This is a genomic window from Dyadobacter sp. BE31 (assembly GCF_031457695.1).
GTDB lineage: Bacteria > Bacteroidota > Bacteroidia > Cytophagales > Spirosomataceae > Dyadobacter.
The window spans coordinates 1,900,757-1,958,427 of record NZ_JAVDXA010000001.1 but is presented as its reverse complement, the minus strand read 5'-3'; the positions used below and the strand labels follow the sequence as shown (position 1 = coordinate 1,958,427).

At 49.9% G+C, this 57,671-nt stretch carries 54 protein-coding genes, 1 tRNA gene and 1 riboswitch (2 of these 56 running past the window's edge); of the genes, 23 read left to right on the top strand and 32 right to left on the bottom strand.

From position 1 onward, the window contains the following. Positions 1-132 carry the 5' end (the start) of a methylmalonyl Co-A mutase-associated GTPase MeaB gene (gene meaB / locus J2Y43_RS08315; protein ID WP_309992767.1) on the bottom strand. The gene continues 885 nt to the left of window position 1, outside the view, so 132 of the gene's 1,017 nt are visible here — the first part of the coding sequence; it begins with the start codon at positions 130-132; its stop codon lies off the left edge, out of view. Between the two features lie 132 nt (positions 133-264). Here meaB and J2Y43_RS08310 point away from each other — a divergent pair, with 132 nt between their 5' ends. Then, complete coding sequence (locus tag J2Y43_RS08310; protein WP_309992770.1) at positions 265-2,265, top strand: M1 family metallopeptidase; 2,001 nt, start codon at positions 265-267, stop codon at positions 2,263-2,265. A gap of 73 nt (positions 2,266-2,338) precedes the next feature. On the opposite strand, the gene J2Y43_RS08305 is transcribed toward J2Y43_RS08310, so the two are convergent. The 5 genes from J2Y43_RS08305 to yihA all read right to left on the bottom strand — a co-directional run bounded on the left by J2Y43_RS08305 (position 2,339) and on the right by yihA (position 6,496). Next, positions 2,339-3,283, bottom strand: a complete 945-nt coding sequence (locus tag J2Y43_RS08305; protein WP_309992771.1) for a ketoacyl-ACP synthase III — start codon at positions 3,281-3,283, stop codon at positions 2,339-2,341. 141 nt (positions 3,284-3,424) lie between these two features. Continuing rightward, entirely contained in the window at positions 3,425-4,537 is a 1,113-nt protein-coding gene (locus tag J2Y43_RS08300) for a glycosyltransferase (protein WP_309992772.1), read from the bottom strand. Continuing rightward, positions 4,534-5,193 carry a deoxyribose-phosphate aldolase gene (gene deoC, locus J2Y43_RS08295; protein ID WP_309992775.1) on the bottom strand — a complete coding sequence of 220 codons (660 nt, stop codon included), beginning with the start codon at positions 5,191-5,193 and terminating at the stop codon, positions 4,534-4,536. The genes J2Y43_RS08300 and deoC overlap by 4 nt, the downstream gene beginning before the upstream one ends. A gap of 55 nt (positions 5,194-5,248) precedes the next feature. Then, the gene (locus tag J2Y43_RS08290; protein ID WP_309992776.1) at positions 5,249-5,788 is read right to left on the bottom strand and encodes a DUF5606 domain-containing protein; all 540 of its coding nucleotides are present in this window, start codon (positions 5,786-5,788) and stop codon (positions 5,249-5,251) included. A 99-nt stretch (positions 5,789-5,887) separates the two neighbouring features. Next, complete coding sequence (gene yihA, locus J2Y43_RS08285) at positions 5,888-6,496, bottom strand: ribosome biogenesis GTP-binding protein YihA/YsxC (RefSeq protein ID WP_309992779.1); 609 nt, start codon at positions 6,494-6,496, stop codon at positions 5,888-5,890. 153 nt (positions 6,497-6,649) lie between these two features. Between yihA and J2Y43_RS08280 the strand changes: the two genes are divergently transcribed. Continuing rightward, positions 6,650-7,114, top strand: a complete 465-nt coding sequence (locus tag J2Y43_RS08280) for a thioredoxin domain-containing protein (protein ID WP_309992782.1) — start codon at positions 6,650-6,652, stop codon at positions 7,112-7,114. A 68-nt stretch (positions 7,115-7,182) separates the two neighbouring features. Here J2Y43_RS08280 and gmd read toward each other — a convergent pair whose 3' ends face one another. Then, positions 7,183-8,295, bottom strand: coding sequence for a GDP-mannose 4,6-dehydratase (gene gmd / locus J2Y43_RS08275; protein ID WP_309992784.1), 1,113 nt, complete (start codon positions 8,293-8,295; stop codon positions 7,183-7,185). 54 nt (positions 8,296-8,349) lie between these two features. Then, positions 8,350-8,838: an SPOR domain-containing protein gene (locus J2Y43_RS08270; protein WP_309992786.1), complete on the bottom strand. Its 489-nt coding sequence runs from the start codon at positions 8,836-8,838 to the stop codon at positions 8,350-8,352. Positions 8,839-9,027: 189 nt separating this feature from the next. Here J2Y43_RS08270 and murB point away from each other — a divergent pair, with 189 nt between their 5' ends. The 3 genes from murB (at position 9,028) to J2Y43_RS08255 (ending at position 13,428) form a co-directional block, all read left to right on the top strand. Next, positions 9,028-10,044 carry a UDP-N-acetylmuramate dehydrogenase gene (gene murB, locus J2Y43_RS08265; protein WP_309992789.1) on the top strand — a complete coding sequence of 339 codons (1,017 nt, stop codon included), beginning with the start codon at positions 9,028-9,030 and terminating at the stop codon, positions 10,042-10,044. 6 nt (positions 10,045-10,050) lie between these two features. Next, positions 10,051-11,283 (top strand): hypothetical protein, encoded by a 1,233-nt coding sequence (locus J2Y43_RS08260; protein WP_309992791.1) that lies wholly within the window; start codon positions 10,051-10,053, stop codon positions 11,281-11,283. A gap of 99 nt (positions 11,284-11,382) precedes the next feature. Beyond that, positions 11,383-13,428, top strand: coding sequence for a T9SS type A sorting domain-containing protein (locus J2Y43_RS08255; RefSeq protein WP_309992794.1), 2,046 nt, complete (start codon positions 11,383-11,385; stop codon positions 13,426-13,428). Between the two features lie 7 nt (positions 13,429-13,435). Here the strand turns inward: J2Y43_RS08255 and J2Y43_RS08250 are convergent, their stop codons facing one another. Together J2Y43_RS08250 and J2Y43_RS08245 are read right to left on the bottom strand one after the other, a co-directional pair. Then, entirely contained in the window at positions 13,436-14,809 is a 1,374-nt protein-coding gene (locus J2Y43_RS08250; RefSeq protein WP_309992796.1) for a hypothetical protein, read from the bottom strand. 192 nt (positions 14,810-15,001) lie between these two features. Next, positions 15,002-15,292 (bottom strand): helix-turn-helix transcriptional regulator, encoded by a 291-nt coding sequence (locus J2Y43_RS08245; protein WP_309992799.1) that lies wholly within the window; start codon positions 15,290-15,292, stop codon positions 15,002-15,004. A 335-nt stretch (positions 15,293-15,627) separates the two neighbouring features. Between J2Y43_RS08245 and J2Y43_RS08240 the strand changes: the two genes are divergently transcribed. Further along, on the top strand, positions 15,628-17,439 hold the full coding sequence (locus tag J2Y43_RS08240; protein WP_309992802.1) for a carbohydrate-binding protein: 1,812 nt from the start codon (positions 15,628-15,630) through the stop codon (positions 17,437-17,439). A 2-nt stretch (positions 17,440-17,441) separates the two neighbouring features. Beyond that, complete coding sequence (locus J2Y43_RS08235; RefSeq protein WP_309992804.1) at positions 17,442-18,965, top strand: hypothetical protein; 1,524 nt, start codon at positions 17,442-17,444, stop codon at positions 18,963-18,965. Between the two features lie 33 nt (positions 18,966-18,998). Here the strand turns inward: J2Y43_RS08235 and J2Y43_RS08230 are convergent, their stop codons facing one another. From J2Y43_RS08230 to J2Y43_RS08220, 3 genes are all read right to left on the bottom strand, one after another. After that, positions 18,999-19,709, bottom strand: a complete 711-nt coding sequence (locus tag J2Y43_RS08230; RefSeq protein ID WP_223406459.1) for a glycosyltransferase family 2 protein — start codon at positions 19,707-19,709, stop codon at positions 18,999-19,001. 59 nt (positions 19,710-19,768) lie between these two features. Beyond that, the gene (locus J2Y43_RS08225; protein WP_106599595.1) at positions 19,769-20,677 is read right to left on the bottom strand and encodes an ROK family protein; all 909 of its coding nucleotides are present in this window, start codon (positions 20,675-20,677) and stop codon (positions 19,769-19,771) included. A 73-nt stretch (positions 20,678-20,750) separates the two neighbouring features. Beyond that, a complete protein-coding gene (locus J2Y43_RS08220; RefSeq protein WP_309992806.1) occupies positions 20,751-21,461 on the bottom strand; it encodes an SDR family oxidoreductase in 711 nt (236 codons plus the stop codon). Positions 21,462-21,523: 62 nt separating this feature from the next. Here J2Y43_RS08220 and J2Y43_RS08215 point away from each other — a divergent pair, with 62 nt between their 5' ends. Next, positions 21,524-22,252, top strand: coding sequence for an ABC transporter permease (locus J2Y43_RS08215; protein ID WP_015813410.1), 729 nt, complete (start codon positions 21,524-21,526; stop codon positions 22,250-22,252). A gap of 21 nt (positions 22,253-22,273) precedes the next feature. After that, complete coding sequence (locus J2Y43_RS08210) at positions 22,274-23,020, top strand: ABC transporter ATP-binding protein (RefSeq protein WP_309992811.1); 747 nt, start codon at positions 22,274-22,276, stop codon at positions 23,018-23,020. Positions 23,021-23,026: 6 nt separating this feature from the next. Here the strand turns inward: J2Y43_RS08210 and J2Y43_RS08205 are convergent, their stop codons facing one another. The 6 genes from J2Y43_RS08205 to J2Y43_RS08180 all read right to left on the bottom strand — a co-directional run bounded on the left by J2Y43_RS08205 (position 23,027) and on the right by J2Y43_RS08180 (position 32,636). Further along, positions 23,027-24,529, bottom strand: coding sequence for a polysaccharide biosynthesis C-terminal domain-containing protein (locus J2Y43_RS08205; protein WP_309992813.1), 1,503 nt, complete (start codon positions 24,527-24,529; stop codon positions 23,027-23,029). 98 nt (positions 24,530-24,627) lie between these two features. Then, positions 24,628-25,233: a TetR/AcrR family transcriptional regulator gene (locus tag J2Y43_RS08200; RefSeq protein ID WP_309992816.1), complete on the bottom strand. Its 606-nt coding sequence runs from the start codon at positions 25,231-25,233 to the stop codon at positions 24,628-24,630. A gap of 248 nt (positions 25,234-25,481) precedes the next feature. Then, positions 25,482-25,552 (bottom strand) — tRNA-Gln (locus J2Y43_RS08195). A 66-nt stretch (positions 25,553-25,618) separates the two neighbouring features. Then, positions 25,619-26,497: an ACP S-malonyltransferase gene (gene fabD / locus J2Y43_RS08190; RefSeq protein ID WP_309992817.1), complete on the bottom strand. Its 879-nt coding sequence runs from the start codon at positions 26,495-26,497 to the stop codon at positions 25,619-25,621. Positions 26,498-26,589: 92 nt separating this feature from the next. Next, entirely contained in the window at positions 26,590-29,442 is a 2,853-nt protein-coding gene (locus J2Y43_RS08185) for a gliding motility-associated C-terminal domain-containing protein (protein ID WP_309992820.1), read from the bottom strand. 287 nt (positions 29,443-29,729) lie between these two features. Then, positions 29,730-32,636 (bottom strand): gliding motility-associated C-terminal domain-containing protein, encoded by a 2,907-nt coding sequence (locus J2Y43_RS08180; RefSeq protein ID WP_309992822.1) that lies wholly within the window; start codon positions 32,634-32,636, stop codon positions 29,730-29,732. A gap of 291 nt (positions 32,637-32,927) precedes the next feature. Here J2Y43_RS08180 and J2Y43_RS08175 point away from each other — a divergent pair, with 291 nt between their 5' ends. The 4 genes from J2Y43_RS08175 to J2Y43_RS08160 all read left to right on the top strand — a co-directional run bounded on the left by J2Y43_RS08175 (position 32,928) and on the right by J2Y43_RS08160 (position 37,172). Beyond that, a complete protein-coding gene (locus J2Y43_RS08175; RefSeq protein WP_309992824.1) occupies positions 32,928-33,599 on the top strand; it encodes a succinate dehydrogenase cytochrome b subunit in 672 nt (223 codons plus the stop codon). 49 nt (positions 33,600-33,648) lie between these two features. Continuing rightward, the gene (locus J2Y43_RS08170; protein WP_309992826.1) at positions 33,649-35,637 is read left to right on the top strand and encodes a fumarate reductase/succinate dehydrogenase flavoprotein subunit; all 1,989 of its coding nucleotides are present in this window, start codon (positions 33,649-33,651) and stop codon (positions 35,635-35,637) included. Positions 35,638-35,714: 77 nt separating this feature from the next. Then, entirely contained in the window at positions 35,715-36,467 is a 753-nt protein-coding gene (locus tag J2Y43_RS08165) for a succinate dehydrogenase/fumarate reductase iron-sulfur subunit (protein ID WP_223410983.1), read from the top strand. A gap of 123 nt (positions 36,468-36,590) precedes the next feature. Further along, the gene (locus J2Y43_RS08160) at positions 36,591-37,172 is read left to right on the top strand and encodes a Uma2 family endonuclease (RefSeq protein ID WP_309992829.1); all 582 of its coding nucleotides are present in this window, start codon (positions 36,591-36,593) and stop codon (positions 37,170-37,172) included. 78 nt (positions 37,173-37,250) lie between these two features. On the opposite strand, the gene J2Y43_RS08155 is transcribed toward J2Y43_RS08160, so the two are convergent. From J2Y43_RS08155 to J2Y43_RS08140, 4 genes are all read right to left on the bottom strand, one after another. Then, positions 37,251-37,874 (bottom strand): OmpH family outer membrane protein, encoded by a 624-nt coding sequence (locus J2Y43_RS08155; RefSeq protein WP_309992832.1) that lies wholly within the window; start codon positions 37,872-37,874, stop codon positions 37,251-37,253. 97 nt (positions 37,875-37,971) lie between these two features. Then, positions 37,972-38,337, bottom strand: a complete 366-nt coding sequence (locus tag J2Y43_RS08150) for a hypothetical protein (protein ID WP_309992834.1) — start codon at positions 38,335-38,337, stop codon at positions 37,972-37,974. Positions 38,338-38,346: 9 nt separating this feature from the next. Then, complete coding sequence (locus J2Y43_RS08145; RefSeq protein WP_309992836.1) at positions 38,347-40,803, bottom strand: penicillin acylase family protein; 2,457 nt, start codon at positions 40,801-40,803, stop codon at positions 38,347-38,349. Positions 40,804-40,839: 36 nt separating this feature from the next. Beyond that, on the bottom strand, positions 40,840-41,571 hold the full coding sequence (locus tag J2Y43_RS08140) for a copper homeostasis protein CutC (protein ID WP_309992839.1): 732 nt from the start codon (positions 41,569-41,571) through the stop codon (positions 40,840-40,842). 138 nt (positions 41,572-41,709) lie between these two features. Here J2Y43_RS08140 and J2Y43_RS08135 point away from each other — a divergent pair, with 138 nt between their 5' ends. From J2Y43_RS08135 to J2Y43_RS08120, 4 genes are all read left to right on the top strand, one after another. Beyond that, positions 41,710-42,093: a type II toxin-antitoxin system HigB family toxin gene (locus J2Y43_RS08135; RefSeq protein ID WP_309992841.1), complete on the top strand. Its 384-nt coding sequence runs from the start codon at positions 41,710-41,712 to the stop codon at positions 42,091-42,093. Beyond that, positions 42,011-42,388 (top strand): transcriptional regulator, encoded by a 378-nt coding sequence (locus J2Y43_RS08130; RefSeq protein ID WP_309993007.1) that lies wholly within the window; start codon positions 42,011-42,013, stop codon positions 42,386-42,388. The genes J2Y43_RS08135 and J2Y43_RS08130 overlap by 83 nt, the downstream gene beginning before the upstream one ends. A 158-nt stretch (positions 42,389-42,546) precedes the next feature. Further along, positions 42,547-42,768: a DUF2795 domain-containing protein gene (locus tag J2Y43_RS08125; protein ID WP_013927448.1), complete on the top strand. Its 222-nt coding sequence runs from the start codon at positions 42,547-42,549 to the stop codon at positions 42,766-42,768. Positions 42,769-42,956: 188 nt separating this feature from the next. Then, entirely contained in the window at positions 42,957-43,610 is a 654-nt protein-coding gene (locus tag J2Y43_RS08120) for a helix-turn-helix domain-containing protein (RefSeq protein WP_223410968.1), read from the top strand. Here the strand turns inward: J2Y43_RS08120 and J2Y43_RS08115 are convergent. From J2Y43_RS08115 to J2Y43_RS08105, 3 genes are all read right to left on the bottom strand, one after another. Next, on the bottom strand, positions 43,579-44,868 hold the full coding sequence (locus J2Y43_RS08115; RefSeq protein ID WP_309992859.1) for a voltage-gated chloride channel family protein: 1,290 nt from the start codon (positions 44,866-44,868) through the stop codon (positions 43,579-43,581). The genes J2Y43_RS08120 and J2Y43_RS08115 overlap by 32 nt on opposite strands. Before the next feature lie 30 nt (positions 44,869-44,898). Then, positions 44,899-44,963, bottom strand: a riboswitch (Fluoride riboswitch). A gap of 84 nt (positions 44,964-45,047) precedes the next feature. Then, entirely contained in the window at positions 45,048-45,407 is a 360-nt protein-coding gene (locus tag J2Y43_RS08110; protein ID WP_106593979.1) for a DUF3127 domain-containing protein, read from the bottom strand. 78 nt (positions 45,408-45,485) lie between these two features. Next, positions 45,486-46,631, bottom strand: coding sequence for a cystathionine gamma-synthase (locus J2Y43_RS08105; RefSeq protein ID WP_309992863.1), 1,146 nt, complete (start codon positions 46,629-46,631; stop codon positions 45,486-45,488). Positions 46,632-46,797: 166 nt separating this feature from the next. On the opposite strand from J2Y43_RS08105, the gene J2Y43_RS08100 reads away from it, so the two are divergent. From J2Y43_RS08100 to J2Y43_RS08080, 5 genes are all read left to right on the top strand, one after another. Beyond that, the gene (locus J2Y43_RS08100; protein ID WP_309992866.1) at positions 46,798-47,484 is read left to right on the top strand and encodes a VTT domain-containing protein; all 687 of its coding nucleotides are present in this window, start codon (positions 46,798-46,800) and stop codon (positions 47,482-47,484) included. A gap of 125 nt (positions 47,485-47,609) precedes the next feature. Next, positions 47,610-49,193, top strand: coding sequence for a sodium:solute symporter (locus tag J2Y43_RS08095; protein WP_309992870.1), 1,584 nt, complete (start codon positions 47,610-47,612; stop codon positions 49,191-49,193). Between the two features lie 69 nt (positions 49,194-49,262). Continuing rightward, complete coding sequence (locus J2Y43_RS08090) at positions 49,263-50,243, top strand: dihydrodipicolinate synthase family protein (protein ID WP_309992874.1); 981 nt, start codon at positions 49,263-49,265, stop codon at positions 50,241-50,243. A 31-nt stretch (positions 50,244-50,274) separates the two neighbouring features. Further along, the gene (locus tag J2Y43_RS08085; protein ID WP_309992876.1) at positions 50,275-50,598 is read left to right on the top strand and encodes an RNA polymerase subunit sigma-24; all 324 of its coding nucleotides are present in this window, start codon (positions 50,275-50,277) and stop codon (positions 50,596-50,598) included. Positions 50,599-50,747: 149 nt separating this feature from the next. Continuing rightward, positions 50,748-51,623: an AraC family transcriptional regulator gene (locus J2Y43_RS08080; protein WP_090154804.1), complete on the top strand. Its 876-nt coding sequence runs from the start codon at positions 50,748-50,750 to the stop codon at positions 51,621-51,623. Here the strand turns inward: J2Y43_RS08080 and J2Y43_RS08075 are convergent, their stop codons facing one another. The 6 genes from J2Y43_RS08075 to J2Y43_RS08050 form a co-directional block, all read right to left on the bottom strand. Beyond that, positions 51,624-52,058, bottom strand: coding sequence for a DoxX family protein (locus tag J2Y43_RS08075; protein WP_309992882.1), 435 nt, complete (start codon positions 52,056-52,058; stop codon positions 51,624-51,626). Between the two features lie 94 nt (positions 52,059-52,152). Further along, positions 52,153-53,448 (bottom strand): MFS transporter, encoded by a 1,296-nt coding sequence (locus tag J2Y43_RS08070; protein WP_309992886.1) that lies wholly within the window; start codon positions 53,446-53,448, stop codon positions 52,153-52,155. Between the two features lie 24 nt (positions 53,449-53,472). After that, positions 53,473-54,255 (bottom strand): alpha/beta fold hydrolase, encoded by a 783-nt coding sequence (locus J2Y43_RS08065; RefSeq protein WP_309992889.1) that lies wholly within the window; start codon positions 54,253-54,255, stop codon positions 53,473-53,475. Positions 54,256-54,275: 20 nt separating this feature from the next. After that, the gene (locus J2Y43_RS08060) at positions 54,276-54,554 is read right to left on the bottom strand and encodes a DUF2281 domain-containing protein (RefSeq protein ID WP_309992893.1); all 279 of its coding nucleotides are present in this window, start codon (positions 54,552-54,554) and stop codon (positions 54,276-54,278) included. Positions 54,555-54,655: 101 nt separating this feature from the next. Continuing rightward, a protein-coding gene (gene prfB, locus J2Y43_RS08055) for a peptide chain release factor 2 (RefSeq protein WP_291204840.1) occupies positions 54,656-55,730 on the bottom strand; the annotation gives its coding sequence in 2 pieces (ribosomal slippage) (positions 54,656-55,669 and positions 55,671-55,730; 1,074 coding nt in all). 137 nt (positions 55,731-55,867) lie between these two features. Further along, positions 55,868-56,230 (bottom strand): four helix bundle protein, encoded by a 363-nt coding sequence (locus J2Y43_RS08050; RefSeq protein ID WP_309992899.1) that lies wholly within the window; start codon positions 56,228-56,230, stop codon positions 55,868-55,870. Between the two features lie 261 nt (positions 56,231-56,491). Here J2Y43_RS08050 and lpdA point away from each other — a divergent pair, with 261 nt between their 5' ends. After that, positions 56,492-57,671 carry the 5' portion of a dihydrolipoyl dehydrogenase gene (lpdA, locus tag J2Y43_RS08045; RefSeq protein ID WP_309992902.1) on the top strand. 218 nt of this gene lie beyond the right edge of the window, so the window shows 1,180 of its 1,398 coding nt (coding positions 1-1,180); the start codon lies at positions 56,492-56,494; the stop codon falls past the right edge of the window.

Here is a 57,671-nt window from a genome sequence, read left to right as displayed (position 1 = left end):
GAGGATTTGGGAGGCTAATAAACGGTCTCCGGGCAGGCTGCTTTCGATGATCGTGATCGCGCGGCTCAGCGTGGTACGGTCGCCCGAAAGGACGCCCTTAACATATGTTTCAACAGATAGTCGCTGGCGCATTGGAATGAAAATTTGACGTCGGCAGACAAACGGCGTTGTTCGTCGCTAAAATGAAACTTTTTCTCCTAAAACAGGTGAAAAGGTGTATATTGCTCGTTTACAACCCAATATTTCCAATTTTTAACCATTATAATGAAAATTTCAATATTTCGTCTGGGCGTCATTGCAATGAGCAGTCTGGGCTTCTTCAACAACACTATCGCACAGGAGGCGGAGAAGGTGAAATATGATGCCCATGTCCTTTTTCACCCGCTTTTTAACTTCCAGCCGGGCAATGAATACCGGACGGGAAGCGGCGCACCTGGACCCAAATACTGGCAGAACCGTGCCGATTACAAGATCAACGTAGCGCTCGAAGAGGAGAAAGGTACCGTGAGTGGGGAAGTGGAGCTTACCTATAAAAATAATAGTCCCGAAAATCTGGAATTCCTCTGGCTGCAACTCGATCAGAATGCATTTGGCAGCCATTCGAGAGGGGCGCAAACGACGCCGGTTAGCGGCGGCCGTTTCGGCAATATGGGTTTTGACGGCGGTGATTCCATTAAATCCGTAACGGTACAGCAAGGCAAGGGCGCATTTGTGGACGCCGAGTACAAAATTACCGACACCCGCATGCAGATCCGCCTCAAAACGCCGGTGAAAGCGAATGGCGACGTGATCAAGATCAAACTGGCCTATTCATTCAAAATCCCTGAGTACGGCTCCGACCGCATGGGAACGCTCGAAACGAAGAATGGTGTCGTGTACGAAATGGCGCAATGGTACCCACGGGTAGCGGTTTTCGACGATATTGAAGGCTGGAACCTGCTGCCTTACCTGGGCGCAGGTGAGTTTTACCTCGAATATGGCGATTTTGAATACAATGTCACCGTTCCCTGGGATCACATCGTAGTAGGGTCGGGAGAATTGCTCAACCCGAACGAAGTACTGACCGCCGAGCAGCGTAAAAGATTGGCCGATGCCGCTAAAAGTGACCAGACTGTCGTGATCCGCAGCGCGGAGGACGTTACCAACCCGAATACAAGACCCAAGCAATCGGGAACATTGACCTGGCGCTTCCGTTGCGTGCAGGCGCGCGACATCGCGTGGGCTACTTCCAAAGCATTTGTCTGGGATGCGGCGCGTATGAACCTGCCGAAAGGCAAAACTGCTTTGGCGCAGTCGGTATACCCGGCTGAGGACGGCGGGCTGGATGGCTGGGGCCGTTCGACTGAGTACGTGAAGGGCTGTATCGAGTTCTATTCCAATTATGTGCATGAATATACCTACCCCGTGGCGACTAATGTGGCCGGTATTGTGGGTGGTATGGAATATCCGGGAATCGTGTTTTGCAGCAGCAAAAGCCGCAAAGAGGACCTTTGGGGCGTAACCGATCACGAGTTCGGTCACAACTGGTTCCCGATGATCGTCGGTAACAACGAGCGTAAATATGCGTGGATGGACGAAGGGTTCAACACGTTCATCAATTTCCTTTCAGGCGATAACTTCAACAACGGCGAGTACAAAACGACCCAGATGAACGATATGCACCGCCTGGCACCGATGATCTTCCGCCCGAAAGCAGACCCGATCATGACTATTCCCGATGTAGTTCAAGCTGTGAATTTGGGTTGGGAAGCCTATTACAAACCTGCATTAGGTCTTAAAATGCTTCGTGAGCAAATACTGGGTAAGGAGCGCTTCGACTATGCATTCAAAATCTATGTACAGCGCTGGGCATTCAAGCATCCAACACCTTACGATTTCTTCCGGACCATCGAAGATGCGGCGGGAGAAGACCTGGGCTGGTTCTGGAAAGGCTGGTTCTTCGAGAACTATAAACTCGATCAGTCGGTGAAAGATGTGGCTTATGTAGAGCAAAACCCGCAAAAGGGCTCTTACATTACTATTGAGAACCTCGATCAGCTGGCAATGCCGGTGAAAGTGGATATTGAAGAAGTAAGCGGCAAGAAAACACGCGTTGAATTGCCTGTTGAGATCTGGCAGCGTGGCGGTACCTGGACGTTTAAAGCGGCTACACAAGGGCCGATCCGTTCGGTGACGATCGATCCCGAGCATAACCTCCCGGATATCAATCCTGAGAACAATGTCTGGAAACCGGCTTCCTACAATGCCGAACCGGATGTGAACTAAGCATTCCCGGACATAGAAAAAGCCTTCCAATCGTAGCGGTTGGAAGGCTTTTTTATGTTTTAAACAGGGAGTATTATACTGTCAGCAGCATGGCGCCGTACGAATAGCCGCCGCCAAATACTGTTACCACGATATTTTCACCTTTTTTGAATTTGTCCTTATTCTCCGAAAGCGCGATCGCACAACCGGCGCAGCCTGTGTTACCGAGGTATTGAATGTTCGAAATCAGTTTTTCGGCAGGAATACCCAACGTATTGATCACATTCAGGCTAATGCGGTGGTTGGCCTGGTGCGGGATCAGGTAATCGAGGTCGTTGATCGTCAGACCGCACGCCTGCAATACCTGCTGGCTCACTTTGGGCATGTACACACACGCATTCTGGAAAACATCGCGCCCGAACGGCATCACTACGCCGCGGTCGTTGGGCCGGAGTACTACCGCTTCGATGGCTTTTCCGCTGGTAGCTGCACCACCGGTAATGAGCTTTTTGATATGCATGTCGCCTTCCGTCTGCCGCTCTTTGGAAATCAGCAATGCGGAAGCGCCATCACCCCACAAATGCCCCGAAACCGTATCCATCTCATTGTAATAGGCCGTGTTATGGTCGGAAACGACCACCAAAGCCTTCGAAGCCTTGCCCATAGCAAAGTAGCCTTCCACGATCTCGATCGCATTGAGCAACGACGAGCAGGCGGATGAAATACTTACGACCGGAATATCGGGAATTTGAAGCTGGTGCTGTACTGCATGGGCCAGCGTGACGATCGTGTCGTAGGGGGTATAGGTCGCGCCTACGATCAGATCTATTTCGTTTTTACTGTATGGGATATTTTCGAGCAATGTTTCGACCGCCTTCATGGCCATGGTCGATGTATTTTCGTCTGCTGATGCTTTACGTCTTTCTGAGATTCCCGTTCTTTCCGTTATCCACTCGTTAGATAGGTTGTTGAGATTTGTAAAATATTCATTACCAATAACTTCGCTTGGCAGATAATGACTAACCGTATTAATATACATGATTGAGAAGTTGACTTCGCAAGCTACAATTCTTTTCGATTCCGAAAGTTAAATATTTCGTAGAAATCGTAGCACTCCATATTTGAACAATTCAATAATAAATTTATAAAATTATAATGCCTGCACTTATAAATTAGATTGTTAGGAATTATAAATGTTGTCATAAAACGACAAAAGTTTGGCTTCCTCCGAGGCCCAGTTGTAATATGCCTCCGCGGCCTTTCTGCCGTTTCTTCCCATTTGCTTCCTGAGGGCCACATCCGTAATGCAGCATTCCAATGCTTCGTGCAGCATTTCGGCATGATAGGGTGAAATACAAAACCCGCACCGCGCGCCGTCGACGATCTGCCTGTAAGCGGGGAAATCGGAGGTAACGACAGGTAGTTGCAGCGCCATGTATTCGAACAGCTTGGTCGGGAACGACTCCGGGTAATCGGCCACGGGTTTCAGCAGCGCAATGCCCGCCACACACTGCCGCGCATACCGTAGCGCCAATTTCTGATCGGTGTAGCCATGGAACGTGATATTGCTTTTTGCCTCCTGGTAACCAGCTATTGCTTCCAGCTCTGCTTTATCCACACGCATAGGACCGAAAACGTGTAAATGGCAGTCAGGATAGCCGTTTTTCAACATCGCCATCGCAGTAATCATCGTGTCGAGGCTACGCTCTATAGACACAACACCCAGGTAGAAAACCTCGTGCCTGTGCGCTGGCGCATCCTCATGCGCGAGCGAATCCATGACCGGCAGCGATACATAATTATGGATCACGGCGAATGGCTTTGCCAGGTCGCGGTATTCTTCCAGGTAAGCGTCGTCCGTAAATACGCAGTGGAATTTCCGGCGTGCCAGGTTGTCGAAAAAGCGGAACAGCCATTTGAAAACCGGACCATTGTTGTACCGTTTGATCGCAAACTTCTTGAACAGGTTCTCCTGTACTTCATACACTACTTTCGCTCCCGCCCATTGGAAAAGAAATGCCAGGGGAATCAGCTCCGGCACAAAAATGTGGACGATATCCGGCCTCAACCGCAGGCATTTGAACAAAGCAACAGGATGTGCAAACAGGATTCTGGGGAGCAACCGCCCGAATTTCGGCAGGTTGATCAAATGCAGCTTGTTCTTCCAACCGCTTCGAAGGCCAGGCAATGCGCAAAACACCTCGTAATAGTCTTGCAGCGAAGGCGCGATTTTGTACATAATGCGCGAATCCGTCGATGGATGCACCGTGCTGAGCAGCAGCACGCGTTTCATGCGCGGTTCACGATCGCAACGCCCGACGAGGTACCGATCCGTTCGGCACCGGCCTCGATCATGGCAATGGCCTGCTCGTAAGTCTTGATGCCGCCGGAAGCCTTTATTTTAACTTCCACAGGCAAAATCGAACGCATTTTGCGGACCGTTTCCACATCCGCACCGCCGGGACCGAAACCGGTGGACGTTTTGACAAAATCGACCTTTGCCTCCGCGCAGATTTCGCAAGCCGTATACAGGTCGAACGAATCGAGCGCGGCGGTTTCGATAATCACTTTCAGCAATGCATTCCGCTCGTGTGCAAGGTCGGCGAGCTGCTTCAATTCCTCACGAATACTCAGGTAAGCCATCGATTTGAATTGTGACAGGTTCATCACCACATCCAGCTCGGTAGCGCCGAGCTGTAATGCTTCGCTGGCCTCGGCTACCTTGGTGGCGGTGGTAGAATAGCCCATCGGGAAGCCTACTACCGTCGCGATTTCAATTTTTATGGGACAAAATTCCAGCATTTCCACGACATATGGCACGTAAACGGGCGCCACACACACCGCTTTGAACTGGTGTATCCATGCTTCTTCGCAAAGCTTGCGGATATTGGTTTCGCTGGCTGTCGCCGAGAGCAGCGTGTGGTCGATATAAGAAGAGAGATTGTCCATAAAAAAGGAAAAACCCCGCCGGAAAGGCAGGGTTCCACATCATATCAGTTGCTTTTTAAGCTTTGCTTTTTTCTTTTTTGGCAGCCTTTTTCGCAGGCGCTTCTTTCACCTCTTCCTCCTCGGCAGCAACTTCCGCTACCGGTTCAGCAGCTACTTCGCCTTCGGTTGTTACAAATGCTTCGGGGATGTGTTTCGAAAGCAGGTTGTACCAGGTAATGACCTTCTTGATGTCCGATACGTACACTTTCGAGCGGTCGAATTCAGGAAGTACCTCAGCAAGAAACTCGATGAGCTCTTTGTCCGATGAAGTTTTGACTGACAATGTAACCTCTTCGCCGTGGATCTCACGGATTTTCAGGAACACGTCCGACAGGGCAACAGATTCTTCTGCACCGTCTGTAAAGATCGAAACGTCTTTCAAAACGGATACGCGCGCCGTTGGCCCGATCAGTGTTTTTTCACGTTTCCCGTCCAGGCTTTCTACGATTACGCCCGCACGGCTTGGTTTCAGAATGCGGAACAACCCTGGCTTGCCGGATACATTGGCTACTTCTTTCAACAAATCCATTCCTGTTGACTCTACTGTTTCACTCATCCTTTCTTACTATGGTTATATCTTGATGTTAATGTTGGATGCGGCAATTGAATTTTTGCGCAAAATAACGGAAAGATTGCCGGGGAAACAACCGATATGCTATTTTGTCTTCACAAACGACTGATTATAAGTTTCTATTGTCGCCAGTACGGGCTCTCGGCCCTCATTTTTTTCCGCCGAAGTCACGTACATTTCAGGCACTTCTTCCCACACTTCACTCATTTTACGTTTATAAGCTTCCACCTGGGCGGCTACCTGGCCGGGTTTGAGTTTATCGGCTTTGGTAAATATGATTTCGAACGGAATCCCGGCTTCGCCCAATGCGGCCATAAATTCGAGATCGACGGCCATGGCGCTGTGGCGGACGTCCACCAGCACAAATGTACAAATGAGGTTTTCGCGGTAATGCAGGTAATCGTGGATCATTTTTTCCCACTTATCGCGTTCCACTTTGCTTACTTTGGCATAACCATACCCGGGCAAATCGACCAGATACCAGCTGTTGTCGATGATAAAATGGTTGATCATCTGCGTTTTCCCTGGTTGCTGCGAGGTTTTGGCCAATGCTTTTTTGCCTGTCAGCATGTTGATAAGCGACGATTTCCCCACATTGGAACGTCCGATAAATGCATATTCGGGAAGGACGGGCTCCGGGCACTTCTGGTAATCGGAGTTACTCATCACATACTTGGCTTCCTGAACTTTCATGGTATTCTGGTGTTAATGAAGTTGCGAAGTTACCCTTTTTGAGCTTCTTATCCGCAAAAGGTACCGGATTGGCTCGCAGTCCATAATTGTGTAAAATAAAACAAAGGCGTATTTTCGTTATGGAATACTCAAATCAAAAATCTTATTATTCAAATGAAAAATCTTAAAAATCTCGGTTTTGCGATTGTGGCACTGATGCTGGCCATGTCGGTGGCTATCGCGGGGGATGGAGATAAAAAGGCAGCAGTAAATGCTGAAAAAGGTATTCAATTTACGGAAGGAAAGTGGGCTGATATTTTGAAAAAGGCCAAAAAGGAGAACAAACTGATCTTCCTGGACGCTTATACGACCTGGTGCGGCCCGTGCAAGATGCTGCAAAAAAATGTTTTCACGCGTGACGACGTGGCGGCTACCTTCAACGGCAATTTCATCAATGTGAAAATGGATATGGAAAGCGGCGAAGGCCCAGGGCTCACTAAACGGTACCCAATTGAAGGTTACCCGACATTGTTCTTCATCAATGGCAAAGGCAAGGTGGTGAAGCAGCTTCTGGGCTATCAGCAACCTCAGGACCTGATCAAAGCAGCCAAATCCGTACAAAAAGGGCCTGCTATCTAAATTATTAGTATAGAAAAAAGAAACCCCCGCAGAATGGCTCTGCGGGGGTTTTATGTTTTGCACAAATCTTATTCGTAGTAGTTGGGAACACGGTGGCCGCTGCTTTCCAGCAAACGGTCCTTGCGGAACAACTGAACGTCGGCCGCAACCATGTCGTTTACGAGCGCTTTCAGGTCGTATTTCGGTTTCCAGCCCAATTTCTCCATTGATTTCGTCGGATCACCGATCAGCAATTCCACTTCGGTAGGGCGGAAATAACGAGGATCAACCGCTACCACTTCCTTGCCGATTTCGATCTGGAATTCAGGATTATTGCATTTAACCACTTTCGCAATTTCATCGACGCCTTCGCCTGAGAATTCAACCTCAATGCCCACTTCTGCAAATGCCATTCTCACAAACTCGCGGATGCGGGTGGTAACACCGGTCGCGATCACGAAATCCTCAGGGGTTTCCTGTTGCAGGATGAGCCACATGGCTTCTACGAAATCCTTGGCATGGCCCCAGTCGCGCTGTGCGTCGAGGTTCCCGAGGTATACCTTGTCCTGCAAGCCCAGTGCGATACGTGCCACCGCGCGGGTGATTTTGCGGGTTACGAAAGTTTCACCGCGCAATGGCGACTCGTGGTTGAAAAGGATACCATTCACCGCAAACATATTATATGCCTCGCGGTAGTTGACGGTGATCCAGTAACCGTACAGCTTCGCAACCGCGTAAGGCGAGCGCGGGTAGAAAGGCGTGCGCTCCGACTGCGGTACTTCCTGCACCAATCCGTATAGTTCGGAAGTGGAAGCCTGGTAAATTTTGGTCTTTTGGGTTAATCCCAGCAAGCGAACCGCTTCAAGGATGCGGAGCGTTCCGATACCGTCGACGTTGGCGGTGTATTCAGGTTCTTCAAAACTTACCTGCACGTGCGACATCGCACCCAGGTTGTATATTTCATCCGGCTGAACTTCCTGGATGATGCGGATAATATTCGTAGAATCGCTCAGATCTCCGTAATGCAGGTGAAAGCGTACATTTTTCTCATGCGGATCTTCATAAATGTGGTCGATCCGCTGGGTGTTGAACAGCGAACTGCGGCGTTTGATACCATGCACTTCATATCCCTTGCTCAAAAGGAGCTCGGCCAAGTAGGCACCATCCTGGCCGGTGATCCCTGTAATTAGCGCTTTCTTCATTCTGTTGGTAGTATGTATATGTGGATAAAGTTATCCGGTTAATAAGTAATTACATTAATTATGGTCGGAAGCAGGGTTGACCATCAGGCTACGCTTGATATCCACCCTGTCGGCGAGGATCACGGCCGAAGCATATTGCTCACGGATCAGATCGAGGTATTGCTCTGCGTCGCTCCGGTACATAAAATCGCCCACCTTTACACGGTAGGTCGGCTGGGTGTACGAAACGTAAGGGTTCAAATCCGGAAAGGCCTGGTAAATGTAGGACTTCGCACCATCCGCTTCCTGCCGCACATTTCCTACGTAAATCTGGATCCTGAAACCATTGATGTAGCGGATCGCCTTGTTCTGCTTCGCCAGCGTGTCCAGTACCGATTCCAGTTTCTTGTTGACATACAGCGGCTTGTCTACATCAGCCTTCGGCACATTGTTGCTCTTGGCGGGCGTCGCCGGTTCTGTACGGGTTACGACAGCGGGTTCTACATATTCATAGCGTGGCCGGACCGCGGAAAGATCTTCCCTGTACTCGGAACCGGAGCTCACAACCGACTTTTTGGCACAACCCGAAATCAGAATGATACCAAGATGCAGAGCCCATAAAAATTTCTTTTTTAGCGTCATATCCTGAACCATTGTAACTGAGCCCACAAACTTAATCAAAATTGGATGAATCACCATACCACTTAATTTTGAATGTAATACCTAACTTTACCCGGTTTATCCCCGATTTCAATGCTAGTACAATCCAACGTTTCGCTTCGTCATCTCAATACATTCGGGCTCGATGCCGATGCCAGATATTTTATAAATGTGACCTCCGTCGATGAATTGACGGCCATTTTGCGTGATCCTGAGTGGAAGGGAACACCGAAATTCATCCTCGGCGGAGGGAGTAATATTTTGCTTACACAAGATATCGAGGCGCTCGTGATTCATCCCGACATCAGGGGTATCACCGTCATCGGGGAAACTGAGGAAACGGTCGTGCTCGCGGTGGGTGCAGGCGAGGTTTGGCACGATTTCGTCATGCATTGTGTGGATAATGGCTATGGCGGTGTGGAAAACCTCTCGCTTATTCCGGGAACGGTAGGAGCAGCTCCAATGCAGAACATCGGCGCGTACGGCGTAGAGATCAAAAGTGTGATCGGGTCAGTAGAGGCGGTGAATATTGAAAGTGGTGAAAAACGCATTTTTAGCAATGCTGAATGCGAATTCGGCTATCGCGAAAGTATATTCAAGAAAGCGTTGAAGCACCAATATGTGATCACGGGGGCCACTTTCAGGCTCAGCAAAAAGCCTGTTTTAAATGCGGCTTATGGCGATGTACAAAAAACATTGCAGGAAATGGGAGCCGAAAACCCGACGATCCGCGACATCAGCGAGGCGATCATGCAAATCCGTCGAAGCAAGCTGCCCGACCCGGCCGAAATCGGGAATGCGGGAAGTTTCTTCAAAAATCCCGAGATACCGGTTGCTCAGTTTGCGCAATTACGGGAAACCTTTCCGGAGGTGCCGGGTTATCCGATAGATGCCGAAACGGTGAAAGTACCTGCCGGCTGGCTGATCGAACGGGCTGGTTGGAAGGGTTACCGCGAGGGTGAAATCGGCGTCCATGCGCGCCAGGCACTGGTATTGGTCAATTATGGCGGCGGTACCGGGGCGCAGATCAAGGCATTATCAGAAAAAATTCAAGCGTCGGTGGCCGGGCAATTCGGCATCCGGCTCAACGCAGAAGTCAATTTTATATAGTATCCTATGCATCGCAAAAAGTTATATACCTCATTTGCCCTGCTCGCATTATTTATCCTTGTTTTCTTCCTGAAAGAGCGGTTTACCGTCGATCCGTACCAGGACGAACACCATTATCTGCCCACGGCAGTGTTGTTCAGTACCGAGCCGATCCCCTCGTTACACCTGCTCCAAACTTACAATGAGCTGAACACCCCGATCCCGTTCATTCTCGGTGGTTGGGTATTACGTGTTTTTGGGGAAGACATCCAGAACCTCCGCCTGCTCACGGCTTTTACGAGTTTTGCATTGCTGATGCTCTTCGTCTGGTACAGCCCCGAGCGTACGAAGCGTTTCTGGCTTTGCCTGGGCGGGTTGTTGATTTTTCCCAACTATTACCTGGTGAGCGTCTACTATTACACCGACATTTTCGCGATGGTGTTCACGCTCGGCGGCGTAATCGCCTACTTGCGCAAATGGCATTGGGTGGGATTCCTGTCGTTGGCCGCGGCGGTTTGCTGCCGCCAATATATGCTGGCATTTCCGGCGGCGATCCTGGCCTATGAAGTGTTTAAAAACATAAAATGGAGCGCCAATCCGGTAGTTCTGGTAAAAAGCATATTCGCCGATCCCGCCTGGGCCTGGTATGCACTGGCCGTGCTCGCGATTGTTCCCTGGGTGGTTATCTGGCATGGGCCCGCGCCCGCGTCGGTTATGGCCGATCAGCACTACGACTCGGACAAGCTGGTGAACTACAATTTCGGCTATTTGATGTACGCATCGGTAGTCGTAGCGGTGTATTACATTATTCCGGAAACATTGGTAACGCGCCGGATTTCGCACTTTCTCGAATACCCGCGAAAGCATCCGGCAATGTTCGCTGGTTTTCTGCTGATAATTGCCGCGATTATTGCCTTTTTTCCCGCTAAACAGGCCTATAATCCCTATTTCACCTGGCCGTATTTAGGTTATGTAGATGAATTGTTGATGAAAATCGGCATTAGCGGATTGCCGAAACAGCTGGTTTTCGGGGTGCTTATGCTGGTTACGCTGGTCCGTTTTGTATCTCCCCGCTTCAACCTCGCTACCTGGGTTTTCCTGCTGAATATCCTCTTGCTGGGTAAGGCACAGCTCTCCTGGGACAAGTATTCCCTGCCGATGATCATGGTTTTGTGGTTTCTGGCCATGTACGACGAGCATTGGCTTCCTTCCGAAAGCCGTGCCGGTAACAAACCGGAGACATTAAATGTGAAATATTAAAGATATATTTATAACCGGGCATTGACCTGCCATTTGTGTACCTGCGCCCGACCGGGCCCGGAGACTTTTCAAGCCATCAGAAACAGCTTCTTTAATGAAATGAACTTTACACACTTCAAACTTTTCCTGCTCTCCTTCCTTTTTTGCTGCACATTAGGCAGCGCAAGCGCCCAGCGTTTTTACTCGGTGGTTTTCAATAGGCTGCCGCGCGACATGCAATTGTACGCCCGTGCGGACGACAACCTGGCTGATGTGCCCATTTCCGGTGTTATCGAGCTGGCTGGATGGGATCATATGTCGGTGGTGACATTCCGGAACAACGTGCGGATTGGCTACCAGAAATCGGCGATTACTTACGGCGCTGGTACGACCGGGACATTCAGCATGACGCCGAAAATCAAGGCGGAGATGGCTGATTACTCCTTTGAAGTGTACGCCTGCCACCAGGCCGACTCGGCGCTGATCGTGCGACGTAATGAGGTGGTAGCAGGTGATTTCTACGTGATCAGCGGGCAATCCAATGCAGCTGCAACAGTTTTCGGGGCCTGGTCGAGCAAATATGCCCGCACTGTCGCCCGCACACCCGATCAAACCCCGGCGATCTTGCCCGGCGACACGCTTTGGACTGCCGCCGCGTGGTCGTGGACGTACGTGGGGGCGTGGGGCCTGGAAATGCAAAAGGAGATTTTAGAACGAGATAGCATTCCTACCTGCGTGATCAACGGATCATTGCCCGGTGCGAAACTGAGCGATTTCCTCGGTAACCGCAGTTCCAACGACTCTATGAGCATCAGCTCACTTTACGGCAGTTTGCGTAAAAGGGTAAATGTTGCTAACCCTGCTCGTATCAGGGCGTTTATATGGATGCACGGCGAGCAGGAAGTGTTCGAAAATATTCCTAATTATGCCACCGAGTTCGACCAGTTGCGTAAATTCTGGGTACGGGATTATCCGCAGGTCGACCAGTTTGTGGTTGTCCAGTCGAACGTCATTGTCCTGAGAAATGACACGCCGAATCCGACGGGAGGCTCGATACGCGATTTCCTGAGAAGGACTAAATACATTTACCCCAAAACGGATCATTTCGCTGCCATTGGAACACCCGATTATGACGGTGTACATTACCACAGGTCTGGATACGAAGAATTTGGCCGCCGGATGTACCGCTTTTTCGCGCCCGGCATTTACGGCTCAAAAGATTCGGACAATGTGCGGAGCCCCGACATTAAAAAGGCATTCTATACTAATGCGGAGAAAAAAGAAATTACGCTGATCTTCGACGAAGGCCAGGAATTGAAATGGCCCGCTGACTCGACGATAAAAGGACAGGACGGCAAACCGCTTGTATTGAGCCTGAAAAACTTCTTTTTTCTGGATGGAGATGAAAAGAAAGCGGCCTTTTCTGCCGGAAAAGCGGCGGGAAACCAGGTGACGCTAACGCTTAAAGAGGCGTCCAATGCGACGAAATTGAGTTACCTGCCTTCGTTCTACCCGGATAATCTGCCACTACAAGTGCCATACTCATTCAATATCGGCATTTTTACAGGTCCCTACCTATTGAATAAACGGGGCCTCGGTGCATTTTCTTTTGACAATGTGGCTATCGGTATGCTATTGCCCAATGTCGCGCTCTCGGCTAACCGCACTTATAACTCGGTGATACTGACCTGGCCCGCGATAGAGACGGCTACCAGTTATGTGCTGCAACGCAAAAAATCGGACTCGGCTCCGTACGAAACATTGAAAATACTCAATGGACAGTCGTTATCGTTCGAAGACAAAAACATTGAGCTCAACGCAAAATTTACTTACCGAATCCAGGCATTCAGCGAGATTTCACAGTCAGGATATTCGACCGTATCGGTTGATTTGAGTCCGATCCTCGGCAACGAGATCGGAGCCAAAAACATGCTCTGGCAGCTCTTCCCGAACCCGACCGACCGGATACTGCGCGTCGAGTTCAAGAACGCGGCGACAGGTGCAATGGCGATTTTCAATGCAAAAGGGCAAATTCTGCATCGGAAAGCCCTGAAAGCGTCCAGAAGCGAGGAAATCAATGTCGCCGACTGGCCCACCGGCACTTATTTGTTGAATTTTGAAAATCAGGACGGCGTGAGAACTGCTCAGCAGTTTATCAAACGTTAGGCATATTTTAAGGATCTTTCGCGGGAGGCGGGGCAATGTACTTTTCGTAAAACGAGTCAGGTTTTCCGAGGTACTGGTCCGCCTCCTGCTGTGACCAGCGCTGACGTAATGTCTCATACAGGCTCGGATACGCGTCATAAGGGATCGCCTCGAACTCCGCATTGGGCGAACCCCATAATGCGGTAATGCGGTTAAGCCTCGCTGCACGGTAAAATCGCCCGATCCCCACCGCTGCGGGAAGTACCAGCGCGAGCATGATGATAATGCAATTGGTATTACCCCGCAATATCGTAAGAGTTTTCGGCAGCGGCTGGCTTGCGAGCGGGTACAGTAAACAACAACCGATCAATATCAGTACCGGCATCATACCGCGCAGCAGCATATCGTTCACTTTCCCGACCCGGATCAGCGGAAACAGTAAGGTAATGCAAATCAGCGTCCAGAACGGCACCGCCGGAATGGTCGGCAGTCCGGCTCTGCGCGATATCAGGTATGCAAACACAAAGAGCGACGTATCCGTGACGGTATTCACGAGGTATTCCCGCAGCAGATTGTCCATATCACCCCGAAATTCCCATATCAGCCCATTCTGAGGTGCGTGCGGGTGCGACTGAAACAACAGCAGCACAGGCACCGCTGCGAGGGAGGGCAACAGAACCTGTTGGAACAGTCTGCGTACAGTAATGCCCCACCGGATCCATTGGAAAACCAGTAAGAGTGCGGTGACCAGGCCTGCAATCAGCGCCGGAAAAGCGGCCCACCAAAGCGCCAGCGCCGTTGGGAGGCAAAGCAATGCATAATCCAGCCGGTGACGGATCATATGAAAAAGCATTCCGCCTAGCATAAGCGAGGGAATAAACTGGTTCGGTGCCCAGAACAGATTCTCGATATTCGACCAGTGCTCGACGCCAATCTCCTCATACTTGTACAATTGAATGGACCCATGCGAGGCGACACCTTTAAAAATTCTCGGAAAATCGCCCACGCACAACACGAGCAAGGCAGCCCACCACTTCCGATCCAGCGACGTACAAATCCATAGAAGCCCTAGTGCGATACCCAGGCTCGTCCAGATCAGGATTGCAACCGGTGAAATATCGCCAGCCAGCCTGGAAATAGCTGCCGGCACCAGGTAGTATCCGAAGTAATAGGCCATTACCGGACGGTTGGCGGGAAAGCGCAGTGGCCAGTTGTTTTGAAAGAGGTCCTGGAACTTCGCGTTGTGGCACCAGTGGTCCATGGTTTGAAATGCGAAACCGGTAATGCCGGAAGCGAGCGTCAGAACAACCGCCAGAGCTAGTGCGATACAAATATCTTTTACATGAATAATCGATTTGGGGAATGCGATTTCTTGTAATATGCATTTGTGGAGAAGATGCATGAGTAATGCAATTCCTGTTAAAGAAACTGCCACCTTGGTCCAATATAAATAGTAAATAATATTGGGTATTAATAAATAAATGATTGAAACGATATAGAGCGTTTTGTTTCGCATTTAATTAAAATAATGTGTGTATAGCTTATTTGAATTATCAGTCGGTTGGTGGCTCTTTGTAAATGCGAACTCTCAATGCTATTTACGAGCCAGAATGTAAAGTTTCCGCAGGTAATCCCGGTTCACAATGCAGAACCTGATGAGGTTACTCCGGCCCCCGATTTTCAGTTTTTTGCTGATCCTTCGCTTGTAATTTTCAATGCTTTTGGGCTCAATGACAAGGCACGCGGCTATTTCGGTGGTGGTGAGGCCATCCGTGATGAAGGAAAGAACGTCCCATTCACGGTCAGTGAGTTGGAGGAGCCTCTGGTTGATCGACTGGTAATCATCGACCAGCAATATGGAAGCATTTTCTGATACAGGAGTCATGAATAGCGTGTTGATAAGGGAAATTTGAAAAGGGTTTTATCGCCGACAATGCAATACATAATCCGACGAACAACAAAGTTATTTGTTTTATTAAAAATAAAAACCCCTCAATAATTGAGGGGTTTGGTGTAAAGTTTTGATGGGTAAATGAAATAGGTGAAGCAAAATAGTAGATATAGTTTTACGGAAACTACTTTACCTATTTTATCATGCACACTAATATTACTTTTGTCAGATACTTTCTGACCTGTTTGCTTTTTTTTAATACAAGTCATTTGTTTGCAAATGGCCCGAGAACTGAAAATGAATCGGAATTGGATCCGGTTTTGTTTTCAATGTCCGCGGACAAATCCGTGGTGAAGGTGGGAGAGGAGTTCTCGATCGACATTCAGTGTACGATGCGTGACTTTTCGGACCTTCGGTTGTTTCCGGAGTCGCTGAACGGCGAGTTTGTTTTGAAAGTGGTGTTCCCCGACGGCTTTGTGCAAACGGGCGGTAACTATTATCATTCGGTTTCCGGGAAACTGCTGCGACCGGGAGAGCGGGTCACATACAGGCTTACGGGCAAGTTTGTATCGAAACCGCCTTCGGGAAAATTCATGCTGCTGCGCGGAACAAAGCACTCCGCCGAAATTGATCGGTTTCTTTACCGTGGAGAGCTGGCCATCGCGGTTGAGGATGCAGAAGAACCGGAGAATGTCGCTCGGCAGACAGCGACCCAAGCTTTCAGTCAATGTCTCGAAGCGGAATTGATGCCCGGTGCCAATGGTCCCATTACCAGCGACCCCAATGCCTCGAACGGCCAGACGCGCGGCGCGGAGAACCAGTACAGCCATTTTGTAGATTACGCGGTGAATGTGCCGTCGGCGGGACTTTACCAGGTTACTTTGCGCTACTACTCCTCGGCAGCACCGATAGTGAGCGTGACGGTCAACGGCGGTAATGCGCAGAGCATTTCGTTACCGAATTCCGGCTCATGGAATATTGCCTACACCGATTACACTTTCGCCGTGAACCTGAACGCGGGTGCATCGACCTTGAAAATAGCCGGTACCGGTGGCGGAAGTTGCCGGCAGGACAAGATTTGCGTTACGGGAGAAGGCCAGATCTGCCCCGTTTTGAGCAAGGTAAGGCTGCATTGGCGTACAGCGGATTTCAACCGGCTCAACGGAGCGAAAGTTCAGGGCTCGAACGACGGGTCGGTCTGGACGGACATTTATACGATTGGTGTGAATGCGACGGGCAGCTGGCAGGAATTTACTTTTCCGAATGCTACGGCCTACCAGCATGTGCGCTATGCCGCCAGTCCTACCGGCTATGGCGAGTTGCGCGAGATCGAATTTTACAGCGGGGCTACCAAACTTTCAGGGACGCCCTTCGGTTCCGATCCGAATGTGGCTGCCATGGGCTGGCAATATGCCATCGATGGAGCAGTAACTGCTTCCTGGCATGGCCAGTATGTGGGCATTGGAGCACACGCTGGACCCAGTAACTTTGTTGGCCTGTCCATTACGGGTTGCACGACAACCTGCATTACACCTGCCATTGTGCAAACGGCCGGAACAAATGTATGCCCGGCAACCAATCAGCAGGTAACACTCACCGCCTCGGGTTACTCGGGCAATGTGAGTTGGCTGCTGAACGGATCGGCCGCCGGGAGTGGTACCGCCCTTACGACGGTTAATGCGGGTACTTATACCGCATTCAGCAGCAATGGTACCTGCACGAGTGGGCAATCCCAGGCATTCACGGTGGCGCAGGCAGGCAACTGCGCACCGCCTGCGTTGGTACCCAAGATTTCTTCCAGTGGTTTTCCTGAAATACTCACGTTGTCGATTGTCGCTGACCCAGCTAATCCCGGAAGCTGGTTGCTGAGCGATATCGGAACGGTAAGTCTGCCCGCTGGCTATGAATGGTCTTATTTTATAGGTAGCAAATGGCTTAAAACAGGGGCCAACCTGACCAATGAACCCTGGCAGTCGAGCAGCCCGGGCAGGGTTGTGAAAATGGCTACGAAAATCGGACTTGATACGCTCAACCGCTGGCCATGCCCGCCCGAAGGCTGTAACTACTATTACCAAAACGACGCCGTCGCACAGCTCGCACCCGGTGCGCGGGGAGGTCTCACCACTTTTATCTTTAACTGACTATGAAAAAGCTGATCCTGCTTTGGGTGCTCCTGGGCACCCTGACCCTCCATGCCCAAACTATACCCGTCACTTTTAAGAATACCGTTCCTGCCGGCTACGACCCCACCTCACAGGCGCCGGGCTTCATGGAAGTGAGCCCGAACATCACAATGCCGCAGGGGCACGTGCTCGTAAAACCGCCTACCAAGCAGTCGTACACCTGGGCGCAGACGTTCGCGAAGGGTGGCACGCATTACAACCGCAATGAATTGGGAAATGAGGGTTCCGTGGCGACATTCAGGAGTACTTATCCCGACAAGGAATACAATGGCGTCCCCACCATCCCCACGATATTCGGCTTGCCTTGCTCCGGGCCGGAAGAGTGGGTGGACGGCTACAACAAGAAATGCTGGCCCACCGGGCCGTTTACGGATGCGGAGGCACGCGCGAAGGCACATGAGATATGGAACGGCGGAAACGCCTCGAATCTCTGGATCGGGGAGACGATGGAGAATTTCCCTTTTATGCCCGCTGACAAGCCAATGTGGCATTCATTCTATGATGAACTCGCCGGACTTTACGAAGCAAAGAAGGCACAGGATCAGAAACCGTTTTTCCTTTGCCATAACTACTTTGCCACAGGCCCCTATTATCTTGGAAATACATCCAAAACCCAGGCGGACTGGGAAGTCATGTACACGCAGGACCCGTCACAATGGCAGATGAAAACCTGGTTTCATCCCGGCGGGACGTTGTCACGCACCAATACTGTAATGGAGGGTATTTACTTCGGGGCATTCGATCTCAATCCGGACCAGGCAATGAATACGCTCTTTTGCATGGAGCTTTGGCAAAAACTCGGTAAATACACCGGAATGTTCTTTTATAACCACCACGAATGGGCTCCGGAATCGTTTACCGACAAAGTTACATTCCCGGAAGGCACATTTTTCCGTGCCGATAAACCGGTGCATGACCCTTCATTTCAGATCCTCATGGGCTTTCTGGCACACGAGTACGGCAACGTCTTTGTCGATTGGGGCACATTCCTGAAACAGCCGGCCAGCAAGAAGCCCATCGGGTACTATCAACCTGTACACCAAAGCATGGATTACTGGCGGCCGAATGCGGGTGGTCCGGCGGCGTTTCCTTACTACTACCAATTGGGGGTAGGTTTGCCGCCTCAGGACTTTTATTCGCCGCTGGCTGTCAGCAGTGATTACAGCTATTTTGGAAATTTGTTGTGGATGCAAACGGGCGGGAGCGTTGCAGGTGGAACGCCGTACTATTGCTCCTATCGCCTCGACGGCAATGCGTGGATCGACCGGAAGGCATCGGGTTGTGACATAGTCAGCGCCTACTTTGCCAAGAGGGGTATTGCGCGGTGCCGCATTTCAGGCAACAAGATGGTTTTGTATTACTTCAATATGTACGCGGATAACCTCCGTCATACCATCGAGATCAAACATCCGACTAACCCGGCTAAAAGCTATACCGGCACGGTTTGTGGAAGTGGTATCCACGTGGTAATGCTGGATATTTAATGGCTCAGCCTTCCTGGTACGTTTGCGGGGAGCTTAGCTTCCCAGGCCGTATCTTACAATGCAATACAAAGCCCGGAAGCCATCTTTCCAGTTGATCTTCTTGCCTTCATCATACGTGCGGCCGTAATAGGAAACGCCCACTTCGTAAATGCGGATTTTGGGGATTTTGGAGATTTTGGCCGTTACTTCCGGCTCGAAGCCGAAGCGGTTTTCGACCAGTTTCAGGCTTTTCAGAAGGTCGGCGCGGAAGAGTTTGTAGCATGTTTCCATGTCCGTCAGGTTGAGGTTGGTAAACATGTTGCTCAGGAATGTCAGGAACTTGTTCCCGATCGTGTGCCAGAAAAAAAGGATGCGGTGTGGTCTTCCGCCCATGAAGCGGGAGCCATACACCACATCCGCATATCCTTCGATAACCGGTTTTAGCAATATATTGAATTCCTGGGGATCGTATTCAAGATCGGCGTCCTGGACGATAATGTAGTCGCCCGTGGCGCGGCGGATGCCTGTATGCAATGCCGCCCCTTTCCCCTGGTTGTATTCATGCCGGAAGTAAGCCACTTCCAGCTCAGGATTCTCTTCTATGAATTTTTTAGCAACTGCCTCCGTATTGTCGGCAGAACAGTCATTTACAATTACAATCTCCTTTTGAAAATTACCTATCAGGTCAACGGATTTAAGTTTATCCAGCACATTTCGGATTGTCTTTTCTTCATTGTAGGCAGGAACGATAACCGATAATTTCATCAGGGAAAGATATAGTGAGACTGTTTAAGAGTGAATCGTTATTGTTTCGGGGTTATTCGTTATTCAAAACACAATGAAGCTGCTCCCAGGAGTCCGGCGTCGTTAGCGAGCGTTGCGCGTTTGATATTGATTGTTTTCAGGTAATAAGGCGTGAGCCAGTACTTGAAACGATCGTTAATTGCCGGCAAAATAAACTCAAATGAGGCAGAAATACCACCACCGATCAAAATTGTTGTGATATCGAGTATCCGGATCATCGAAACGAGCCCTTCGCCCAGCAGGTAACCCATCTCATGGAAAACAGCTTTTGCCAGTTCGTCGCCTGCCGAAGCAGCTGCTACCAGGCCGGTTGTTGAAATGGTGCCGTCGGCAGGAAGTTGGGTAGTGCCTGTGTAAGCTGCGCGCATTGCATTTGCCATGTCGAGCAGTTCTTTCTTACCGATGTTACGTTCGAGGACCTTTCCGTTTTTAGAAGGAACGTGGCCGGGCTCCATCGCATTACCGCCGCCGCCTTTGAATACCTTCTTGTCGATAATCGCCGCGCCGCCGATACCGGTACCGAGGGTTACGAAAATGTAATCTTCCGGAAGTTTGTCTTCGCCAAAATAGTATTCACCCAAAGCAGCCGCATTCGCGTCGTTTTCCAGATAAAAATCATGCTGCGGAAACCGTGCTTTCAAATCCGGAACAATGGTGATCCCGTCGATTTCGGGGATTGCCGTGATTTCGATCAGCGTGGTCCTGTCGCGGGAGATGAGCCCCGGAACACCGATCCCTACTTTTTTGACTTCGGGATATTCAACGAGTTGGAGTGCAATTGCATCGCCTAATCTGTCTATAAAATGCCCGGAGCTGCGCCAGCTGGCAGTATCGTGACTGTAAAAATTTGAGATTCTTCCATCCGTAGCGTCAACGATCCCCATTTTTACGTTAGTACCGCCCACGTCTATACCGAGGTATTGTTCCATGAAATGAAATATGGGTTTAATAAATAATTTTAAAAATGCGGCAATTTAGTAAAATTGCTCTATTGTTCACTCATTAATCCAAATCTCCCAGCTGCGGGCGGATCAGAATTTCTTCCACCACTGCCCTGGGAGACAATGCATAGGCAGCCCAGATCGATTCGGCCACGTCGCCAGAATCCATAAAACGGTCTTCTGGCAGCTCGGTGCCTTTCCAGCTATCGGTATACGTCGCGCCGGGTAGAATAGCCGTTACACGTACTTTGTGGGGCTTCATTTCTTCGCGTAGCACCTTGGTCATCCCGTATAATGCGAACTTCGAAATGCAGTAAGACCCGCCATTTGGATAGGCGATAATGCTGGCTGTGGAGCAAATGGTAAAAATATGGCCCTTTTGTTGCCCCATCATGCCGGGCAAAATGCCGCGGGTGAGATGGTAGGCGCTGTACAGGTTGGTTTCCATCGTTTTTTCCAGCGTGCCCTCCGTTTCGTTATGGACTTGCCCCGGAATAAATACGCCGGTATTGTTGATAAGTACCTCCACCGGGGCGCTATGTTTGTGGATAAATGTAATGAAGGCATCCACATCAGCCCGTACCGAGAGGTCGGCCGTTAAATAAGTCAGTTTTGATTGGGGAAAACTTTCGCTGAATGTTTGTTGCAGTGCGAGCAGGTCGCTCTCGTTTCTTGCGCAGGTAATTACATCGAAGCCTTGTGCTAAAAATTTCTCTATCGCTGCCCTTCCGATCCCTTTTGTTCCACCGGTTACTACCGCTAATGGATTCATTTTTCTGATTACTTCTTTTTTTGCCTAATTTTCCCGAAAATATTGAATACAATTAAGATATCATGTCTGTAATCGGTAAATACTTCATTTTTTTAGGGACGCTGTTCGGGAAGGGCGAGAAATTATCGGTTTACTGGCGGAGGCTGATGGAGGAATGTGTAGGCATTGGCGTGAGCTCGATCTTCATCGTCGCGATCGTTTCCACGTTTATCGGCGCGGTGTCTTGTATTCAGACGGCCTATAACCTGGTCAGCCCCATTATCCCGATTTCTACTGTTGCATTGATTGTACGCGACATGGAGATACTCGAGCTCGCACCCACGATTACCTGTATTGTACTCGCCGGAAAGGTAGGCTCCAATATCGCCAGTGAGCTCGGTACCATGCGCATTACCGAGCAGATCGACGCTTTGGAAGTAATGGGGATCAACTCCTCGTCGTACCTGGTGCTTCCGAAAGTGGTAGCAGCGATGCTTACATTTCCGATGCTCGTTATTTTCTCCGCATTCCTGGGCATATTGGGCGGTTACCTGGCGGGAACACTCACCGGCGTGATCACTGAACGGGATTATTTATACGGTATCCGCGATTCCTTCGTACCCTACAATATCTTTTTCATGTGTGTGAAACCCTTCGTTTTCGGCTTCCTCATCGCCTCTATTTCCTCTTTTAAGGGATTTTTTACGTCGGGCGGTGCGTTGGAGGTGGGTAAGGCCAGCACACAGGCGGTGACCAACAGCTGTATTTCCATTCTTGTCGCAGATTACCTGCTCGCACAGCTGCTTTTGTAAGCGTTCTCAACCGGACACAAAATGATTGAAATCAATAATATCTCAAAGGCATTCAACGGTAAGGAAGTTTTAAAAGGAATTTCGGCCCAGTTTCAGAAAGGGGAAACGAACCTGATCATCGGAGGCAGCGGTACCGGTAAAAGTGTGTTGCTGAAATGCATGATCGGCCTCGTGAAGCCCGACCAGGGCAATGTGCTCTATAATGGCCGCGATTTTTACCATTGCGACAAAGAAACCCAGCAGTCGATCCGCCGTGAGATGGGCGTACTCTTCCAGGGCGGGGCATTGTTTGATTCCAAAACGGTGGAGGAGAATGTGCGCTTTCCGCTCGATATGCTTACCACTCAATCGCCCGAAGAAAAACGCGAGCGTGTGGCATTCTGTTTGCAGCGGGTAGGGCTGGAACAGGCCGCGAAACGGATGCCGTCGGAGATCAGCGGAGGGATGAAGAAGCGTGTGGGTATTGCGCGGGCTATTGTAATGAACCCGGCCTATCTGTTTTGCGACGAACCCAACTCCGGTCTCGACCCGCTCACATCGGTCAAGATCGACGAGCTGATCAAAGAGATTACGGAGGAATACAAAATCACCACCATCATCATTACCCACGATATGAACTCGGTAATGGAAATCGGGCAGAATATCATGTTCCTTTATCAGGGGAATAAACTCTGGGAGGGCGTCAACACGGACATCACCAAAACCGACGTGCCCGAACTGAAAGAATTCCTTTTCTCCAATAAACTGCTGCGCGAAATGCAGGAATAGCCTGCATTACCGCTTCCGGAACGCAGGGATATTTTTCCTTTCCAGCAAAAACACCATCACTACGCACACCGCGAACACGGTCATGTGCACCGGCACGGAAATCCACAGATTTGGTATTTTAAACATGGAGGAGGCGTAAATCAGCAGCGCACCGCCGCCGATATAGCCTATCGCAGAGGCAAGATCGTATGGCACCGGGTAATATTTTTGCCCGAAATAGTAGCAGAGCGCAAGCATCACAAAGCCGGATAATGCAAACGCGATCGCGAACCCGTGGTAGCCGATTTGTGGTACAAGCACGAAGCTGGTCGCGATGGTAATGCCTGCACCTGTGAGCGTGAGCCAGGTTCCGTACTGCGTTTTATCGGTTAGTTTGAACCACGTAGCGAGGTTGTAATACACACCCAGGAACAGATAGCCTGCCAGCAACCAGGGCACCACGCCCAGGCCTTCGTGATAGATCTTCTTTTTCAGGAACAACTTGGCGAAAAGGTCGAGGTTCAGGCATATGCCCACCCACATGAGCACGCATATGATGATAAAATACTTGGTAACCTTCGCGAATACCGGCGGCGCGTTCTTGTCCTCGCCTTTGGAGAAGAAAAAGGGCTCCGCGGCATATTTGAATGCCTGGATCGCCAGGTTCATGAAGATCGACAGCTTATAGCATTGCACGTAAATACCGATGGCGGTTTCGTTGCTGCGGCCGGGATAGAAGCCCTGCGGCAACAGAAACTGAATGAACGCCCGGTCGAAGAGCATATTCAATACACCGCCTATATTCATAATCAATACAGGGAATGCGTAAACCCAAACAGGTTTGAAAAGGTTGCTATTGAATACAAACCGGAAGTCGGCGAATTCCCTACGGAGCATCCAGAAGAACGCCAGGTTGGCGATCAGGTTGGCGAGTACAATATAATCCGGTGCGTGCAGCGGGTTGTAAAACAGGTCTACGGCCGGTTGCAGGAATGTCAGGTATTTTCCGGCATGAATGTCGCGGCAGACAAGCAGGAAGAACAAGTTCAGGAAGATGTTGATGAGGATGTTGGTAACCCGGATGATCACGAACTTTTTACCCTTGCCTTCTAGCCGTAGCCTTGCGAACGGGATCGATACAATGCCGTCGGTGGCCATGATGATCGCGAACATCTGCACGATCGAAGCGGAATCCGGGTATTTGATCAGCTCGGCGATGGGCCCGGCAAAAACGAACATGAACGTGGAACAGAGCAGGCTGACCACGATCACCGCGCTTAATATCAGGTCGTAATACTGCTTCCGGTCCTTCTCCTCGCGTGCGAAGCGGAAGAATGCCGTTTCCATACCGAATGTGTAAAGCACGAGCGCCAGGCCGGCGTAGGCAAATAACTGCCCTTGTGCGGCGATTTGCTGAGGTTCAAAAAGCTTGGTATGCAGGGCCACCAGCAGGTAGTTCAAAAAGCGGCCCAGCATGGTGCTGATGCCGTAGGTGGCGGTTTCACTGGCCAGTTTTTTCAGTACGCTCATTCAATGCGGGATTTTCCTTCGCAAATATAGAAGAGTAACTGCCAATAAACGGAAAAGGCCCTTCCCGTTTGAGGAGAAGGGCCTGTGGTTTTTTATCGTCAACCTCGGACATCCGAGATAATACTGTCAACTACGCGCTCGATACGCTTCCAGCCTTCGTCAGTTTGAAGGTCCACGTCAAGCATTTTTTCACGATAATCAGAGGAGATAGTCAAAAAATAAATGCCTGCTGAAATGAATGCGATTAACGCGCTGGTGTCATTGTAATAGGGCAGGTCGCCTATTTTGCTGAGGATACGCGTCGCAATCTGGTTGCGGGCGTCTGATAGCATCGACTTTCCGGTTCCGATCTCCCAGCGGAGCAGGTCACGCGTAGCTTTACGCTGGCGCAGATCGTTAGTGAAAGTGTGCATGAGGGACGTGAGAGCTTTGTTCCGTTCTTCCGGTGTTAGCTCCGGGATGTTGTCAATGTAATCTGTGCTGAGGGTTGACGTGTACTCTCCCGACCTGACGTATTGTTCCATCAGGCCATCTACGCTTTCAAAGTACCTGTAAATCAGGACTTTGTTGACTCCGGCAGTGCGGGCGATCAAATTTACGCCCACTTTTTCGGTGCCATGTTGTTCAATTACTTCGCCGACCGCCTTGAGTATTTTACTCTTCGTGCGCTCGCGATCACGCTTTTTTACTTTTTCTACTTTCATATGGGTGCTGTTTAGGTTAAAACATAGTAAATGTAACATTTCATATCCAAATTTTATAGCAGAAAAGTTACATTAAGTAACCAAATTTTTAAAAAGGTTTCCTTAATGTCACCGTAAGGTCGCAAAAAGTTGGAAATGCTATTAAATGGCCTTTTACCCTCCGAAATTTGGAAGAATTCTAAGGTTAGGAGTGAGAATGGGATGGAAACAAAAAAGAGCTCATTGAAAAATGAGCTCTTCGATTACTGTTGGCCGACAAGGACTCGAACCCTGAATAAGACAACCAAAATGTCCTGTGTTACCATTACACCATCGGCCAAAACCGTAAACAGTGGTGCAAAAGTAATGGGAGTAGAGTAATGTGTCAAGCTTTTTGGGAAAAAAATTAAATACTTTTTAGCTCAACGTTGCTAGCGATCTTTTTTACAAGGCCTTGCAAAACTTTGCCCGGGCCCGATTCGATGAAGATTTCTGCGCCGTCGGCCACCATTTGCTCCACAGACTGAGTCCATCTTACCGGAGCGGTGAGCTGCGAGATCAGATTTTCTTTAATAACGGCTACTTCTGTGGCCGGCTTGGCATTCACATTCTGATAAACGGGGCAAATAGGCTGCTCGAATTGTGCCGCGTTGATAGCCGCTGCGAGTTCCTCACGGGCTGGCTCCATCAATGGCGAGTGAAATGCACCGCCCACGGGAAGTACCAAAGCACGTTTTGCGCCCGCGGCTTTCAGCAGTTCATTGGCGCGCTCTACACCTTCGATGGTTCCCGAAATCACCACTTGTCCCGGGCAGTTATAGTTCGCCGGTACGACGATCTCATTCGTAATGCCGGCGCAGATTTCTTCGATCACGTTGTCGGCAAGGCCCAGGATCGCAGCCATCGTCGACGGGCGGATTTCGCAGGCTTTCTGCATGGCCGCCGCGCGTTTTGCTACGAGCGAGAGGCCGTCTTCGAATGAAAGGGCTCCGGCAGCAACCAAAGCGGAGAATTCGCCCAGCGAGTGGCCCGCTACCATGTTCGGTGCGAAATCGGGTGTGATTTTCGCCAGAATCACGGAGTGGATAAATATCGCCGGCTGGGTCACATTGGTTTGTTTCAGCTCCTCGTCGGTGCCTTCGAACATGATTTTCGTGATCTCAAAACCGAGGATTTCATTCGCCTTTTCAAACAGTGCCTTGGCGGAGTCGGAACTTTGGTAAAGATCCAGACCCATTCCTTTGAACTGCGAGCCCTGACCAGGGAAAACATATGCCGTTTTCATATGGATGATTTATGGTTATTCATGATGAAACAAAAAGCCCGGTAAAAAACCGGGCTACAAAGGAAATACTTGAATGTGAAAGAAAAAAGAATCTACCGCAGCAGCTGCACCCATCCTTTCATGGTCACAGGTACACTTTGTTTTTGCGACGACTCGAAATAGATTTTTACTTCATAATAATACTGCCCTGCTGCAAGGTCTTTTCCGCCATTGGTTTTGCCGTCCCAGTTGATGTTTACATCCTTGGTAGAGTACACCAATGCACCCCAGCGGTTGTAGGCCTTGAATTCCAGTGATTGAACAAATGCGGGGCATTCCAATGGTTGGAACGTGTCGTTTTTGTTGTCGCCATTGGGTGTAAAAACGTTTGGCAATACAAACATCGGGCAGTTATCGCGGCACACGGTATTGCTCGGCGCACTTTCACTTCCGAAGCGGTTAACGGCCGTTACATAATAGCATCCTGCAAATGAAGCGAGCCCCGTATGGTCGAAGCTGGTTTGCAGCGGTGAAGGCGGGGTGGTGACAGTGGCGATCAATATAGGTGAGTCACCCTCATATCTTGCATAATAGACCCTGTAAGCGGTTACGAGCGGGTCGCAGTCTTTTCCACCTACCTGGGCAGGATACTCCCATGTCAAATGGTTGGTAAATCCTGATGGGGTACAAAATGCTTCCGGATGCGCTCTGAGCGAGTCGCAATTGAGCGGGTCGAGGGTTAGCACCGGCGGACAAGGCCTGGTGGTATCCGACGAGGAAACGCAAAGTATCTGCGAGAAGTTGTAAAGTACCGAAGGCTTGATCTGACTGTTGTTGTAAGAGCCTACCGTTTCTACCTTATAACAATAGGTAACGTCCTTCACAATGGTCACATTCACTGTTCCGTCGGCGGCATATTTATCGGTACCATCATCGACGTAGGTAAATGTCTGCGGTCCGGTGACGGCAACTTCGGCAATGCGGTTGAAAGTCCCCGGCTTTGTTTTATCCTCCCGGTACACACGGTGCACGCGGTTGCCATTGTCCCAGGGCACGAGCGCTGTCCATTTCAATCCTACCTGATTGGGCTGGGCCGCGGCCTGTTCGAGCCTTACGGAGCTGGCCGTTTCGGTTTCGTCGAACTTGGTGAGCTGTCCGTTTACCGTGGTGTAATATTCAAGTTTGTAATTGTAGGCATTGGCCTCCGTGTTCAACCCCTTATCGACAAAAAGCGTGTCGGCGGCTCCCGGTGTGAGGTTGGTGTTGATGTCGGCTATTTTGGTGAAAGCGGTACCATTTTGCCCGGTAGCTCTGTAAAGGCGGTACTGAGCAGGCAGCCCGGTTGCGGTGGCTGGTCTGATCCACTTCACGGTGATCTGTCCTCTGGTGGTGCTGGTAGAATCAATAGTCACATTGGTAATAACCGGCATGGCCAATGGGAGGTTAAGGCAATATTCCGCGGAAGCAAGGCTTTCCCCGCCACCGATCAGGTAACCTGGGTCGGTAGGGCTGGCGCCTGGCCTAGGGAACAGGGCCACGATGCGGTAGGAATATGAAACACCTGCCCGGAGGCCTTCACCGCCGTTGTTGTCCAGGAAGGTAGTTTGGTTAATATCCACCCTTCCTATTTCTTCGTACCCCGAGCCGGCAGGAATACCCGGGCTACACACATCCTCTTGAAGGTCTGTACATTTTTCGGCCCTGTAAATAGCGATTTTGGCTCCTGCAATCTGGCATTTATAGGCATCCCAGTTGAGGCGATAGGCCGTTCCGGTAGGATCGGAAACGGCGGTGCCCTTTAAACCAGTCGGTTTTGGTCCGTAGACTTTAATGTTCACGGTGGTCATGTCGACCAGCTTCCGGAACAGAGACGGGTTAGGGACACTCGGACCCGGCGCATCTTCCACTTTAAAAAGGACATCGTAAGCTTCCAGACGGATATGGGCGCAAGAGGTTTGCCACGTAAACAGACCATTGACGGTACCCTGGGCGCCCTGATTGGCAACCGTAAACTTCGCAACGGCCGGGGGAATCAGAGATGCTTCATAAACACCGCCCGACGATGTGAGCGTAAGTTTGTCGCCATTCTTATCCGTAGCTGTTACGGGCTGGTTGATCAGCGTGCCGGCCTCGACGCAAATATCGTCCAGAGGCTTAATCACCGGCCGGTCGTTGCGGGCGTCTTCGACGATGATCTGCATGTCGCGGACGATCTGCCCGATGAGCACGCCGTCCCGCCATTCTTCGACGACAAATGCGACGTTATAATACCCTTTCGTAACAGGCGCGTCCCAAATCAGGTCGCCGGTGATCCGGTTGATACCGAAAGTGGCAGGTGATGCGCCTGCTTCTGTGGACCCCGGAGGTGTTACCATGTTGGGATCCTTGTATTGCAAATTGATACCTGTGCCCTTTACACCGCTTCTTTGGGGGATAAACATCCGGTAAGCAAGGCTATCGCCATCGGCATCGAATGCGCCGGGATTGTGGATGTAACGCTGTCCTACCGCCGCCACATCGATGGGCGCATTGAGCAGTACAGGCGTTTGGTTCTTTCCGAAATTGGAATTGATTTCCAGGATCGTGCTCACATAGAAGTTCAGGTTCTGTGTGGGCGGCGGACCGATGTTGAGTACGTTGTTGTTCCGGTTGTCCTCTTCGAAGGAAATGCGGTATTGCCCTGCCGAACGGAAGGTGTAATTAATAATGTAGGTATTCTGCGTCGTGTTGTTTCCAATGTTTGGAATTGGCTGAATACGAGGCGCTTCTATGACGTCAACGGTGGAGGTTTCGGTGATTCTCGGAGGGCCGATCGTGAAGAATACCGAATTCTGAGCATTGGCAGCCCCTTCGCCATTCTGCATATCAAAATAGGCTGTGAGCTTTATCTCGTAGGTGTGGACTGACGAGCCTGCGGGAGAAAGCCTGCGGGCAGTGATCTCGCCCGCGCGTATGTGCGTAGCCATGGCTTGAAAGCCACTGCACAGCAAAGCCAGGAAGAACAGGTATAATGGGATTCGTAAAACAGAGCGCATAAATCTGTGTCGAGCTAATAATGATAGGGAGGTAATGGCAGGGGCCATTTCTCCTGTCAGGTACGTTAAATCAACGAAAATTCAGGTAAAAATGTGTGCTTTGGGAATGAATATAATGTGTCGCTTTGTAAACATACAAAACAACTTTATAAATCATGTACGAATTGTAACAAAGTCCCAAAGCAGCACAAATAGCGCTCTGATGTGATTTTGTATTGCTATCTCAGCAATTGTACCCAGCCTTTCATGCTGGTCTCCGTGCCTTGTTTTTTAGAAGATTCGAAATAGATGGTTACTTCATAATAATATTGCCCCGCTGCAAGGTCTTTTCCGCCATTGGTTTTGCCGTCCCAGTTGATGTTTACATCCTTGGTAGAGTACACCAATGCACCCCAGCGGTTGTAAGCCTTGAATTCCAGTGATTGAACAAATGCGGGGCATTCCAATGGCTGGAACGTGTCGTTTTTGTTGTCGCCATTGGGCGTAAAAACGTTTGGCAATACAAACATCGGGCAGTTATCGCGGCACACGGTGTTACTTGGCGCACTTTCACTTCCGAAGCGGTTAACGGCCGTTACATAATAGCATCCTGCAAATGAAGCGAGCCCCGTATGGTCGAAGCTGGTTTGCAGCGGTGAAGGCGGGGTGGTGACAGTGGCGATCAATATAGGTGAGTCACCCTCATATCTTGCATAATAGACCCTGTAAGCGGTTACGAGCGGGTCGCAGTCTTTTCCACCTACCTGGGCAGGATACTCCCATGTCAAATGGTTGGTAAATCCTGATGGGGTACAAAATGCTTCCGGATGCGCTCTGAGCGAGTCGCAATTGAGCGGGTCGAGGGTTAGCACCGGCGGACAAGGCCTGGTGGTATCCGACGAGGAAACGCAAAGTATCTGCGAGAAGTTATAAAGTACCGAAGGCTTGATCTGACTGTTGTTGTATGAACCCACCGTTTCCACTTTATAACAATAGGTAGAGTCCTTGACGATGGTCACGTTCACTGTTCCGTCGGCGGCATATTTATCGGTACCATCATCGGAATAAACAAATGTCTGCGGCCCCTTTACGGCAACTTCGGCAATGCGGTTGAAAGTCCCCGGCTTTGTTTTATCCTCCCGGTACACACGGTGCACGCGGTTGCCATTGTCCCAGGGTACGAGCGCGGTCCATTTCAATCCTACCTGATTGGGCTGGGCCGCGGCCTGTTCGAGCCTTACGGAGCTGGCCGTTTCTGTTTCGTCGAACTTGGTGAGCTGTCCGTTTACTGTGGTGTAGTATTCAAGTTTGTAATTGTAGGCATTGGCCTCAGTGTTCAACCCCTTATCGACAAAAAGCGTGTCGGCGGCTCCCGGTGTGAGGTTGGTGTTGATGTCGGCTATTTTGGTGAAAGCGGTACCATTTTGCCCGGTAGCTCTGTAAAGGCGGTACTGAGCAGGCAGCCCGGTTGCGGTGGCTGGTCTGATCCACTTCACGGTGATCTGTCCTCTGGTGGTGCTGGTAGAATCAATAGTCACATTGGTAATAACCGGCATGGCCAATGGGAGGTTAAGGCAATATTCCGCGGAAGCAAGGCTTTCCCCGCCACCGATCAGGTAGCCTGGGTCGGTAGGGCTGGCGCCTGGTCTTGGGAACAGGGCCACGATGCGGTAGGAATATGAAACACCTGCCCGGAGGCCTTCACCACCGTTGTAGTCCAGGAATGTGGTTTGGTTAATATCCACCCTTCCAATTTCTTCGTAACCAGAGCCGGCAGGAATACCCGGCCTACACACATCCTCTTGAAGGTCTGTACATCTTTCGGCCCTGTAAATAGCGATTTTGGCTCCTGCAATCTGGCATTTATAGGCATCCCAGTTGAGGCGATAGGCCGTTCCGGTAGGATCGGAAACGGCGGTGCCCTTCAATCCTGTCGGTTTTGGCCCGTAGACCCGGATATTAAATGACGTCATGTCGGCCAGTTTCCTAAACAGCGAGGGATTTGGAAAGGTGGGCGATGGGCCATCTTCCACTTTGAACAGCACGCCATAAGGGCCCATCCGAATATGGTCACAGGATGTTTGCCATAGGAACGTCCCGGTAACGCTGCCCTGGGCGCCCTGGTTGGCAACAGTGAAAGTAGCAAGCGGAGGTTTGATCAATGTAGCATCGTACGTGCCGCTCGCGGACGTAAGTGTCAGCTTGTCGCCGTTTTTATCTGTTGCAACAACCTTCTGGTTAATCAGCGTTCCTGCTTCGACGCAAATGTCCTGTAACGGGGGCAAAACGGGTCGGTCGTTGCGTGCGTCTACCACGATGATCTGCATGTCGCGGACGATCTGCCCGATGAGCGCGCCATCGCGCCATTCTTCCACGACAAATGCCACATTATAATATCCTTTAGTGACGGGAGCGTCCCAGATAATGTCGCCGTTTATGCGGTTAATGCTGAATGTCGCGGGGGAAGCACCGGCCTCGGTCTGGCCGGGTGGGGTCGTCAGGTTTGGATCGTTATATTCAAGATTCATACCCAAGCCGTTGGTTCCTGCGCGCTGGGGGACAAACATCCGGTAGGCAATGCTGTCGCCATCGGCATCGAACGCGCCGGGGTTGTGGATGTAACGCTGGCCCACAGCCGCGAGGTCGATAGGAGCGTTGCGGAGAACCGGCGTTCGGTTCAAGCCGAAAGCGGCATTGATTTCCAGCGTCGTGCTCACGTAAAAGTTAAGGCTATTGGTGGGCTTCGGCCCGATGTTCAGCACACTTTGGTTGCGTGCATCCTCTTCTACGGAAATGCGGTAGGCGCCCGTTGTCCGGAATGTGTAGACGGCAATGTAAACGTTCTGGGTAGTATTGTTGCCGATATCGACAATCGGCGGGATCCTAGGCGCTGTAATGAACTCCGGCTCCCCGGTCCCCGTCGTGTTGTTGATCGTAAAAACGACCTGATCCTGGCGGTTGGCGGCATCTGGCCCGCTCACCATATCGAAATAGCCGGTGAGTTTGATTTCGTAGGTAGGCGATGAGAGCGAGAGTCTTCTCGCCGTGATTTCCCCTGCCCGAAAGTGTGTGGCAAAAACCTGGCCGAACGGCGCTGTCAGCATCAGGATTGCAGTAAGAATCCGGAAAAATAGAGGTTTGGGCATGGGTAGGTCCGTTAGTCGTTCGGTGATGTAACAACTCAACGAAACACATGTTTGAAAATGTGTGCTACTCGGTTACAAAATAGTTGGAAAGAATGTGCTGAGGCGTTCGCCCTGAGCGTCTTGCTTTTGCAAAGGCTAATCAGTCTAAATAATTCTTAATAATGATTATAAATAAACGGCGCGGTTTGCAAAAATGGAAGGGATTCTTTGTCTCGCTAACGTTTGTGATATACCTTTGAAAGGTTCTAAATATACCTCATTTTTTTGCACTAAAACCATTCGTTTTTGATTATGTCGTGGTTTTCACAAACGTTAACGAGCTCTATCGGTAAAAAACTTCTGATGGCTCTTACCGGACTTTTTTTGATTAGCTTTCTGGTCATTCATGCCACTATCAACGCCATGATTTTCTACAATGATGGCGGCGAGACTTTCTCCCACTGGGGGCATTTCATGGGTACTAACCCAATTATACGTACGCTTGAAATAGGCCTGGTGGCGGGTTTTCTGATCCATATCATTGATGGTTTGATGCTCTGGAAAAGTAACCGCGACGCCCGTCCGGTGAAATATGCTGTCAACAATGCAGCAGCGAACAGCACGTGGTATTCGCGCAGCATGGGTTTGCTCGGAACATTGCTTCTGATTTTCCTTGTAATTCACACCTCGCATTTCTGGATTCCCAATCGTTCCAACCAGTTTGCAACCGGCGAAGAACTAAACCTCTACCAGATGATGCTCGAAACTTTCCAGAACCCGGTTGTGGTACTGATTTACGTGCTAGGCTGCATTTCGCTCTTCTGGCATTTGCTCCACGGTTTCAAAAGTGCATTCCAGTCGCTGGGCCTCAACCACGTGAAATACAACGGTGCGATTTCCTTCGTGGGGACTGCATTCTCGATCATCGTGCCGATCCTCTTTGCATTAATGCCGATCTCGATCTACCTCGGCTGGGTGAAGTAATCCCGATAGCGTCTTATTTCTAAATTTTCGATTAAATAATATTTGATATATGGCAACGTCATCTCGTCTGGATGCCAGAATACCACAAGGACCACTCGAAAGTAAATGGAGCAAATACCGCTCGTCGGTTCCGCTTGTCAACCCCGCCAACAAACGTAATCTCGAAATTATCGTTGTAGGGACAGGACTTGCCGGTGCTTCTGCCGCAGCTACGCTCGCCGAGCTCGGTTATAAAGTGAAAGCTTTCTGTTTTCAGGATTCCCCACGCCGTGCGCACTCGATTGCAGCACAAGGAGGGATTAACGCAGCAAAAAACTACCAGAATGACGGTGACTCGGTTTACCGTCTTTTTTATGATACCATCAAAGGAGGTGACTACCGTGCGCGTGAAGCGAACGTACACCGCCTGGCCGAAGTTTCGGGTAACATTATCGACCAATGCGTAGCGGCAGGTGTGCCTTTCGCACGTGAGTACGGCGGTTTGCTATCCAACCGTTCGTTCGGTGGAACGCAGGTACAGCGTACATTCTACGCAGCCGGCCAAACGGGCCAGCAGCTGTTGCTGGGAGCATACTCCGGTTTGCAGCGCCAGGTAGGTATGGGTACGGTTAAAATGTACAATCGCCACGAAATGCTCGACGTCGTGAACATCGACGGCAAATGCCGCGGGATCATCGCCCGTAACCTGATCACAGGCGAGATCGAAAGACACGGTGGCCATGCGGTATTGCTTTGCACAGGTGGTTACGGTAACGTTTTCTACCTTTCTACCAATGCAATGGGTAGCAACGTAACCGCAGCATGGAAGGCCCACAAACGTGGTGCATTCTTTGGTAACCCTTGCTTTACCCAAATTCACCCGACTTGTATCCCGGTTTCGGGCGAGCACCAGTCGAAACTGACGCTGATGTCGGAGTCGCTGCGTAACGACGGTCGTATCTGGGTCCCTAAGAAAAAAGACGACAACCGCCCGGGTAATGCAATTCCCGAGGACGAGCGCGATTACTACCTCGAACGCCGTTACCCTGCATTCGGTAACCTCGTACCGCGTGACATCGCGTCGCGTGCGGCGAAGGAGCGTTGCGATGCCGGCTACGGTGTAGGAACTTCCAAACTGGCCGTTTACCTCGATTTCGCTGCGGCGGTGGAGCGTTACGGACGTGCGGAAGCCAACAAGAACAACATTCACAATGCCTCCGATGCCGACATTATCACGTGGGGTAAAGCCGTTGTGAAAGAAAAATATGGTAACCTCTTCGATATGTATAAGCAAATCACGGGTGAAGATCCGTACGAAGTGCCTATGCGTATCTATCCTGCGGTGCACTACACGATGGGCGGCCTTTGGGTTGACTACAACCTGATGACCACCGTACCCGGCTTGTACTCACTGGGAGAGGCCAACTTCTCCGACCACGGTGCCAACCGCCTCGGTGCTTCGGCATTGATGCAGGGCTTGGCCGACGGATATTTCGTGATCCCTTACACCATCGGCGCTTACCTGGCGAGCGAAATCCGTACCGGAAAAATCTCCACCGACCACGAAGCATTCGTGAAAGCGGAAGCAGAGGTGAAAGAGCGTATCGACACATTGCTGCGCATTCAGGGTAAAACTTCTCCCGAGCTTTTCCACCGCCGTTTGGGCAAGATCATGTGGGAAAAATGTGGTATGGCACGTAATGCGGAAGGTTTGAAAGAAGCGATCCAGGAAATTCGTCAGTTGAGAAAAGATTTCTGGTCGGACGTGAAAGTAATGGGCACTGCCAACTACTTCAACCCCGAACTCGACAAGGCGAACCGCGTTGCGGACTTCATCGAACTCGGTGAGCTGATGTGTATCGACGCTTTGGACCGTAACGAATCATGCGGTGGCCACTTCCGGGAAGAATACCAGACCGAAGAAGGCGAAGCATTGCGCGACGACGAAAATTATATGTATGTATCGGCCTGGGAACACAAAGGACCCGAGCAATGGGAGCTTCACAAAGAGGAACTCGTTTACGAAAACATCAAAATCGCTCAACGCAGCTACAAATAAGAAACCTCCGGTGGCACGGATTTATGCCACGCTAAAAAGTTGTATCAGAAATAAAGAATATAGGTATGGAAGGAAATATGAGGTTGTCTCTGAAAGTGTGGAGACAAAGCAATACAGACGCAGCGGGAGGTTTCGAAGACTACAAGCTGGACAACGTTTCCCCTGATATGTCATTTCTTGAAATGTTCGATGTCCTCAATGAGCAGCTCATCGAAGAAGGAAAGGAACCTGTTGCATTCGACCACGACTGTCGCGAAGGTATTTGCGGGATGTGTTCGATGTATATCAATGGCCGTCCGCACGGGCCTCTGCGCGGGGTAACTACCTGCCAGCTGCACATGCGTTCGTTCAAAGACGGTGATACCATCGTGGTAGAGCCTTGGAGAGCACAGGCATTCCCGGTGATCAAAGACCTCGTGGTAGACCGCGACGCATTCGACCGCGTGATCTCTGCCGGTGGTTTTATTTCTGTGAACACGGGTAATGCGCAGGATGCCAACTCACTGCCGATCGCGAAAGAAGCAGCGGACGACGCATTTGCTGCGGCAGCTTGTATCGGTTGCGGCGCTTGCGTGGCAGCTTGTAAAAATGCTTCTGCGATGCTTTTCGTATCTGCCAAAATCTCCCAGCTGGCATTGTTGCCGCAAGGACAGGCAGAACGCAGCATCCGCGCGGAGAAAATGGTCGCTCAAATGGACGCAGAAGGCTTCGGAGCCTGCACTAACACCGGTGCCTGCTCAGCAGAATGCCCTAAGGAAATCAGCCTCGAAAACATCGCCCGCATGAACCGCGAGTACATCGGCGCGAAGTTCTCTTCTTCGGCGGTTTAAAATAGATTAAATGCAAATGCAGGGTAGTCGGGATCGGCTGCCCTGTTTTTGTTTTTGAGGGGTGGCCTTGAATCTGTTAGTGTTTCAAAATGTTTATATTGCAATAGGTAAGGAAACAACAACATGGATACGATAGAATTGAGATACAAGCCTCTGCGTCTTGACGATGATGAATTCTACGAGTTTTGTCGGGAGAATGATCAACTCAAAATAGAGAGGGATAGCGAGGGAACGATCTATATTATGTCAAATACTGGCGGAACTACGGGAATACTGAATTCGATCATCAACTACTGTTTGATGTATTGGCATCGTTCCACTAAGTTGGGATTCGTTTTTGATTCTTCCACGGCTTTCCGATTACCCAATACCTCAGTTAGGTCGCCTGACGTTGCCTGGGTTTCGGCTGAGCGGTGGGAGCTTTTGACAGGGGCTGAAAAAAAGAAATTCCCTCCTATATGCCCCGATTTTGTGATAGAACTGCTTTCGGAGAATGACGATCTGAAAACCATTCAAAAAAAAATGCAGATAGAATGGATGGCTAATGGATGCAAACTCGCCTGGCTGATTGATCCGGAGAGAGAAACGACATATGTTTATCGACCAAATGAAGACGTAAAGATTTTCCGAGGTTTTGATAAGAAACTATCAGGAGAAGAAGTACTTACAGGTTTTGATTTTGATTTGAGTGAATTAAAAATATAGACTTGTTTATACCAAAAAGAGCGAAGCAGACGATCATCCGACCGTCTGCTTCGCTCTTTTATTTCAATTCAGGAACTACTACTTCTTCTTGGTAGTATCAGCCGGAGCAGCTGCTTTGCCTGAGTTTTTATATTCTTTGTTCAAACCGTCGATGATCTTCTGGGTTACGTCCAGTGACGGGTTTGCGAATAGGATACCGCCGCCCAAAGAGTAGCCGAGAACGTACTCATAGCCGTTTTCCTTGTTGTATTTGTCGATGTAAGAACGGATGTTTTTGTAGAGTTCTTCATTCTTTTTAGCCTCTTCCTGGCCCAGCGCTTGCGCCGACTGATCGCGGTAGGCTACGAGGTCCTGCTGCTTTTTCATGAGCTGCGCTTCTGTGGAGCGGGCTTGCTCGGGAGTCATGGTTGCTGCGCGTTGCTGGAAGAAAGCGACTTCATTTTGCAAAGAGCGTCCTTTGGTAGTCAGCTCGTTTTCAAGCTGGAAATTCTTGTTTTCAAGCTCTTTTCTGGTATCCTTGAAGAAATCGTAGTTTTTCAGAAGTGAATCCACCTGAACGTAAACAGTGCGGCGGCCTTCCACTACTGCACCATCTGCGGCTGCACCGGCGTCTGACGATTTGCTTGAAAAATGAAGGAAGAATAACACCGCCACAGCAAGCGAAAGGACGACGTTCCAGATCAATGAAGTATTGTTGTTCACGTTTTTAAGGTTTATTGTTTTTGAACGAGCCGCAAAGATAATGATTTGTGTTTAAGTACAATGAATAAGTGGCGATGGCGAGTCCAGGACGAAACTTTCAGGCGCCAGGGCCTGACAGCGGCGCCGGATGCCTGCGAAAGAGCTGCCGGACCCAATACCCGGCAAGACCAGAAAATCCGCCAACAAGACCACCAATGAGTCCCGTAACGAGCAATAACAGAATGCCGTTCGGCAGCATGAATATCTTCGCTACGCGATCGGACAAGGCTCCGTCGGAAATGAAATGCTGGTAATACCCGTAGAGCAGCCAGGGCACGGCAATGCCGCCGAAGCCCGTCCAGAAGGTACCCGGTGAGCCGGCGGGCCGCCAGAAAAGAATCACGAACGGAACGATGGCGATCACCCACCACGGGGCGAATATTTGGAGAATGGCCGACAGAATGGCTATGATGAAGAAGTTCATAAATCCGGGTTAACGTTTTTGCAATACAAGACTCGACGCGAGGTGTGGCACTTTCTGATCCGGCGATGTGAGGAAAATCAGCTCGTTGAGCTCCCCCTTCTCCCATTTTTTCAACAGATTGAGATAATAGGGGCTTCCCGGATTGCCCGATTGTCCCCCCGGATAAATGCCGTAAGCACGTGGCGTTGGCCCGAGCTCGACTACCATCCTCCACGAGGGCCCTTTACGCTTCGTCATCGCATTCACAATGCTGCTGCCACCGCCCGTCACCAGCGGTGGGGCATTGAATGGCTTGATACTGCGGCTCAAATGCCTTATTTCAGCGTCTTTCACCTTCGACCATTGCCATTCGGGGCTCATAGCGCCTTTTCGCTTGGTGAGCGTGTCAAGCGAGGCGTTGAAACTCTGGTAAACTACGTCGGGTAACGTCTCTTTTTCGGGAGTATTCACATTATCGAACCATTTTTCGTTCGGCTGCTTCAAAATCAGGTACAACGTCCGGTCACGGGAGGGATATTCCATTGGAGCTTCGGGTGAGGCGAAATCGTCGTTCCAAATGGCCTGGCCCAGCAACGGGAACCAGGTTTCGAAGATCGACGCCGCGATGGACTCGGGCGAGTTTTGGTAATTCCAGTTCGAGAGCAGGATATGGGCCGCTTTTTGTTTCGGTGTTAAGGGGCGGGTTTCGAGAATGCTTAACAACCTGGGCAGTAATGTACGTGCTAACACGCTGAAATTGTCGTTTTGCAGCATCCGGAGGCTGTCGGCGTTGGCGTTGGTCATCGCTTGCAGCCGCTCGTTAATGCGGATACCACGCTCGGAAGGTGCAAAACTCCAGTTGATATAATAAGGATAAGTAGTATCGGCAGACGACTGGTTGGCACTGCTTACAAAACCCCTTGGCGGATTTTTCACAAACGGGTTTTGTTCGGCCGGAATCCAGCCGTGCCAGTCGTCGGCAGGCGAGGAGCCGTCCAGCAGGAATTTGCCTTGTTCCTTATATTTCAAAGGTATTTTCCCGTTCACGGTGATGGCGATGTTCTTCTCATTGTCGGCAAAAACGAAGTTTTGTGCAGGGCCCACATAGTTGGTCAAAGCCTTGCGGTAGTCGTCATAGGTTTTGGCCTTGTTGAGCTCATAAAAGGTAATAAAGCTGTTGCCCGGCTCATGGCCGATCCATTTGATGGCCAGGTTAGGCAATTCTCCGAAAGTGCCGTCAGAGTCGGTCACCGGTCCGTGATGGGTGTAAATGATCTGCTCCCGGTAAGGCTTCAACTGGCCTTTGACATGGATAATCTCCTCGCGCTTATGCGTGGGTTTCCATTGGTTATCATGCCAATAGAAATTCCGGTATTCATTTTTGAATTTGATTTTATACAAATCGAAAACATCCGCATCCACGTTGGTAACGCCCCATGCGACGCGCTCGTTGAAACCAATGATCACACTCGGAATGCCCGGCAGAGACACGCCGTACACGCTCATATCCGGCGAATGCAACTGCACCTGATACCAGATCGACGGCAGCGACAGTTCGAGGTGCGGGTCGTTGGCGAGGATCGGATAGCCGGTAATGGATTTTTCGGCCCCTACCGCCCAGTTGTTACTGCCGATTCCTTCTTCTTTGGGCGCCCTCGGGGGTAATGTGGTCAGAGATTTTGAGGACACCAAGTTGCTGTCGCCCGGTACCATCGGCGGAACGGCCTTTGGAATGGGAAGTTTAGGGAAGTCCCAGGCGGTGCCGGAGGGGATAATCGGGCTTTCCTGCAACATCGGGTAGTCGGGGAAAAGCTGTGCGATGGTTTCCCGGCCGTACTTTTTCAATGCATTGGTCATAGCCAGCTCGTTCGAGCGCCCCGCGAGCGTGAGCGTCATCTGTTCGAGCATGTACATGGTGTTAATCGGCTTCCAGGGCTCCGGTTTATATCCTAATAGTTTAAATTCGATAGGATAGTCCTTTGGGGCCAGTTGCCGGATAAATGCATTGACACCCGCCGTGTATCCGAGCAATGCCTCTCTCGACCGGGGATCGGTCATGGCCACTTTCAGGTTAGCCTCCGCGCCGTAACCCATGCCCAGGCGACGACTTTGCTGATCGAGCGTGAGTGTTGCCGGGCCGAGTATTTCAGAAAGCCGGCCTGCGGCGGCTCGGGTTTGCAAATCCATTTGCCATAGTCGGTCCTTGGCGGTAATGTAGCCCTGCGCGTAAAAAAGGTCGAAGTCGTTTTTGGCAAAAATGTGCGGCACGCCGGAGTCGTCGAAGCGGATCGTCACCTCATCGCGCAGGCTGTCGAGTTGCAGGGTTACGCGCGTTTTGGGGTCAATAACCTCCTCACTGTTCTGCCATAACCCGCAAAAAGGGCTCAGGAAGGGCCCCAATGCAGGTGCGGGTGCCCACGGCTTGTCCAGCACATACACGAGCCCGGCAGTGATTGCGATAAACAGGATTGCCTTTACGAACTTCATATGGAGGATGTTGAGTGCTTTTATTTGAAAAAGACATTATTCCGAAACGGCCTGCACCATGGCCTCGATCAGTTCGAGATCCGAATACATGACCGATTTTTCATCCGGAATTTCCCCGGCCATTGAAATGCCCTCCGGGAAGAACTTCTGACGTGCAGGACGGAATTTTTTGGCGGTCAAATGTAATGCATGCACCCCGGCGGCTTTCAGTTCGGCTGCGTTGTTGTGGTTTACGCCGCCACCTGCCATGATTTCAATTTTTCCATCGGCTTCTCTTGCGAGCTTACCGAGCAATTCCGTTGCCTGAATGGCCGAAGGTTTCTGACCGGAAGTAAGAATACGCTCGGCTCCGGTCGCGATAATATCTTTCAGCGCTTTCATCGGATCGGGCGTGAGGTCAAATGCGCGATGGAAGGTTACTTTTAGTGGTGCTGCGTAATCGACGAGGGCCTTTGTTCGTGCCACGTCCACATTGCCGTCCGGTGTAAGAACGCCCAAAACGACGCCGTTAGCCCCCAGTTTTTTAGCGAGATCAATGTCTTTCCGCATGATTTCTTCTTCAAAAAAATCATAGACGAAATCCCCGCCGCGCGGCCTGATCATCACATATAGCTGAATGTCAATGTTTTTCCTTACGATTTCGATAAGTCCGGCGCTGGGCGTAGTACCGCCTTCCCCGAGCCCGCCGCATAGTTCAATCCTGCCCGCCCCGCCGGCCTGCGCATTGATGCACGATTCCAGCGAGTAAGCGCAAATTTCAATAGTCATAATATGGTATTTGTAATGGTGAGGGAAATTAAGGGTTTTTCAGGGAGAGGGGAAATGTGGGGGTTACAAACTTTGCAAATCATTGGAAAATTACCAATCTTGTATAGTATTTACCAAAATGGGAATTATTTTTAGCTTATGAGGATTATTACCCGTGGAACCCTTCGCGACTTTTGGGAGAGATATCCGGACGCAGAACAAGAGCTTAAATACTGGCACGAGAAGATCAGGAATGCAGACTACCAAACTGCAAATGAAGTTATTGGGGACAACCCCAGGGCTGACACGGTTGGTAACAACAGGATCGTATTCAACATCTGTAGAAATCGTTACCGGCTGATAGCCCTGTTCAAGTATCAGATGCAGCGGGTCTATATTCGTTTTATCGGCACACACAAGGACTATGATCGGATTACTGATACAGGAATATATGAAGGTTATGAAGACGTTAGAACAAATCAAAAGCGAGTTGCGACCGATCCGGTCGGAAGCGACTTACAGGGAATACTTGGAGACAATTGACGAGTTGGTTGATTGTGCAGATAACAGCCCGGAAGAGGAAGTGCTCGAACTAGTGTCTATACTGGTAGAAAATTATGAGTCCAAGCACTATCCGATCGAGGCTCCTGATCCCCTTGAAGCGATCAAGATCAAGATGGAGGAGCAAGGATTGAAGCGGAAGGACATGATCGATTATTTCGGCAGCGCCAGCAGAGTGTCGGAAGTACTTAACAGAAAGCGGCCATTAACACTCGAAATGATCCGTAAGATTCACAAGGGTTTGGGGATTTCAGCGGAAACTTTACTTGCAGTGTGAGTTTTAATATGCTGATATTCAATAAATTAAATACTGGTGGAAAATAAAATTTGTAACCCGGCAATTATTTTTCTTTTTTTTTGCTTTAAGCTTTTAAAAGATAGCAAATTTTTTACTTTTGCAGAAAAGTAAAGTAACCATTAATAGGCGAAAATATTATGTACTGGACTCTCGAACTCGCATCGTACCTTGAAGATGCTCCCTGGCCAGCTACCAAAGACGAGCTAATTGACTTTGCAATCAGAACAGGCGCTCCGTTAGAAGTAGTTGAAAACCTTCAGGAGCTTGAAGATGATGGGCAGCCTTATGAAAGCATTGAAGAGATTTGGCCCGACTATCCCACGAAAGACGATTTCTTTTTCAACGAAGACGAATACTAAATGCAAACGGCACTCTATCGGTGCCGTTTTTTTATGAAATATGGTCCGCTTTTTTACGTAACTCGACTCCCATTATTTTTTAAATCTGACAAAAGGAATGTAAATTGTTAGCGTTAACAAATGAGGAGGACGAGGTAAGTTACCGAAAGTGATTTAGTCATAACTCATAATTTATCCATTCCAACCCGATGGAGCTTCGATTGTTGAAAGAGCTTGTTAAGAAAGGTGAGGGGGAACATCTGGAATTCAAATTGAAATCCAATCACCCCGAAAAGATAGTCCGCGAAGTAGTTGCTTTCGCAAATTCGGGTGGCGGTAAGCTGCTGGTCGGAGTGGGTGACGACAAGGCCATCAAGGGCCTTAAAGATGCAGATGAGGACGAATACACGCTCTCCCGCGCCATCGACAAGTACATTTTCCCCAAAATCAGTTTCAAAAAAGAGCGCGTGGCCATCACGCCCGACCGCGATGTGCTCGTGCTGACGATCCCGCGGAGCGTGGACAAGCCGCATTACGTGGTGGACGACACCGGCGCACGGCAGGCGTACATCCGCGTGGAGGACAAATCCATCCAGGCCAGCCGCGAAATGAAGGAAATCATGCGCCGGGGCCGCGGCGAGCGCGACGTCAGTTTCCAATATGGGGAAAAGGAGGAAAAACTGATGAAACTGCTCGACGAAAAGGAATCGGTGACGGTGGACCTCTTCGCGACAGTGGCGGGCATTCCCCGCAAAATTGCTTCCAACACATTGGTGGTTATGGTGCTGGCGAGGATACTGGAAGTGCATCCGCACGAAATGATCGACAAGTTTACGATGTCGATGGCTTATCAGTCGAATTAATCTTAGGCTCCGTCATAACCTGAGAGCGGTAAATGCTCGTGTGTCCTGAAAGAAGATAGGATACCACACAGGCTATGGCTACGAAAATGCCGCATTCGCTGCCGAAAAGTTCGATTCCCATTAAAATGCAAGCTAGCGGTGTGTTGGTAGCGCCTGCGAAAACGGCCACAAAGCCCATTCCCGCAAGTAATCCCATCGGCAGGGGGATGAAGTACGACAATGCATTGCCCAGCGTAGCGCCGATGAAGAACAGCGGCGTCACTTCGCCTCCCTTGAATCCCGCGCTGAGAGTGATGATGGTGAAAATGATTTTTAATGCAAAATCATACGGAGGCAGTTGCAAGGTAAATGATTCCACGATCACCGGAATTCCCAAACCGATGTAACGTGTTCCGATGAGCCACACGCCTGCGGAAACGACTAATCCGCCCACAACAGGTCTGAGCGGCGGAAAAGAGATGTGTTGTTTGAATTGTTGGGTGCAAAAATGAATGGTTTTGCTGAAAGCCGCCGCTACAATGCCGAATGCTATTCCCGCAAGAATGGCGTAGATAATGCTGGCAAAAGACATTTCAGGAATGACGGGAATGTGGTAATGCGTGTGTTTTACCTGCCACAGATCGGTGACGAGGCTTGCAATGATAGCGGAAGCAAAGGCGGGAAAAATAGCGTCATATTTTAATCTTCCTATCAAAAACACCTCCAAACCAAATATCGCTCCGGCCAGCGGGGTGCCGAAAACCGACCCGAAACCGGCGCTAATGGCCGAAATGAGCAGGATTTTGCGGTCATACGCATTCAGTTTGCATAATTTACTGAATTGCTCACCGATTGCCCCCGCCATTTGTAATGCGGTTCCTTCGCGGCCGGCCGATCCGCCAAACAAATGCGTGGTAACCGTCCCAAGCAACACAAAAGGGGCCATCCTGAAACGGATGAATTCTTTGGGATCATGGATCGTCTCGATCAGCAGGTTATTCCCCCGCTCGACTTCCCTGCCGAAATAGTGGTAAAGCAAACCGATCGCGAAGCCGGCTACGGGTAGCAGCCAGATAAGCCAGTCGTTCGCTTCACGTATTTGGGTAGCCCAATCGAGCGAAACGAGAAAAAAGGCAGAAGCAGAGCCGATCAATGCGCCTGTTATGGAACAAATAACCAGCCATTTTGCAATGTACAATGTAGAAGGGAATCGCTTGTTAATGTCGGAAAGCCGGCCCGGAAATGTGTTGGAGTTATCTGATGGTTTTGAAACGGACATAACAATACCTGGTGATAATGAGCATTTTTCGTTATACCAGGCGCCATCAGCTTTTTAGGGCGGTTAAATAGGAAGACACCATTTCCTTTTTGCAAAAGTAGCAAAAATCCTTTTTTGTAAAAATAAATCGCCAGTACCGGAAGGCACTGGCGATTGGCAAATAGCTTGATTTCCGAGGATCAGAATGGCAGATCGTCCGATTCGTCTTCGGTGAAAGTGGTTACCGGAGGCAGTGGTGCGCCGCCTGCATTGTAACCGGCGTTACCGCCGCTTGCTCCTGCTTTCTCAACTTTCCATGCGCGCACCTCAGTGTACCAGCGGGAGTTGTACTCACGGCTTTCCACATCGATAGAAGCGGTTACCGAGTCGTTCACTTGCAGGTTGGCCTGGTCAATTTTGTCGCCCCAAAGTGAAATACATACTTTTTTAGGGTATTGAGAAGGTATTTCAAGGATGAACTCCTGCTTGCGCCACATTCCGTTTTTTCCCTGGCCGGTAACTTCCGGCAGCAATGAAATGACTGTTCCTGATACTTCCATTGATAATATGTTTTTTAGTGTCGTTTCAAAAATGGTTCCAAAAGTAAGGTTTTTGACCGTCGATTGCAACGCTGTTTGCTAATCCGTACCGATCGCCTGGTCGAGGTCGGCGATAAGATCTTCTACATCCTCGATGCCTACACTGAGGCGTATCAATGTGTCTTTCAGGCCTATTTTCAATCGCTCCTCGCGCGGCATGCCCCCGTGCGACATGCTCGCGGGATGCGTACAAAGCGATTCCACACCACCCAGAGATTCTCCCAATGCAAAAATCTCCATTCGTTCCATGGTGCGCACGGCTTTTTCGTAACTATCGTCTTTTAATTCGAAGGACACCACGCCGCCGAAGCCGCGCATTTGTCTTCCGGCCAGTGCATGGCCAGGGTGATCGGGCAACCCTGGGTAATACACCTTCCCGACTTTGGGATGAGCGGCGAGCCATACCGCCACTTGCCCGGCATTCTCGCAATGGCGCTGCATTCTTATATGTAGTGTTTTGATTCCCCTCAATACCAGAAAGCAATCCTGAGGGCCCGGTACGGCGCCGCTGGCATTCTGGATGAATTTCAATTGACTGGCCAGTTCGTCATTGCTCGTGACCAATGCGCCCATTACCGTGTCGGAATGCCCGCCGAGGTATTTCGTGACCGAATGCATGACGATATCCGCACCTAGGTCCAGCGGGTTTTGCAGGTAAGGTGACGCGAAGGTGTTATCTACACAGGTCAGCACATTTCGTTCTTTGCAAATGCGGGTGATTTGCTCGATATCGATGATTTTCAGCAACGGATTGGTGGGCGTTTCCAGCCACACGAGCTTCGTGTTTTTTGACAGTAGCCGATCGATTTGCCCCACTTCCTCAATATCCACAAACTTGAAAACGATTCCCAACGGTTCGAAAATGCGTTTCATCAGGCGGTAGGTGCCACCATAAATGTCACTGGGCGCGATGATTTCGTCGCCGGGTTTGAACAATTTCAAAACGGCGTCCGTGGCTGACAGGCCGGAGGCGTAGCAAATGCCGTGACTGCCGTTTTCGAGGGCAGCCAATGCCTTTTGCAATGCGGTGCGCGTGGGGTTGCTGCTGCGGGCATATTCGTAACCTTTGTGCTTGCCTGGGCTTTCCTGGACGTAGGTGGAGGTCTGGTAAATCGGCGTCATGATGGCACCGGTACTCGGGTCCGGCTCGACGCCGGCGTGTATGGCTTTGGTTGCGAATTTCATTTTTTAGTGGTTATGGTTGCCACGAAGGCACGAATTATCACTAAGATTTATTCGTGCTCATTCGTGCCTTCGTGGCGTCAAAATAATAATGCAGAAAAGCAAGTTCACAAAAACCTTTTGTCAAAACAACTGGTTATTCAATTAGAAAAAGTAAAGCGGATTAGCCTTGGAAACGTCTACACCAAAAAGATTCTCACTTCCGGTCGTCGTAAGCATATTAATGACGATCGTACCATTGGTGACGACCTCTATCATAACGGCTTGGGCTATCAATCATGAGAAAATCCTCCGCGAACTGCCTGTTGAATGGTGGCTGGGGGTGACGGTCCTGCTCACGCTGGCTTCGTCCGCGGCGCTAACCCCTCCTACATTTCTGGCATTGGTGTACGGCTACTTCCTCGGCTGGGCATCACTCCCTATGCTTTTCGTATTGAATATCGGCGCGATAGCCATCATATATGTATCCGCGCATTTTCTGCATGCGGCTTCTGTGAGAAGTTACCTTATTCAGGTTTACCCGCAGGTTGACACGCTGCTACGCCGGTTTTATAAAAATGAGTTAAGGCTGATCTTTTTTGCAAAACTATCTCCCGTACTGCCGTTCGCGATTACCAACCTGTTTTTTGCGATGGCCGGTGCGCGTTTCAAACAAGTACTCACAGGAGGAACTTTGGGCATGATCCCCCGGACCGTATTGGCCGTATGGGCCGGTAAGGAAGCACAGGATATCCGCTATTTGCTCGAACATCCGAATGAAGGATTGGCTACCAAACTCGTGCTGATAGCCCTCATTGTGATATCTACTGTGGGTATCGGATATTTCTTCAAAGACAGGGGTACAGTAGAATCCTAGGATGGTTTTTAGTATCGGAGAGACTTCTTTGATAATATCGTACAATAATACGCTACAAAACGCTACAAAATCATCAGCTTCATCCTGTTTCTTTGTGGTAAAGTTATAAATACCCGAAAAGTAGAATGAAATCCTTACCTTTCATTGATCTCATTATTGTGATTGCCTATCTGGCAGGAATGGTTGCCGTGGGGATTTACTTTTCAAGGAAAAATACCAATGCCGAGCAGTTTACCAAAGCATCGGGGCGCATCCCCGGCTGGGCGATCGGTATTTCCATTTATGCGACTTTTTTGAGCAGCAATACTTTCCTCGGCGTACCGGGTAAGGCATTCGGAAGCAACTGGAGTTCCTTTGTTTTCAGCTTGTCGATGCCGTTGGCGGCCTGGGTTGCCACGAAGTTTTTTATCCCTTTTTACAGAAGTACCGGCGAAGTATCGGCCTATACTCACCTCGAACATCGTTTCGGGTCTTGGGCGCGGACTTATGCCGTGGCTTGCTTCCTGCTCACACAGCTCGCCCGCATGGGTTCGATTTTCTTCGGAATTGCATTGAGTTTGCAGGCGCTGACGGGCTATCCGATGTCGACTATCATGGTTGTCGTGGGGATTTGCATTGTTTTGTACACGGTAATGGGCGGAATGGAGGCGGTGATCTGGACAGAGGTGGTGCAGGGCGTGATCAAGACGATTGGCGCATTGGTGATACTTTACCTGGTCGTGTCAGGGGTTTCCGGCGGGATGCCAAGCATTATTGAAATAGGAAAGGCTAATGACAAATTCAGCCTGGGTACGCTGGCACCGGACTTTACCACGGCCTCGTTCTGGGTGATATTACTATACGGGTTTTTCATGAACCTGAACAATTTCGGGATGGACCAGAACTATGTGCAGCGGTACCATACCACGTCTTCGGCCAAAGAGGCTGCCGGTTCGGTATGGCTGTGCGTGTACCTGTACGTGCCTGTGTCGCTGATATTCTTTTTGTTAGGAACGTGTCTTTTTGCCTACTACCAGGGAAATCCGGAGCTACTGCAAACCATCAAGATGCAGGTAGCCGCCGAAAAACTGCCTGGTGGAACTTCGGACGCGATCACAAGCCTGGCAGCTACGCTCACGCCCGCCGATTATGGCGACAAAGTGATGCCGCATTTCATGGTGAATAAGGTACCGGTAGGCTTGCTTGGGTTGATTATCGCAGCAATCATGTCGGCGGCAATGAGCACGATCAGCTCGGGTATGAATGCCTCGGCGACGGTTTTCTCTGTCGATATTTATCAAAAATATATCAAATCAGACCTCACACCGCAGCAATCGTTGCGCCTGCTTTACATCGCTACAACCGTATTCGGTTTGCTGGGGATGATTACGGGCATTGCGATGATCGGCGTGAAAAGTGTGCTGGACGTTTGGTGGATGCTTTCGGGGATTTTTGCGGGCGGAATGCTCGGGTTGTTCCTGCTCGGTATGATTTCGAAAAGTACCCGGAACACCGAGGCGCTTACAGCCACCATTATCGGGATCGTAGTGATTGTCTGGATGACTTTCTCGTCCCAGCTTCCTGACACCTATTCCTATTTGCGAAACCCGCTCCACCAGAATATGATCATGGTGGTCGGAACACTGACGATCTTTTTGGCCGGTGTGCTGCTTACCAGGCTGAGGCGTAAACAACCGGTTGAAAAAGAGGTGCTTTTGCATAGCAAGTAACCACAGGGCCGGTAGGTGAGCCGGATTTTCAAAGGGATTTTTTCTTACAAGTATTTAAAACCATACACGATGTCATCTGTAACGTCTTCCGCCGCGTCGTTGCCGCAAGGCTTCATTCCTGTCATGCTTACGCCTTTCCTGGAAACCGGTGAGGTAGATTATGAAGGGTTAAAAGCACTGACCGACCTGTACCTCGAAGCGGGTGCTGCGGGGTTGTTTGCCAACTGTCTTTCAAGCGAAATGTACGAGCTATCGGTGGAAGAGCGGTTGAAAGTGACGCGTACGGTGGTGGAACATACAGCAGGACGAGTGCCGGTTGTAGCTACGGGAACCTTCGGAGGACCGATTCCGGAGCAAGCGCAATTCGTAAAACGTATATACGAAACCGGTGTGCAGGCAGTGATTGTAATTACCGGGCTGCTGGCAGGCGAGGACGAATCGGACGAAGTGTTTATCCAACGGGCAAAGGAACTGATCAGCCTTACCAGCGAGGTTCCGCTCGGTTTTTATGAATGCCCGGTTCCCTACAAGAGGTTGATCGGCAGTGAAGTCCTTGCGGAACTGCTGCCGTCGAACCGCATTATCTATCATAAAGATACCTGCCTGGATATCGAAGAAGTCATTCGCAGAATCAAAGTGGCCGAAGGCTATCGCTTCGGGCTTTACGATGCCTACATGGTAAATGCGACAGCATCGCTCAAAGCAGGAGCTGCCGGGCTGTCATGCATTCAAGGAAATATTTATCCCGAACTGATCGTCTGGATTTGCAACAATTACAACAATGCGGAGCGACAGGAAGACGTAAAAACGCTCCAAGCGTTCTTCGTCGAGTCGATGGATATTGTGCATTCGGCTTATCCCATCATTGCGAAATATTGCCTGCAAAAAAGAGGCTTCCCGATCTCGACCTACACGCGCCGCGACGTGGGCGAGCTGACCGCCGATTTGCAGGAACGTGCCGACCAGCTGTTGGACGAAGTGGACCGGATACAAGCCACGCTCGGGATTTCGAGTGTGTTTAAAAAGACTCTTGAAGCACCGTTGAAATAACCCAATCGGATCAAACCCTAAATTTTGAGCTATGACTTTTCCTAACCAGCAAATTTTGGATCGGGTAACCCAGGGCGATGAAGCTGCATTTACGCAACTCCGTTCGTACTTTCATGTCCCTGCATTTAAATTTTGCTCCGTTCTCCTGAAAGACGAAGCAGAGGCGGAGAATGTCATCAACTCCGTTTTCAACAAAATCTGGAACGAGCGGCTGGACCTGCGGGGCGAGGGTAACTTCCAGTCTTACCTGTTCAGCAGCTTGAAAGACCAGATTTTTGGGGAGATGCGAAAATACAGCGATCCCGCTGCACGCAAGCAGTATCTCGATCGTATACAGTCATTTCGAGCCAGCTAACAGGCCCGTTTAGGAGTATAATATTAGTTTTATGCTATTTAATAGTATTTTTTTAGCATTTTGTCCATTGCACAGGATGGATTATTAAAAAAAATTCTTTTAAATTGAGCAATGGCAGCCAACCTAAACCCTGCCAGCATTGATTTAAAATGAAACCGCATTTCCATAAGGTCCCTATCCCTTCGAGGACTTCGTTCAGCATCCGTCATGACAAAGATTCTGGCTTCGGCACGGTTTGGCATTACCATCCCGAGTTGGAACTCCACTATCTGGTCAAGGGAAAAGGGGTAAGGTTCATTGGAGACAACATCAGCAATTTTTCCGACGGGGAGCTTATCCTGTTGGGCGAAAACCTTCCGCATACCTGGCGGGTGGAAGAAGGCGCCAGTAACACGACGGTGGAGGTGGTCATCATTCACTTTTTGCCCAACTGCCTGGGCAGCGAGTTGCTCCTGCTGCCGGAAGCTTACCAGATCCCCAAGTTATACGAACGTGCTAAACGAGGTCTGCTGATACACGGTGAAGCGAAGGAGAAGGTGATTAGGTTGATGCACTCTGCAGTGGATGCTGAAAATCTCGACCGGCTGATCGCATTGCTATCGATCCTGAAAATCCTGGCGGAGGCAAGTGAATATGAAACGATCGCTTCCGCACATGCATTCTACAAGTCTAACGATGCCGAAACGCTGCGTTTGAACAAAATATACGCCTACACGCTGTCCAACTATCGCAACGACATTTCCTTGCAGGATGTAGCGTCGATCGCCAACCTGGGCATTACTTCTTTTTGTAGGTATTTTAAACTGATGACCAAGAAAACCTATAACGATTTTCTGGTGGAGATCAGGATTAGCCAGGCTTGCCGGTTCCTGATTGAAGATAAAATGGCGACGGAGGTGATTTGTTTCGAGTGCGGCTTCAACAATGTTTCCAACTTTTACCGGCATTTCAAGAAGGTTACCGATATGACTCCCCTGGAATACAAGCGGAAATATCTTTACAAAGCCGCACCCGAAATGGTCTGATCATTTATCATGATTCTTCATCCACTCGTCCATTGAGAAACGTCCGGAGCCTACCACGGCGAATGTTATGACCAGGATGAGCGTAATCATCGAAAGCCACAGCTCGGAGTTGAGGTACGAAAAGCCGAGCCGTATATTGACAAAAAACACGGCAGTGAGCAGGATCGGTATCTGAATGATGGATGCGATTCTGGTCAGGCATCCCATTGCGATCAGGAATCCGCCAAAAATGTGCGCAAAAGCTACGTAGTGAACGGCCGTGACAGTGTACAAGTGAAAGTCGAGGCCGGTAATCAGATGAGACAACTTGGTGGTATCGCTGATGAAACTGATACCCTTAGCAAACAAAAATACTCCCAAAGCAATACGAACTATGTCCATCCAGGCCGGATGGTGTGTATCGCCCCAATGCTCGATTCGATCCATCATGTTCATAACTTCTCAAATTTTGGTTTCAAGAAAGTTACAGGATTGAATGGACTATGTCAAGAGAAAATGGCTTTTTTCCAAGCCTGTTAACAGCTAAAAATCAATGTTTTTCGATCAGGGAAGTGTGTTTGGTATCCTTCATCCGAATGTAAACGATCAGTGAAATGAAAATGCAGATGGTCACGTACCAGTAGTACCAGGCCTCATGCCCGAGATTCTTGGCCCACAATGCGAGGTACTCTGCCGTGCCGCCGAAAACCGCCACGGCGATCGAATAGGGTAGGCCCACGCCCAGCGCACGCACCTCCACGGGAAAGAGCTCGGCTTTCACGACCGCATTAATGGAGGTGTAGCCGCTCACAATAATCAGCGCAGCCATCAGTAGCCCGAATGCCGGCCACATTTCTGTCGTGTGGCTCAGCGTGCTGAGGAGGGGATAGGTAAAAATTGTCCCTAAAACTCCGAAAGCAATCAATAGGGGCCGGCGGCCGATACGGTCGCTCAACGCTCCGAAAACCGGCTGCAATGCGGCAAATATGAACAGGGAGCAAAAGGTCAGTATCGTCGACTGGTATTTTGTAAGGCCGACGGTATTCACCAGGAACTTCTGCATGTAAGTGGTGTAGGTATAAAAGGCCAATGTACCGCCCGAAGTGAGGCCTATTACTACCAAAACGGCCCTGGGGTGTTTCATCAGTTCTTTCAGCGAGCCTTCCTTCTTTACTTTAAGGTCTTTGGATTGAAATGCTTCCGTTTCATTAAGGTGCGCGCGGAGGTACAACGCTACCAGCGAGAGCATTGCCCCGATCACGAACGGAATACGCCAGCCCCAGTCGTGCATTTGCTGGTCGGTGAGGAAGATATTTTGTAAAATGAGTTGCAAACCTAATGCAATGAGCTGCCCGCCGATGAGCGTCACATATTGGAAGCTGGAAAAGAATCCGCGTTTTTCTTCGGTCGCTACTTCGCTGAGGTATGTGGCGGAAGTACCATATTCACCACCGACACTGAGCCCTTGAAGCAGCCGGGCAACTAATAGGAGTAATGGCGCCGCGATACCGATGCTGTTGTAACCCGGCAGGAATGCGATCAGCAGGGAGCCTAATGACATGAGCAGTACCGAAACCGTCATCGCCACTTTGCGTCCGCGGTTATCCGCCAGTTTCCCAAAAACAAATCCGCCGATCGGCCGCATCAGGAAACCCACCGCGAAAATGCCCGCCGTATTGATCAGCTGGACCGTCGGGTTCGAATCCGGGAAGAAGGTATTGGCAAAATAGAGGGAGAATGCGGAGTAAGCGTACCAGTCGTACCATTCGACGAGGTTACCTGCGGAACCGCCGATAATGGCTTTGAGGCGCCAGCCGGTATCGTCTTTGTGTAAAGTCTGCTCCATAAATCGGGATTAGGTTTTCCCAATTTACTTAAATAAAGTGCAAATCCATGCGGCTGCGTGCTCTACCAGGCGCGTGTGGCCGCTTTTTAGTTCAATGTATTGGTTTTCGGGAAGCAGCTCCGCCAGCTTCTTTACTGCTTTCGGTTTCAGCAGACTATCATAAACGCCCGCAAAAAGATAAATCGTTACCCCATTCGCATTAGCCGCCCTCACTAACGCCGGAATATCAAACCGCAAGTCACGGAATGCGACCCATGAGCGGTAAATGGTCTGTCTTTTTTCGGGTGTATTTAAAACCTGCTGAGTAAACCTTACTAGGCTTTTACTTGCCAGTTTCAATGTCCGCGCTACGCGAACGCCGGGAAAGAACACGCCTGGGTGCCGCATGAGCCAGCCGTAAATCCATCGCGCAGGCGGAATGCGCGTCGCGAGCGCGTACATGGGATGCTCGGATACGCCATCGGGCGCGATCAGGAATGCATGGTCGATATTTTCAGCAAATGCTTCCAGCGTAGCCAACGCGAAGCGGCCACCGATGCTGAAACCGGTAATATCGAAGCGGGTGATATTATTTTGGTGGAGGAAATGCGCAATGCTGTTTTTCCAATTGGCTTTTGAAATGACTTCAAATGCGGCGTCGCTATGTTGGCCGTGGAAGGGGAGATCGAATGCGTAGATGGTGTAATGTGAGCCGAGGGATTGAATCGCAGGGGCGAAGCACGAGGAGCCATCTTGCCCTATTCCATGGAATGCGAGGAGAACGCGCGAGCCGGAGCCCAGCTGGGTGAAAGGGAGTGGAACTATCAAATTTTCGTATGTGCTGGTTCTTAGGAGAAGTCTAGTGGGTCATCAAAATCTTCAGACATTATGATTGTGCCTTTCATCATCCCAAATCTCAGCGGTTTCTTGGTGGAGCTTTCAATAACTTTCCCTCCGGCAACCAGTTGTTTTATGAAGTCTTCGAATAACATCGATTCTTCATTTTTTCTTTCTTTCACTAGGAGGGAATCAAGAAGATCTTCAACGATCTGGCCGTGCTCTTTGAGATCAATTACCACATCCGTTTTATTTCCTTCTGAATCGATAATGTATCGGATTCCGTTCATGATGGAGCGCTTAAATGTAAAGATTAAATTTAAGCTAAAACAAAAAGACCTCCAAACGCCCTGCTCATTGAAACAGCCCGTTTGAGAGGTCTTTCATTATTTTACGCTTCCATCAAATAGGCCTTGATGAACCCGTTGATATCACCATTCAAAACGGCTTCCGTGTTGGAAGTCTGGTAGTCGGTGCGGTGGTCTTTTACGCGGCGGTCGTCGAGGACGTAGCTGCGGATTTGCGAGCCCCATTCGATTTTGCGCTTCGAAGCTTCCACTTCGGCGCGGGCCGAGTTGCGCTTTTCGAGCTCGATCTGGTAGAGACGCGATTTCAGCAAGCGGATCGCCACCTCCTTGTTCATCAGCTGCGAACGTTCCTGCTGGCAGGCGATGATAATGCCCGATGGCTTGTGGTGCAAACGTACCGCGGTTTCCACCTTGTTTACGTTCTGTCCACCGGCGCCGCCTGAGCGGTAGGTATCCCAGGTAATGTCGGCCATATTCACCTCGATCTCGATGTTGTCGTCCGCGAGCGGGTACACATACACGGAGGTGAAGGACGTATGCCGGCGCGCATTTGAGTCGAATGGTGAAATGCGGACAAGGCGGTGCACGCCGTTCTCCGATTTCAGGTTACCGTACGCATATTCGCCGTCGATTTCGAGCGTCACGGATTTCACTCCCGCCACATCGCCGTCCTGCAAATCTACCTGGCGGACCTTGTAGCCATTCTTCTCTGCCCACATGATGTACATCCGCATGAGCATCGAGGCCCAGTCCTGAGACTCGGTACCACCCGCTCCTGCATTGATCTCGATCACGGCAGGCAGTTCGTCGCCTTCTTCGCCCATCATTTTCCTGAACTCGATTTCGTCCAGTTTATCGGCGAGTTTTTTGCCTTCTTCGTCCACCTCTTCTTCAGTGGCCTCGTCGGCTTCATAAAATTCCCAGATCGTGTCCAGGTCGTCGCGCAGGCGCGCAAGTTCCTCGTAACCGTTGGTCCAGAATTTCAAACCCCGGATCTCCTTCATGACCTTTTCCGCGCGGGTAGAGTCGTTCCAGAATTCGGGTTGAACAGTTTGCTGTTCGAGTTGTCCTAGCTGTTGTTTGCGGTTAGCGTAGTCAAAGATACCTCCCCAAAGCCTCTACACGGGCTTTCAAGTCTTTCAATTGCTCTGCAGTCATTGAATTTTTTGAATTTAAGTTTAAAAATAAACGGTTCGCTGTTGTGGTATCGGCTTTGCCAGGTTTAGTCAAGTGTGGTCATTAGTGGTCATGAATTGTCAGGTGTGGTCATTTGTTGTGACTATTTCCTGCTTGAATCACCGCAAGCCGTTGCCTATTGTTTTAATGTAGTTGTTAAGCTTAATGGATAACAACTCACAAAGTTGGTTCAATTCTGTGAATTTTTCCCTAGAAATCAGATTCCTGTTTAATGCTTTGGTAAGCCAGTTTACCGTTTCCCTTAAAGAACCTCTAGAATAGTAGCAGAAGTTCAGATTCTCTTTGTAATGGTATCTTCCAAAGCCTTCGGCAATATTGGCAGCGATAGAATCGGCGGAGCGGATCAGTTGTTTGCCAAATGCATCTTTCACAAAATAGCTCCAATCGTCTACTATTCGCCATATTTCGTCGCCAATCACCATTGCCAGCTGGTATACTTGCAGTTCTTCCAGTTTCATCATGCAGCCCGTTTGTTACCAAATTGATACGCCAGAATCTCCCTTTGGTAACAACTTGTAATAACCTTATCAGCTTCACAACAAATGACTTCCTGACTACACTTGACCACACCTGACTATTTTCTAACCCCACTTGACTAATTCCCGACCCCGCCTGACAACATCTGACCACACCCGACTAATTCCTGACCAACTTCTGACGATAATTGTTACCTTTGCGTCAAAATTTTGTCAACCCATTTCGTACAATAAAAATACCGGAAAATGGCTCAAACATATGATGTGATTGTAATTGGTAGCGGCCCCGGGGGTTATCCCGCAGCCATTCGTGCTTCCCAATTAGGACTTAAAGTTGCTATTGTTGAAAAAGAAAGTTTAGGAGGGATTTGCCTTAACTGGGGTTGTATCCCAACAAAAGCATTGCTGAAAAGTGCTCAGGTATTCGAGTACATCAAGCATTCAAAAGATTACGGTATTAATGTAAGCGAATCTTCGGCTGATTTCGGTGCGGTGATCAAACGCAGCCGCGGCGTGGCCGACTCCATGAGCAAAGGGGTGTCGTTCCTGATGAAAAAGAACAAGATTGACGTCATCATGGGTGCCGGTAAAGTGAAAGGCCAGAAAACGGTTGAAGTAACTGACAAGGATGGCAAAAAAGTAGATTACACTGCTTCAAAAGGTGTGATCATCGCAACAGGCGCTCGCGCTCGCGAGTTGCCGAACATCAAGCTTGACGGACAAAAGATCATTGAATACCGCAAGGCGATGAGCCTCGAAAAGCAGCCTGCTTCCATGCTGGTAATCGGTTCAGGCGCGATCGGAATGGAGTTTGCGTACGTTTATAACTCAATGGGAACCAAGGTTACCGTAGTGGAATTCCTCCCTAACCTGGTTCCGGTTGAAGACGAAGAGATTTCAAAAGAAATCGCGAAGCAATACAAGAAGATCGGTATCGAAACTTTGGTAAACTCTTCGGTTGAGAAAGTGGATACAAGCGGCAAAGGCTGCAAAGTGACGGTTAAAACACCGGAAGGCGAGAAAACTTTCGAAGTAGACGTAGTGCTTTCAGCGGCTGGTATCGTTGCGAATATTGAAAACATCGGTCTGGAAGAAACAGGTATCAAAACCGACAAGGGTAAAATCGTCGTTAACGAATGGTACGAAACCAGCGTTCCAGGCTTTTACGCGATCGGTGACTGTACGCCTGGCCAGGCATTGGCACACGTAGCAACTGCCGAAGGGATTATCTGCGCGGAGAAAATCGCAGGTCACAAAACCGAAGCATTGGATTACGGCAACATCCCGGGATGTACTTACTGCCAGCCTGAAATCGCATCGGTAGGTTTCACTGAGAAAAAAGCGAAAGAAGCAGGTTACGATATCAAAGTAGGTAAATTCCCGTTCAAAGCGTCTGGTAAGGCAGTAGGAGCTGGTGTTACCGACG

Coding starts and splice junctions, on each gene's coding strand:
- J2Y43_RS08310 (WP_309992770.1), top strand. CDS start 265: ATGAAAATTTCAATATTTCGTCTGGGCGTCATTGCAATGAGCAGTCTG.
- J2Y43_RS08305 (WP_309992771.1), bottom strand. CDS start 3,283: ATGTATATTAATACGGTTAGTCATTATCTGCCAAGCGAAGTTATTGGT.
- J2Y43_RS08300 (WP_309992772.1), bottom strand. CDS start 4,537: ATGAAACGCGTGCTGCTGCTCAGCACGGTGCATCCATCGACGGATTCG.
- deoC (WP_309992775.1), bottom strand. CDS start 5,193: ATGGACAATCTCTCTTCTTATATCGACCACACGCTGCTCTCGGCGACA.
- J2Y43_RS08290 (WP_309992776.1), bottom strand. CDS start 5,788: ATGAGTGAAACAGTAGAGTCAACAGGAATGGATTTGTTGAAAGAAGTA.
- yihA (WP_309992779.1), bottom strand. CDS start 6,496: ATGAAAGTTCAGGAAGCCAAGTATGTGATGAGTAACTCCGATTACCAG.
- J2Y43_RS08280 (WP_309992782.1), top strand. CDS start 6,650: ATGAAAAATCTTAAAAATCTCGGTTTTGCGATTGTGGCACTGATGCTG.
- gmd (WP_309992784.1), bottom strand. CDS start 8,295: ATGAAGAAAGCGCTAATTACAGGGATCACCGGCCAGGATGGTGCCTAC.
- murB (WP_309992789.1), top strand. CDS start 9,028: ATGCTAGTACAATCCAACGTTTCGCTTCGTCATCTCAATACATTCGGG.
- J2Y43_RS08260 (WP_309992791.1), top strand. CDS start 10,051: ATGCATCGCAAAAAGTTATATACCTCATTTGCCCTGCTCGCATTATTT.
- J2Y43_RS08255 (WP_309992794.1), top strand. CDS start 11,383: ATGAACTTTACACACTTCAAACTTTTCCTGCTCTCCTTCCTTTTTTGC.
- J2Y43_RS08250 (WP_309992796.1), bottom strand. CDS start 14,809: ATGCATCTTCTCCACAAATGCATATTACAAGAAATCGCATTCCCCAAA.
- J2Y43_RS08245 (WP_309992799.1), bottom strand. CDS start 15,292: ATGACTCCTGTATCAGAAAATGCTTCCATATTGCTGGTCGATGATTAC.
- J2Y43_RS08240 (WP_309992802.1), top strand. CDS start 15,628: ATGTCCGCGGACAAATCCGTGGTGAAGGTGGGAGAGGAGTTCTCGATC.
- J2Y43_RS08235 (WP_309992804.1), top strand. CDS start 17,442: ATGAAAAAGCTGATCCTGCTTTGGGTGCTCCTGGGCACCCTGACCCTC.
- J2Y43_RS08230 (WP_223406459.1), bottom strand. CDS start 19,709: ATGAAATTATCGGTTATCGTTCCTGCCTACAATGAAGAAAAGACAATC.
- J2Y43_RS08225 (WP_106599595.1), bottom strand. CDS start 20,677: ATGGAACAATACCTCGGTATAGACGTGGGCGGTACTAACGTAAAAATG.
- J2Y43_RS08220 (WP_309992806.1), bottom strand. CDS start 21,461: ATGAATCCATTAGCGGTAGTAACCGGTGGAACAAAAGGGATCGGAAGG.
- J2Y43_RS08215 (WP_015813410.1), top strand. CDS start 21,524: ATGTCTGTAATCGGTAAATACTTCATTTTTTTAGGGACGCTGTTCGGG.
- J2Y43_RS08210 (WP_309992811.1), top strand. CDS start 22,274: ATGATTGAAATCAATAATATCTCAAAGGCATTCAACGGTAAGGAAGTT.
- J2Y43_RS08205 (WP_309992813.1), bottom strand. CDS start 24,529: ATGAGCGTACTGAAAAAACTGGCCAGTGAAACCGCCACCTACGGCATC.
- J2Y43_RS08200 (WP_309992816.1), bottom strand. CDS start 25,233: ATGAAAGTAGAAAAAGTAAAAAAGCGTGATCGCGAGCGCACGAAGAGT.
- fabD (WP_309992817.1), bottom strand. CDS start 26,497: ATGAAAACGGCATATGTTTTCCCTGGTCAGGGCTCGCAGTTCAAAGGA.
- J2Y43_RS08185 (WP_309992820.1), bottom strand. CDS start 29,442: ATGGCTACGCACATACGCGCGGGCGAGATCACTGCCCGCAGGCTTTCT.
- J2Y43_RS08180 (WP_309992822.1), bottom strand. CDS start 32,636: ATGCCCAAACCTCTATTTTTCCGGATTCTTACTGCAATCCTGATGCTG.
- J2Y43_RS08175 (WP_309992824.1), top strand. CDS start 32,928: ATGTCGTGGTTTTCACAAACGTTAACGAGCTCTATCGGTAAAAAACTT.
- J2Y43_RS08170 (WP_309992826.1), top strand. CDS start 33,649: ATGGCAACGTCATCTCGTCTGGATGCCAGAATACCACAAGGACCACTC.
- J2Y43_RS08165 (WP_223410983.1), top strand. CDS start 35,715: ATGAGGTTGTCTCTGAAAGTGTGGAGACAAAGCAATACAGACGCAGCG.
- J2Y43_RS08160 (WP_309992829.1), top strand. CDS start 36,591: ATGGATACGATAGAATTGAGATACAAGCCTCTGCGTCTTGACGATGAT.
- J2Y43_RS08150 (WP_309992834.1), bottom strand. CDS start 38,337: ATGAACTTCTTCATCATAGCCATTCTGTCGGCCATTCTCCAAATATTC.
- J2Y43_RS08145 (WP_309992836.1), bottom strand. CDS start 40,803: ATGAAGTTCGTAAAGGCAATCCTGTTTATCGCAATCACTGCCGGGCTC.
- J2Y43_RS08140 (WP_309992839.1), bottom strand. CDS start 41,571: ATGACTATTGAAATTTGCGCTTACTCGCTGGAATCGTGCATCAATGCG.
- J2Y43_RS08135 (WP_309992841.1), top strand. CDS start 41,710: ATGAGGATTATTACCCGTGGAACCCTTCGCGACTTTTGGGAGAGATAT.
- J2Y43_RS08130 (WP_309993007.1), top strand. CDS start 42,011: ATGAAGACGTTAGAACAAATCAAAAGCGAGTTGCGACCGATCCGGTCG.
- J2Y43_RS08125 (WP_013927448.1), top strand. CDS start 42,547: ATGTACTGGACTCTCGAACTCGCATCGTACCTTGAAGATGCTCCCTGG.
- J2Y43_RS08120 (WP_223410968.1), top strand. CDS start 42,957: ATGGAGCTTCGATTGTTGAAAGAGCTTGTTAAGAAAGGTGAGGGGGAA.
- J2Y43_RS08115 (WP_309992859.1), bottom strand. CDS start 44,868: ATGTCCGTTTCAAAACCATCAGATAACTCCAACACATTTCCGGGCCGG.
- J2Y43_RS08110 (WP_106593979.1), bottom strand. CDS start 45,407: ATGGAAGTATCAGGAACAGTCATTTCATTGCTGCCGGAAGTTACCGGC.
- J2Y43_RS08105 (WP_309992863.1), bottom strand. CDS start 46,631: ATGAAATTCGCAACCAAAGCCATACACGCCGGCGTCGAGCCGGACCCG.
- J2Y43_RS08095 (WP_309992870.1), top strand. CDS start 47,610: ATGAAATCCTTACCTTTCATTGATCTCATTATTGTGATTGCCTATCTG.
- J2Y43_RS08090 (WP_309992874.1), top strand. CDS start 49,263: ATGTCATCTGTAACGTCTTCCGCCGCGTCGTTGCCGCAAGGCTTCATT.
- J2Y43_RS08085 (WP_309992876.1), top strand. CDS start 50,275: ATGACTTTTCCTAACCAGCAAATTTTGGATCGGGTAACCCAGGGCGAT.
- J2Y43_RS08080 (WP_090154804.1), top strand. CDS start 50,748: ATGAAACCGCATTTCCATAAGGTCCCTATCCCTTCGAGGACTTCGTTC.
- J2Y43_RS08075 (WP_309992882.1), bottom strand. CDS start 52,058: ATGAACATGATGGATCGAATCGAGCATTGGGGCGATACACACCATCCG.
- J2Y43_RS08070 (WP_309992886.1), bottom strand. CDS start 53,448: ATGGAGCAGACTTTACACAAAGACGATACCGGCTGGCGCCTCAAAGCC.
- J2Y43_RS08060 (WP_309992893.1), bottom strand. CDS start 54,554: ATGAACGGAATCCGATACATTATCGATTCAGAAGGAAATAAAACGGAT.
- J2Y43_RS08050 (WP_309992899.1), bottom strand. CDS start 56,230: ATGATGAAACTGGAAGAACTGCAAGTATACCAGCTGGCAATGGTGATT.